General features: G+C 41.6%; 46 protein-coding genes. 42 read left to right on the forward strand and 4 right to left on the reverse strand.

Features of this window, described 5'->3' with window-relative positions; all coding sequences use genetic code 11:
- Window positions 1-66: 66 nt before the first annotated feature.
- Window positions 67-3,300: a ZmpA/ZmpB/ZmpC family metallo-endopeptidase gene (locus tag SST111_RS05255; protein ID WP_099810269.1), complete on the reverse strand. Its 3,234-nt coding sequence runs from the start codon at window positions 3,298-3,300 to the stop codon at window positions 67-69.
- A gap of 353 nt (window positions 3,301-3,653) precedes the next feature.
- Here SST111_RS05255 and secA point away from each other — a divergent pair, with 353 nt between their 5' ends.
- From secA to greA, 23 genes are all read left to right on the forward strand, one after another.
- Window positions 3,654-6,179, forward strand: coding sequence for a preprotein translocase subunit SecA (secA, locus tag SST111_RS05260; RefSeq protein ID WP_002942480.1), 2,526 nt, complete (start codon window positions 3,654-3,656; stop codon window positions 6,177-6,179).
- Between the two features lie 114 nt (window positions 6,180-6,293).
- Window positions 6,294-6,653: a holo-ACP synthase gene (acpS, locus tag SST111_RS05265; RefSeq protein WP_012027718.1), complete on the forward strand. Its 360-nt coding sequence runs from the start codon at window positions 6,294-6,296 to the stop codon at window positions 6,651-6,653.
- A complete protein-coding gene (gene alr / locus SST111_RS05270; RefSeq protein ID WP_044752287.1) occupies window positions 6,646-7,749 on the forward strand; it encodes an alanine racemase in 1,104 nt (367 codons plus the stop codon). Before acpS ends, alr begins: the two co-directional genes overlap by 8 nt.
- 352 nt (window positions 7,750-8,101) lie before the next feature.
- Window positions 8,102-9,445 carry a DEAD/DEAH box helicase gene (locus SST111_RS05280; RefSeq protein WP_099810271.1) on the forward strand — a complete coding sequence of 448 codons (1,344 nt, stop codon included), beginning with the start codon at window positions 8,102-8,104 and terminating at the stop codon, window positions 9,443-9,445.
- Window positions 9,446-9,462: 17 nt separating this feature from the next.
- The gene (locus tag SST111_RS05285) at window positions 9,463-9,687 is read left to right on the forward strand and encodes a DUF4059 family protein (protein WP_002936682.1); all 225 of its coding nucleotides are present in this window, start codon (window positions 9,463-9,465) and stop codon (window positions 9,685-9,687) included.
- A gap of 13 nt (window positions 9,688-9,700) precedes the next feature.
- Window positions 9,701-10,618, forward strand: coding sequence for a thioredoxin-disulfide reductase (gene trxB / locus SST111_RS05290; protein WP_099810272.1), 918 nt, complete (start codon window positions 9,701-9,703; stop codon window positions 10,616-10,618).
- 9 nt (window positions 10,619-10,627) lie between these two features.
- The gene (locus SST111_RS05295; protein WP_024417740.1) at window positions 10,628-11,167 is read left to right on the forward strand and encodes a YceD family protein; all 540 of its coding nucleotides are present in this window, start codon (window positions 10,628-10,630) and stop codon (window positions 11,165-11,167) included.
- Window positions 11,168-11,254: 87 nt separating this feature from the next.
- Window positions 11,255-12,682 carry an NADP-dependent phosphogluconate dehydrogenase gene (gene gndA, locus SST111_RS05300; RefSeq protein WP_099810273.1) on the forward strand — a complete coding sequence of 476 codons (1,428 nt, stop codon included), beginning with the start codon at window positions 11,255-11,257 and terminating at the stop codon, window positions 12,680-12,682.
- Window positions 12,683-12,763: 81 nt separating this feature from the next.
- Window positions 12,764-13,453: a response regulator transcription factor gene (locus SST111_RS05305; protein ID WP_012027645.1), complete on the forward strand. Its 690-nt coding sequence runs from the start codon at window positions 12,764-12,766 to the stop codon at window positions 13,451-13,453.
- Window positions 13,454-13,542: 89 nt separating this feature from the next.
- Entirely contained in the window at window positions 13,543-14,673 is a 1,131-nt protein-coding gene (locus SST111_RS05310) for an AI-2E family transporter (protein ID WP_044764820.1), read from the forward strand.
- 71 nt (window positions 14,674-14,744) lie between these two features.
- On the forward strand, window positions 14,745-15,236 hold the full coding sequence (nrdR, locus tag SST111_RS05315; RefSeq protein ID WP_002938341.1) for a transcriptional regulator NrdR: 492 nt from the start codon (window positions 14,745-14,747) through the stop codon (window positions 15,234-15,236).
- Window positions 15,223-16,374 (forward strand): DnaD domain protein, encoded by a 1,152-nt coding sequence (locus tag SST111_RS05320; protein WP_099810274.1) that lies wholly within the window; start codon window positions 15,223-15,225, stop codon window positions 16,372-16,374. Before nrdR ends, SST111_RS05320 begins: the two co-directional genes overlap by 14 nt.
- A complete protein-coding gene (dnaI, locus tag SST111_RS05325; protein ID WP_014636109.1) occupies window positions 16,374-17,273 on the forward strand; it encodes a primosomal protein DnaI in 900 nt (299 codons plus the stop codon). Before SST111_RS05320 ends, dnaI begins: the two co-directional genes overlap by 1 nt.
- Window positions 17,270-17,983 (forward strand): NADPH-dependent oxidoreductase, encoded by a 714-nt coding sequence (locus SST111_RS05330; protein WP_099810275.1) that lies wholly within the window; start codon window positions 17,270-17,272, stop codon window positions 17,981-17,983. Before dnaI ends, SST111_RS05330 begins: the two co-directional genes overlap by 4 nt.
- A gap of 18 nt (window positions 17,984-18,001) precedes the next feature.
- Window positions 18,002-19,312, forward strand: coding sequence for a ribosome biogenesis GTPase Der (gene der / locus SST111_RS05335; protein ID WP_099810276.1), 1,311 nt, complete (start codon window positions 18,002-18,004; stop codon window positions 19,310-19,312).
- 69 nt (window positions 19,313-19,381) lie between these two features.
- A complete protein-coding gene (locus SST111_RS05340) occupies window positions 19,382-19,720 on the forward strand; it encodes an MFS transporter (RefSeq protein ID WP_099810277.1) in 339 nt (112 codons plus the stop codon).
- Window positions 19,721-20,029, forward strand: a complete 309-nt coding sequence (locus SST111_RS05345) for a hypothetical protein (protein WP_099810278.1) — start codon at window positions 19,721-19,723, stop codon at window positions 20,027-20,029.
- A 139-nt stretch (window positions 20,030-20,168) separates the two neighbouring features.
- Complete coding sequence (locus SST111_RS05350) at window positions 20,169-23,261, forward strand: DEAD/DEAH box helicase (RefSeq protein ID WP_099810279.1); 3,093 nt, start codon at window positions 20,169-20,171, stop codon at window positions 23,259-23,261.
- 78 nt (window positions 23,262-23,339) lie between these two features.
- Window positions 23,340-24,002, forward strand: a complete 663-nt coding sequence (locus SST111_RS05355; RefSeq protein WP_099810280.1) for a hypothetical protein — start codon at window positions 23,340-23,342, stop codon at window positions 24,000-24,002.
- A 1-nt stretch (window position 24,003) separates the two neighbouring features.
- Window positions 24,004-25,335, forward strand: a complete 1,332-nt coding sequence (gene murC, locus SST111_RS05360) for a UDP-N-acetylmuramate--L-alanine ligase (RefSeq protein WP_024399631.1) — start codon at window positions 24,004-24,006, stop codon at window positions 25,333-25,335.
- Between the two features lie 55 nt (window positions 25,336-25,390).
- Entirely contained in the window at window positions 25,391-25,876 is a 486-nt protein-coding gene (locus SST111_RS05365; protein WP_044672777.1) for a GNAT family N-acetyltransferase, read from the forward strand.
- Between the two features lie 71 nt (window positions 25,877-25,947).
- A complete protein-coding gene (gene mltG, locus SST111_RS05370; protein WP_099810281.1) occupies window positions 25,948-27,765 on the forward strand; it encodes an endolytic transglycosylase MltG in 1,818 nt (605 codons plus the stop codon).
- 73 nt (window positions 27,766-27,838) lie between these two features.
- Window positions 27,839-28,321: a transcription elongation factor GreA gene (gene greA / locus SST111_RS05375; protein ID WP_002938298.1), complete on the forward strand. Its 483-nt coding sequence runs from the start codon at window positions 27,839-27,841 to the stop codon at window positions 28,319-28,321.
- Between the two features lie 83 nt (window positions 28,322-28,404).
- Here greA and yidC read toward each other — a convergent pair whose 3' ends face one another.
- Both yidC and SST111_RS05385 read right to left on the reverse strand, forming a co-directional pair.
- Window positions 28,405-29,319, reverse strand: coding sequence for a membrane protein insertase YidC (yidC, locus tag SST111_RS05380; RefSeq protein WP_002938297.1), 915 nt, complete (start codon window positions 29,317-29,319; stop codon window positions 28,405-28,407).
- A gap of 69 nt (window positions 29,320-29,388) precedes the next feature.
- Window positions 29,389-29,670: an acylphosphatase gene (locus SST111_RS05385; RefSeq protein WP_002942735.1), complete on the reverse strand. Its 282-nt coding sequence runs from the start codon at window positions 29,668-29,670 to the stop codon at window positions 29,389-29,391.
- Between the two features lie 130 nt (window positions 29,671-29,800).
- Between SST111_RS05385 and SST111_RS05390 the strand changes: the two genes are divergently transcribed.
- From SST111_RS05390 to SST111_RS05400, 3 genes are read left to right on the forward strand one after another with little or no spacing between them, the layout of a single operon-like run.
- Entirely contained in the window at window positions 29,801-30,541 is a 741-nt protein-coding gene (locus SST111_RS05390) for a TrmH family RNA methyltransferase (protein WP_099810282.1), read from the forward strand.
- Window positions 30,542-30,587: 46 nt separating this feature from the next.
- The gene (locus tag SST111_RS05395) at window positions 30,588-31,070 is read left to right on the forward strand and encodes an HD domain-containing protein (RefSeq protein ID WP_099810283.1); all 483 of its coding nucleotides are present in this window, start codon (window positions 30,588-30,590) and stop codon (window positions 31,068-31,070) included.
- Window positions 31,071-31,091: 21 nt separating this feature from the next.
- Entirely contained in the window at window positions 31,092-31,793 is a 702-nt protein-coding gene (locus SST111_RS05400; protein ID WP_099810284.1) for a Bax inhibitor-1/YccA family protein, read from the forward strand.
- A 48-nt stretch (window positions 31,794-31,841) separates the two neighbouring features.
- Here SST111_RS05400 and pepC read toward each other — a convergent pair whose 3' ends face one another.
- Window positions 31,842-33,173, reverse strand: a complete 1,332-nt coding sequence (gene pepC / locus SST111_RS05405) for an aminopeptidase C (protein WP_099810285.1) — start codon at window positions 33,171-33,173, stop codon at window positions 31,842-31,844.
- 133 nt (window positions 33,174-33,306) lie between these two features.
- Here pepC and SST111_RS05410 point away from each other — a divergent pair, with 133 nt between their 5' ends.
- The 16 genes from SST111_RS05410 to SST111_RS05490 all read left to right on the forward strand — a co-directional run.
- Window positions 33,307-34,554: a diaminopimelate decarboxylase gene (locus SST111_RS05410; protein WP_099810286.1), complete on the forward strand. Its 1,248-nt coding sequence runs from the start codon at window positions 33,307-33,309 to the stop codon at window positions 34,552-34,554.
- Window positions 34,555-34,626: 72 nt separating this feature from the next.
- Window positions 34,627-34,869 (forward strand): YneF family protein, encoded by a 243-nt coding sequence (locus tag SST111_RS05415; protein WP_024375830.1) that lies wholly within the window; start codon window positions 34,627-34,629, stop codon window positions 34,867-34,869.
- 89 nt (window positions 34,870-34,958) lie between these two features.
- Window positions 34,959-35,753 (forward strand): glutamate racemase, encoded by a 795-nt coding sequence (gene racE / locus SST111_RS05420; RefSeq protein ID WP_099810287.1) that lies wholly within the window; start codon window positions 34,959-34,961, stop codon window positions 35,751-35,753.
- Window positions 35,750-36,760 (forward strand): nucleoside-triphosphate diphosphatase, encoded by a 1,011-nt coding sequence (locus tag SST111_RS05425; RefSeq protein WP_099810288.1) that lies wholly within the window; start codon window positions 35,750-35,752, stop codon window positions 36,758-36,760. Before racE ends, SST111_RS05425 begins: the two co-directional genes overlap by 4 nt.
- Entirely contained in the window at window positions 36,733-37,260 is a 528-nt protein-coding gene (locus SST111_RS05430; RefSeq protein ID WP_024415847.1) for a metallophosphoesterase, read from the forward strand. The genes SST111_RS05425 and SST111_RS05430 overlap by 28 nt, the downstream gene beginning before the upstream one ends.
- On the forward strand, window positions 37,257-37,715 hold the full coding sequence (cbpB, locus tag SST111_RS05435; RefSeq protein ID WP_024418592.1) for a cyclic-di-AMP-binding protein CbpB: 459 nt from the start codon (window positions 37,257-37,259) through the stop codon (window positions 37,713-37,715). Before SST111_RS05430 ends, cbpB begins: the two co-directional genes overlap by 4 nt.
- Complete coding sequence (gene xerD, locus SST111_RS05440) at window positions 37,712-38,443, forward strand: site-specific tyrosine recombinase XerD (protein ID WP_099810289.1); 732 nt, start codon at window positions 37,712-37,714, stop codon at window positions 38,441-38,443. The genes cbpB and xerD overlap by 4 nt, the downstream gene beginning before the upstream one ends.
- Window positions 38,443-39,162: a segregation/condensation protein A gene (locus tag SST111_RS05445; protein WP_099810290.1), complete on the forward strand. Its 720-nt coding sequence runs from the start codon at window positions 38,443-38,445 to the stop codon at window positions 39,160-39,162. The genes xerD and SST111_RS05445 overlap by 1 nt, the downstream gene beginning before the upstream one ends.
- Complete coding sequence (scpB, locus tag SST111_RS05450) at window positions 39,146-39,715, forward strand: SMC-Scp complex subunit ScpB (protein WP_099810291.1); 570 nt, start codon at window positions 39,146-39,148, stop codon at window positions 39,713-39,715. The genes SST111_RS05445 and scpB overlap by 17 nt, the downstream gene beginning before the upstream one ends.
- Window positions 39,705-40,436, forward strand: coding sequence for a pseudouridine synthase (locus SST111_RS05455; protein ID WP_024375836.1), 732 nt, complete (start codon window positions 39,705-39,707; stop codon window positions 40,434-40,436). Before scpB ends, SST111_RS05455 begins: the two co-directional genes overlap by 11 nt.
- Window positions 40,436-40,675 (forward strand): membrane protein insertion efficiency factor YidD, encoded by a 240-nt coding sequence (yidD, locus tag SST111_RS05460; RefSeq protein WP_024375837.1) that lies wholly within the window; start codon window positions 40,436-40,438, stop codon window positions 40,673-40,675. The genes SST111_RS05455 and yidD overlap by 1 nt, the downstream gene beginning before the upstream one ends.
- A 496-nt stretch (window positions 40,676-41,171) precedes the next feature.
- Window positions 41,172-42,947, forward strand: a complete 1,776-nt coding sequence (locus SST111_RS05465; RefSeq protein WP_180274029.1) for an oligopeptide ABC transporter substrate-binding protein — start codon at window positions 41,172-41,174, stop codon at window positions 42,945-42,947.
- Window positions 42,948-43,323: 376 nt separating this feature from the next.
- The gene (locus tag SST111_RS05475) at window positions 43,324-43,869 is read left to right on the forward strand and encodes a tRNA (cytidine(34)-2'-O)-methyltransferase (protein ID WP_002942783.1); all 546 of its coding nucleotides are present in this window, start codon (window positions 43,324-43,326) and stop codon (window positions 43,867-43,869) included.
- Window positions 43,870-44,314: 445 nt separating this feature from the next.
- A complete protein-coding gene (locus SST111_RS05480) occupies window positions 44,315-44,872 on the forward strand; it encodes an ECF transporter S component (RefSeq protein WP_099810293.1) in 558 nt (185 codons plus the stop codon).
- A gap of 24 nt (window positions 44,873-44,896) precedes the next feature.
- Window positions 44,897-45,550, forward strand: a complete 654-nt coding sequence (locus tag SST111_RS05485; protein WP_029177621.1) for a phosphatase PAP2 family protein — start codon at window positions 44,897-44,899, stop codon at window positions 45,548-45,550.
- Window positions 45,551-45,722: 172 nt separating this feature from the next.
- On the forward strand, window positions 45,723-46,663 hold a 941-nt coding region (locus SST111_RS05490), incomplete at its 3' end, for an IS110 family transposase (protein WP_099810294.1).

Here is a 46,663-nt window from a genome sequence, read left to right on the forward strand (position 1 = left end):
TCTTTAGACGTCGCTGGAGAGAAACGGCTTATAGCCGGTGTACAAGCCACCCGTTTTCACGGGTGGTTATGACTCTGTAAAAATACTAGTTCTATAATCATCGGTAAGTTTTAGATAGGCATCGTGTAACAATCCTTTTAATTCAGAAACTTTCGTATTTTCTGTTGTAAAATTACCTGCAGCAACATCGGCTAGGACAGCTTGATCCATCAATTCTTGCAATTGCTCATAGTTGGCTACCGTGAGCTCCTGCCCATCATAGTTGATGGTAACAGGTTTTAGGAAAGCAAGTTTTTGGACGCGTTCTTGGTACATCGCTTTCTTGAAAGTCTTATAATCGCCATTGTATTCAGGGAGAATATTGGCAAAGATGAGTGAATCAGGAACGACATCGCTATCTGCTTGTTTGTATTGGTTAGACATGTAAGGTACCATGCCGTTTTCATATCCTTTTTCAGCTAGAAGTTCAAATGCTGTACGTCGAAAAGAAAGATCACCAGGAACACGCTCGGTTGTTGCGGTAGCCCAGATAGGAGTAAAGAGACTTAGTTTGTGATAGCCGTTGTTCATCACCTCTTCAGGATTATCAGGGTCTCGCTCAATGCGATTTGCAGATTCACGACGGACGGTCACATCATTATCAACAAGGTCATCAACAGTTTTTAGCTCGATGCTATTCCATTCTTCATCTGTGAAATCACGTTTAAGGTTTACTCCGTAAGGTCCATACTCTTCCGCACCTGGGATGAGTTTTTCTTTCGTTTCTAACTTGTGAAACCATTGGCGTTGAGTGTTTTTATCCTGTTTTAAAATAGCTGTACCTTCAGCATATTCTAATGTGTAGATGAGATCGAATAAGCCCTGCATATATTGTTGTAAATCTGCTGAATTTTGGAAGCGTTCAGGACTAACATTGTGGTAGCGAGTGCCAGTATGACCTGAATAATCAGATAGAGAATTAAAGCCGATGATTGGATAGTCGACGCGGTCTGGTGCTTGTAACATTCCTTCAGGAAATGCTTCAAGTTGCATACCAGCTCTTCGGTTATGACCGAGTAAGAATTTATCATAATCAAAGGCGTGAACCATCTCGTGCGTGAGTGTTACGGCGCCATCTGTTCCGAGTAATGGGGTGATGACAAAGTTGACTTCCTGTCTCCAAGCGTAAGCACCGGCCCAAGTGAGTTCAGGAAGGAAGTAGGTTCCAGAAGGACCGAAAACTTCTTGAATGGCAGCTGTTGTCTCAGCGGTAGCGTCGTTTTGCATTTTCTCAACAAATTCAGGAGTGAGCTTGCCTGTATCGGAATACCAAATACCTTTCCAAGCGTAAGAAGAGGCGTCGTAGGCGTAATTGCCGTGTCCTCCCCATACTGGCTGGAAGTAGAGTAGGGTATGCTTATGATAATCAGGCAGGATACGGTACCACATGTCGTAATGAGCACGATACAACTCGGCATCTGCCAGGATTTGTTCTTTTATTTTGGAGAGTTCGGTCTGATAGACTTCGGGATTGCTTAGTTTCAGAGATTGATCAATGTAACGATCGTAGGAACTAAAGATGAGATTTGATAGGTTTGAAATGATGTAAACATTGTCCTCGCTCGTTGTTAATAGCGGGAGCAACATATTTGGATAGGTATCGCGGATACGAGGCGTAATCACTTCTTCAGGGATTTGAGGATCTTTTAATCGCTCATAGACATTTAGTCTGCTGTTGTCTTCATCGCTAAGAACGGTAGATTTAGTCTCTACGATAAAGGCATCTGTCGTTTGTTTGAACCAATCGTTATCAGATATTTCAGGTAAAAAGATTTCTCGATAGGCTTCAAGGAAATCAGTCAGTGATGCCTTGTCTGTGCTAGATGCAAAGTTCTCTGCATAGGAAAAATAACTTCTTTGTGGGCTATAACTCTGGTAGTCATTTTGTCCAAAAGTTATGAGAGCATCTAGTGAATCCGCTTCTCCTCCGAAGAAATCAGTATGGAACATTGTTAATTCCTTGCTATTAATTTCTCCGTAATCAATATCGTACCATCTATCGAGGTAGGCTAAACTGAGTAAGATAATTTCTTTATTCTCTTCGATAGTACGAATGGTTTGTGTGACTGATTCTGGATCATCTAGTTTAACAGACTCGTCATTTATTAACGCTTTTTTTAGATAGTCGCGAATATTTGTCTTAACTTTGTTAAAGGGTTCTTCTAAATATAGACGGTCCATTTGCTGCTCTTGATTTTCTGTAATGGAGAGAGCAGTATACATATTTTCAGAACGAAATTCAACCGCTTGTAGACTTGGAACTACCTTGTCTAGAATGTCAGAGTAGTCTTGTAATGTTTGGAAAGGTGAATAAGTAACTCCCCAATCCGCTACTTGGTAGTAAGCACGTTTATCTTTGCTTTCTGTATATTGGAGCGGGAAAAATAAGGTGCTGCCATCTTCAAAGTGAGCTAGGAGTGTATTGATGTTTTCTTCTCGTCCCTGTATATCAGAAATAATGGTATTGTCGGTCATGGGGACAAGGCTGATCATTTTACTACTAGCCAATTTGTGGTCTGCGCCAATATTGTTGGCAGCCTTTTTTAGTTGCTGATTGTCGCTTGTTGGATCTAATTTTTTTAGATTGAAGAGCAAAGTTTCATTATTTATAGCACTATCGGTACTATCTTGCTGCTGAGATGATGCAGTTGTGGAAGAGCTCTCTTTATTTTCGGTAGATTGCGGACCTATATCCTTGTCAGTGACATAGCCTACATACTGATACTGCTTTATGTTACTTGGATTAGGAAGTTGGTCTCCGACTTTTAGCTGATGAACCTGATTGTAGTCTGCAAGTAAATTGCTTTCTAGAGCCTGGATGCTCTGGATAGGTAGAATAGAACCAGTGGCGGTCAGAAGAAGAATGGATGAAATAATCCTTTTCTTTTTGCCTTTTCCGACCAAACTTATTCCTAGAACTAGAAGAAGTCCCCCTCCAATCGTTAATAGATTGATCCCGGTCTCCCCTGTAGCTGGAAGAATCCCAAATATTTTTTTAGGTTCGGTCTTGTAGATGAGATAGATTGTTTGATTCTCCGTAGCTATTTCTTTGGAAGGTGAGACAGTTTTCAGCTTAGATAAGACAGAATCCTTCTCTGAACTTGTTAGTTCATCTTGTGCAATATATTGATATTGAACAGATACCGTCGGTGCCTCGTTTGCGTAAACTATAGGAGGCTGGCTTCCCCATAGGCCACTCACTATGGCTACTGTAGTACTAGATATGGCTAGTTGTTTAAGAGCGATTTTCTTGGTATACATTTTCCTCTCCTTTTTAAATATTTACTTGTACAATCAGATTATACTACTTGTACGAAGAAAAAAATGCCAAATCGTTCACATTTTTGGGGCAATAGTGCATATTTTTTTTAAATTTTAAATGGTATATTTTTACTAGAGATAGAGGATGGTGTCCTGGAATTTATGTTAGTAATTGGTGTCTTAATCATGTTCTTTTTAGCAATGTAATATTAATGTGTAGAAATTTTTCCAGATTTGTTTGTTTTATGGTATTTTTATCTAAGAATACTGTGTATCCTAGTGCCAAACCTTGAAAATTGCCTAATTTTCTGCTACAATATATTATTGACTAAAATTGAAATAGGATGAATGATATGGTAACAAATGTACTTCGTTCTCTCATTGAAAATGATAAGGGAGAGCTAAGAAAACTTGAGAAAATGGCAGACAAGGTCTTCTCGTATGCCGATGAAATGGAAGCGCTGACTGATGAACAGTTGCAAGCTAAGACAGCAGAATTTAAGGAGCGATACAATAACGGTGAATCCCTCGACGATCTTTTGTACGAAGCTTATGCGGTAGTCCGTGAAGGAGCTCGTCGCGTATTGGGCCTCTATCCCTACAAGGTTCAGGTTATGGGAGGAATCGTTCTTCACAACGGTGACGTTCCAGAAATGCGTACAGGTGAAGGTAAAACTCTGACTGCAACGATGCCTGTTTATTTGAATGCCTTGTCTGGTCAAGGTGTTCACGTAGTGACGGTTAACGAGTATCTTTCTACTCGTGATGCGACTGAAATGGGTGAATTGTACTCATGGCTTGGTCTATCAGTTGGTATCAACTTAGCTGCTAAATCACCCTTGGAAAAACGTGAGGCCTATAACTGCGATATTACTTATTCGACCAACTCAGAGATTGGTTTTGACTACCTCCGAGACAATATGGTTGTTCGCGCAGAAGACATGGTTCAACGTCCTCTCAATTATGCCTTGGTCGATGAAGTTGACTCAATCTTGATTGACGAAGCTCGTACGCCGTTGATTGTATCTGGTGCACAAGGTTCTGAAACAAACCAGTTGTATTTCTTGGCAGATAATCTTGTTAAATCTTTGACAACAGAAGATTACATCATTGACATTCCATCTAAGACGATTGGTCTGTCTGATTCAGGTATTGACAAAGCAGAGAAATTCTTCAAGTTAGATAACCTCTACGATATTGAAAATGTAGCCATTACCCATTTCTTGGATAATGCACTTCGTGCCAACTACATTATGACCTATGATATTGACTATCTGGTTAATGAAGACCAAGAGGTCATGATTATCGATCCATTTACAGGTCGTACGATGGAGGGTCGTCGTTATTCTGATGGACTTCACCAAGCCATCGAAGCTAAGGAAGGTGTACCGGTTCAAAACGAGTCTAAGACAAGTGCCTCTATTACCTACCAAAACCTTTTCCGTATGTATAAAAAATTATCAGGGATGACGGGTACTGGTAAAACAGAAGAGGAAGAATTCCGTGAAATCTACAACATCCGTGTCGTACCAATCCCAACCAACCGCCCAATCGCGCGTGTTGACCACGAAGATTTACTCTATCCAAGTCTAGAATACAAATTCAATGCCGTTATTGCTGATGTGAAGAGACGCTATGAGAAAGGGCAACCTGTCTTGGTCGGTACAGTTGCGGTTGAAACTTCTGATTTGATTTCTCAAAAATTGGTAGCTGCAGGTGTCCCTCACGAAGTATTGAATGCTAAAAACCACTATCGTGAAGCGCAGATTATTATGAATGCTGGTCAGCGTGGTGCGGTCACTATTGCGACCAACATGGCGGGACGCGGTACCGATATTAAGTTAGGTCCAGGTGTACGTGAACTTGGTGGGCTATGTGTTATTGGTACTGAGCGCCATGAAAGTCGTCGTATTGATAACCAGCTTCGTGGACGTTCAGGTCGTCAAGGTGACCCAGGTGAATCACAATTCTATCTATCTCTCGAAGATGACTTGATGAAACGCTTTGGTTCAGAACGCATCAAAGTATTTATGGAGCGTATGAATCTAACAGAAGAAGAGTCCGTTATCAAGTCTAAAATGTTGACACGTCAAGTTGAATCTGCTCAGAAGCGTGTGGAAGGGAACAACTACGATTCACGTAAACAAGTCCTTCAATATGACGATGTGATGCGTGAGCAACGTGAAATCATCTATCGTCAACGCCAGGATGTTATTACTGCTAACCGTGATTTGGCTCCTGAAATCAAAGCGATGATGAAACGGACGATTGAACGCCAAGTTGCTGGTCACTTCCTTGGTTCGAAAGATGAAGCTATTGATGGAATTATCAAATTTGCGCATGCAAATCTCGTTGACGATGATACCTTGAGTAAAGCTACTTTTGAAGCAATGAATCAGAAAGAGATTGTCGAAGAGCTCTATGAACGTGCTCTGAGAGTCTATGATTCGCAAGTGAAAAAATTACGCGATGAAGAACGTGTACGCGAATTCCAGAAAGTTCTTATCCTTCGTGTTGTGGATAATAAATGGACAGACCATATTGATGCCTTGGATCAATTGCGCAATGCAGTCAGTCTTCGTGGATACGCTCAAAACAATCCAATCGTTGAATATCAATCAGAAGCATTTACTATGTTCAACGATATGATTGGGGCTATCGAGTTTGAAGTAACCCGCTTGATGATGAAGGCGCAAATTCATGACAATATTGAGCGTGAGCGCACAAGTCAAGAAGCACATACGACAGCTGTTAAGAATATTATGCCGAACCAATCGCATGCAATTCAGGAGAATGTATCTTTTGAAGGTGTTGATCGTAATGATCCATGCCCATGCCAGTCTGGTAAGAAATTTAAAAATTGTCACGGCCGTAAATAGGAATGACGCGTGGACTGGACGGCTGTCCAGTCCTTTTGCAATTTTTAGACAAGTCACTAGAGTCAGTTCGTTTATGTTAATAAATGAAATGACTATGCAAAAGGAGACCGATTAATGATAGTAGGACATGGCATTGACCTTCAGGAGATGGAGGCGATTGAAAGTGCCAGAATCAAACACCAAGGGTTTCCCAAAAAGATTCTCACAGAGAAAGAATTTGAACGGTATCAAAGTCTGTCCGGTCGCCGTCAGCTAGAATATTTAGCTGGACGTTGGTCAGCCAAAGAAGCACTGACCAAGGCCTTGGGAACAGGCATTGGTAAGATAGGATTTCATGATATTGAAATTCTGAATACCAGCAAAGGAGTTCCCTATGTGACGAAGAGTCCCTTTGATGGGAATATTTGGCTCAGCATTAGCCATTCAGGAAATTTTGTACAAGCTAGTGTGATTTTGGAGGAGAAAGATGATTGAAAGTGAACATCGACCCACGCAAATTCGGGTTAACTTAGATGCGATTGCGGAAAATTTCGAGCAAGTAATGACCAACTTGCCCCATAAGACCGAAGCATTTGCTGTTGTTAAGGCGAATGCTTATGGTCATGGAGCTGTTGCGGTAGCGAAAAAGTTATCCAGTCAAGCAGCTGGTTTTTGTGTTTCGAATTTGGACGAAGCATTGGAGTTACGTAAAGCAGGTATCGAGCACCCTATCTTGATTTTAGGAGTGGTTCCTGTACGTTTTTTACCAGTAGCTCATCAACTCAATATCAGTGTGACAGTTGCTAGTCTGGACTGGTTGCAAGATGCAAAAGACTTAGAGGCTGATTTATCTGGTCTAACTGTTCATCTTAAGCTAGATACAGGTATGGGGCGGATTGGTTTTAGAAAAATAGCCGATTTGCTACAAGCGATTGCTATCCTTGAAGAATTAGAGTATGACATTGAAGGAGTCTATACTCATTTTGCTACTGCGGATGAGGTTGATCAGGCGCACTTCGAGAGTCAACTGTCTGTTTTTAAAGAATTTTTGGATGTTCTACCAATTACTCCGCGCTGGATTCATGCCAGCAATTCAGCAACAAGCATTTGGCATGCTGATACAGTATTTAACCTGGTTCGTTTGGGAAACATTCTTTATGGACTTAATCCAAGTGGACGAGTACTAGAACTCCCGTTTGATGTTCAACCAGCCTTATCTCTCGTATCTGAAATTGTTCATGTAAAGCAGGTTGAAGCTGGCACAACAATTGGCTACGGAGCTACTTATCACAGCACCGATTCAGAATGGATTGCGACCGTTCCGATAGGATATGCAGATGGTCTCGTCCGAAGCTTACAAGGCTTATCAGTCCTAGTTGATGGGCAGGCCTGTGAAATTGTAGGGCGTATTTCGATGGACCAGATCACCATTCGTTTACCTCATGCTTATCCGCTTGGTCAAAAAGTCACCCTAATCGGTCAAGATGGCGATAAAACGATCTCTGTTCAGGAGTGGGCTGATCGCATCGGAACCATAAATTACGAGGTGGTTTGTCTTTTGACAGATCGTCTACCTCGAATTTTTGAGTAAATGTGACGATAATCCGCCTCTTTCACTAGGAATAGAAGGCTAAAATATTAGAGAGGTATTACCTAGAGATTGTCTATAATACAAATATCGTCATTTAGTTGACTTTTATTACTTCGACGTAAGGAGGCTGGGCAAAAAGCCCAGGACCACTACTCAGAGTTCGTGTCAACATCTCAGCGCAGTGGTTGATTGGCAGATTTGTTCGTGTTTTGCACTCCAAATCTGGCCTAATCAACTGTGCGGGGGTGGGAAGACGAACTCTTTTTATCTTGGTCGAGTTCTTTCCCACTCCCTTTTGCTTGTCCACCTAAATCGTGCTATAATAGAAGGAAATACAACTAAAGAGGAAACTATGAAATTTACAGATATGAAACTCAAGCCTTATATTCAGGAGGCTTTGAAAGAAATTAACTTTGTCCAGCCGACAGAAGTTCAGGAGAAATTGATTCCTGTTGTTTTGTCAGGGCGAGACTTGATAGGGGAATCAAAAACAGGTTCGGGGAAGACCCATACCTTCTTGATCCCTATTTTCCAAAAATTAAATGAGGAATTGGGTCAAGTTCAGGCTGTTATTACAGCCCCATCTCGTGAACTGGCTACTCAGATTTATCAAGCGGCACGCCAGTTGGCTAGTCATTCGGACATCGAAGTTCGTGTGACCAATTATGTTGGCGGTACGGATAAGAACCGTCAAATTGACAAGCTTCAAGCTAGTCAGCCTCACATTGTTGTTGGGACACCAGGGCGTATCTATGATTTGGTCAAATCAGGTGACCTTGCTATCCATAAAGCCAAAACCTTTGTGGTTGATGAGGCAGATATGACCTTGGACATGGGCTTTTTGGAAACAGTTGATAAGATTGCTGGCAGCCTGCCAAAAGACTTGCAATTTATGGTCTTTTCAGCGACCATTCCGCAGAAACTCCAACCGTTTTTGAAAAAATACTTGTCCAATCCAGTCATGGAACAAATCAAGACCCATACGGTCATTTCAGATACCATTGAAAACTGGCTGATTTCAACCAAGGGGCGTGACCGTAATGCTCAAATCTTGGAAGTAACCAAGCTCATGCAACCTTACTTGGCCATGATTTTTGTCAATACAAAGACACGTGCAGATGAATTGCATAGCTATTTGACGGAAAATGGTCTACGAGTTGCAAAGATTCACGGGGACATTCCACCGCGTGAACGCAAGCGGATCATGAACCAGGTGAAGAACTTGGACTATCAGTACATTGTTGCAACGGATTTAGCAGCACGTGGGATTGATATTGAGGGCGTCAGTCATGTCATCAATGATGCCATTCCACAGGATCTTTCCTTCTTTGTTCACCGTGTGGGACGCACAGGGCGTAATGGTTTATCAGGCATTGCCATTACCCTTTATCAGCCAAGCGATGATGCAGATATTCGAGAACTAGAAAAACTCAATATCAAATTCTTGCCAAAAGAAATGAAAAATGGCGAATTTGTCGATACCTACGACCGTGACCGCCGTGCTAACCGTGAAAAATCTCGTGAAAAACTAGATTTGGAAATGATTGGCTTGGTCAAGAAGAAAAAGAAAAAAGTCAAACCAGGCTACAAGAAGAAAATTCAATGGGCTGTTGATGAAAAACGTCGCAAGACCAAGCGAGTTGAAGCGCGTGCAAAGGGTCGTGCAGAACGTAAAGCCAAGCGTCAAACCTTTTAAAGTAATCGAGGAAAAAGATGTTACAAAACATTCTAAGTTTTTATTTACAAGGATTGCTAATAGCTTCCTTGTTGATTATCACTTCTAGTCTGGTCTGGTTTATCTGGCGTGCGACAAAGGGTGTGGATAAAACTTTGCAAGAACGACAAGATTTCTTGTTTGATTTGTTGATGATTAATGTGATGACAATCCCCATTGCAGCCTTTGGAGTAGTGGGAATCTTATTAATGTTTAAAGCGTAGAAGGAAAAAGTATATGTACGATACAGTTGTAATTGGTGCGGGTCCTGCGGGGATGACTGCAGCTCTTTATGCAGGGCGTAGCAATTTAAAGGTAGCTCTTTTGGAACGTGGTATTTATGGTGGTCAGATGAATAATACCGCGGAAATTGAAAACTATCCAGGCTATGACCATATTTCAGGTCCAGCCTTGGCTGAAAAAATGTTTGAACCCTTGGAAAAATTCGGTGTGGACCATATTTTTGGCACCCTAGTCCGTATTGAGGAAGAAGGACAAATTAAGAAAGTGATTACTGAGGATGGTATTTTGGAGACAAAGACAGTCGTTCTAGCCATGGGGGCAAAACACCGTTTGTTAGGTATTCCAGGTGAGGATACTTACAATAGCCGTGGTGTCTCATATTGTGCAGTCTGTGATGGTGCCTTCTTCCGTGGACAAAAACTCTTGGTTGTCGGTGGTGGAGATTCTGCGGTCGAAGAAGCTCTCTTCTTGACGCAATTTGCGGAGTCTGTGACAATTGTTCACCGCCGTGATCAGCTTCGTGCTCAAAAAGTCATCCAAGATCGCGCCTTTGCCAATGAAAAAATCAACTTTATCTGGGATAGCGTAGTCGAAGAAATCAAGGGTGATGACTTACGTGTACAAAGCGTGGTTATCAAAAATGTGAAAACAGAGGAAGTCAGCGAACTGGACTTCGGTGGTGTCTTTATCTATGTCGGTCTGGATCCGATGACGGATTCAGTTGCGGACCTAGGAATTACAGACGAAGCTGGTTGGGTTATCACTAATGAAAAGATGGAAACGAGCAAGGCTGGTATTTATGCCATCGGTGATATTCGTCAAAATCAACTTCGTCAGATTGCAACGGCAGTAGGAAATGGTGCAGTTGCTGGACAAGAAGTCTATAACTACATCACAGAACTAGCTGAATAGGGGAATACAATGTTTCATATTTACGATATTCAGAAAAATCCAGATGGAATCTCCTTTGATAAAACCTTGGATTTACAGGAAGAATTGCAAGCTCGAAATGGTGAAGTTCTAGGCTTGTCGCCAGTCCAAGTCACTGGAAATATCCGTTTTGAATCAGGTTTCTTTTTCTTGGACTATCAGATGACTTATGATATTACCTTGGCATCCAGTCGTTCTCTGCAACCAGTTGTTTTGCATGAGGTCCAAAACGTCAATGAACTCTTTGTTGCCAATGAAGCAGTTCTTAAAGAACAAGATTTGATTGATGAGGATATGGTACTGGTAGTAGAAGATGACCACATTGTCCTTGATGAGAGTGTAGCAGATAATATTTTACTGGCTATACCAATCAAAGTCTTGACACCTGAAGAAGAAGCTGGACAGGAACTACCATCTGGTCAAGCTTGGGCTTTGATGACTGAAGAAGATTTTCAACAAAAAGCTCAAGAGAAAAAAGAGGCCAATAGTCCTTTTGCTCAATTGCAGGGCTTGTTTGATAGTGAAGAATAGTTTGGATAGTTAAATTATCTGAAAATTCTTGTCAACTTTCCCCTTTCGGTGTATAATGAAAGGGATACAAATTAGAGGAGTAAACAAATGACAAAAGCAAATTTTGGTGTTGTAGGGATGGCTGTTATGGGCCGCAACCTGGCACTTAACGTTGAATCACGTGGCTATTCTGTAGCTATTTACAACCGCTCTGCTGATAAAACAGAAGATGTTGTTGCAAGCAACCCAGGTAAAAACTTGGTACCAAGTTACGATGTGGAAAGCTTTGTGGCATCTATCGAAAAACCACGTCGCATCATGCTTATGGTTCAAGCTGGTCCTGGTACAGATGCAACCATTCAAGCGCTCTTGCCACACTTGGATGAAGGTGACATCTTGATCGATGGTGGTAATACTTTCTACGAAGACACTATCCGTCGTTCAAAAGAATTGGCAAACTCAGGTATTAACTTCATCGGTACAGGTGTATCTGGTGGTGAAAAAGGAGCCCTTGAAGGTCCATCTATCATGCCTGGTGGTCAAAAAGAAGCTTACGAATTGGTGGCAGATGTCTTGGAAGAAATTTCAGCAAAAGCACCAGAAGATGGAGCACCATGTGTGACTTATATCGGTCCAGACGGTGCAGGTCACTACGTGAAAATGGTCCACAACGGTATCGAGTATGGCGATATGCAGTTGATTGCGGAGTCTTATGACCTCATGCAACACTTGCTTGGCTTGTCAGTTGATGAGATGGCTGACATCTTCACTGAGTGGAACCAAGGCGAATTGGATAGCTACTTGATTGAAATCACAGCGGACATCTTGAAACGCAAGGATGACCAAGGTCAAGATGGACCAATTGTCGATTACATCATGGACGCTGCTGGTAACAAGGGTACTGGTAAATGGACAAGCCAATCATCACTTGACTTGGGTGTGCCATTGTCACTAATTACAGAATCTGTATTTGCTCGTTACATCTCTACTTACAAAGATGAGCGTGTGGCAGCAAGCAAGGTCCTTCCAAAACCAGCTCCGTTTGCCTACCAAGGCGACAAGGCTGAATTGGTTGAAAAAATTCGTCAGGCCCTTTACTTCTCAAAAATCATGTCTTATGCACAAGGTTTTGCACAATTGCGCGTAGCATCTAAAGAAAACAACTGGAACTTGCCATTTGGCGAAATCGCTAAAATCTGGCGTGCAGGTTGTATCATCCGTGCTCGTTTCTTGCAAAAGATTACAGATGCTTATGGACGTGATGAAGACTTGGCAAACTTGCTCTTGGATGAATATTTCCTTGATATCACAGCTAAATACCAACAAGCTGTTCGTGATGTCGTAAGCTTAGCTGTTCAGGCTGGTGTGCCTGTTCCAACCTTCTCTGCGGCTATTACCTACTTCGATAGCTACCGTGCAGAAAACTTGCCAGCTAACTTAATCCAAGCACAACGTGACTACTTCGGTGCTCACACTTATAACCGTAAAGACAAAGAAGGTGTCTTCCACTACGATTGGTATAGCGAATCAAAATAAAAAGGATGGGCGTGTGAGCGCCCTTCTTTCTAGTCATAATACGATTCCTACACCATTTGAAAGAATAGAAAAGGATGGACAATGGCTAAGAAAATTTTGATTGCTGGTAAAGAACGCAATCTCTCGCATTTTGTTTCCATGGAATTGCAGAAAAAAGACTATCTTGTTGATTATGCATCGACAGGGAAAGAGGCTATGTCCTTGGCACATGAAACGGATTTTGACTTGATTCTGATGAGTTTTCAGCTTTCAGACATGTCCAGCAAGGAATTGGCTACAGAACTATTAGCGATAAAACCAGCCACGGTCATGATTGTGGTAGTTGAGCCGACAGAAGTTAGTCAATATGGGGAAGAAGTCCTCTCTTATGCTGTTTCCTACGTAGTGAAGCCCTTTGTTATCAGTGATTTAGTGGAGCAAATCTCTGCGATTTTTCGTGGTCGTGACTTTATTGACAATAACTGTAAACAGGTTCACATGCATGCGGCCTATCGTGATTTGAAGGTTGATTTTCAAAATCGAACAGTGACTCGAGGTGATGAATTGATTAATTTGACCCGCCGAGAGTATGATCTGTTGGCGACCTTAATGAATAGCCCAGAGCCTGTTAGTCGAGAACAACTTCTTGAGCGTGTTTGGAAATATGAAGCGGCTTCTGAGACCAATGTCGTCGATGTATATATTCGCTATCTACGTGGTAAACTGGATTTGCCACATCAAGATTCATATATAAAAACAGTTCGTGGTGTCGGATATGCCATGCGCGATTGATTTAGAGTAGAGTGGAGGGAAGCTTTCCCTCTTTCTTTTTCTATAAGCGTGTGATAAAATAATAGCCAATAAGTAAGAATGGAAAAGTTATGAATACATCATTTAAAGAAAAAGTCATACTGATACTCTTATCTGGAGCGACATTGTTAGCTGTTCTCAACTGGTCTAGTATTTATGGGGCTATTCAACAATTATTAGGTAGTATGAATTCGCTTTTTATTGGAGCTATTTTTGCCTTCATCCTCAATGTTCCCATGAAAAAATTAGAAGATCAGTTTGAAAAAATTTCTTTTTTAAAGAAATCCAAGCGGTCTTTGGCAATCGTTGGAGTATTAATTGGATTTGCTTTAATTGTGACAGGACTGGTGGTGATTGTTCTTCCTACATTGGTGACGACTGTTTCAGAACTGGTTTCGGTTAGCAGCACAGCCATTCCAAAATCGGTAAATGCCCTAACTAATTTTCTTGAGTCAAATGGTCTTTTGTCGGGACAAATCGGAGACCAGATAGCCAGCTTTTTGGATCAGTTGAAGAATTTAACACTTATTTCAAGTTTGGTCACACCGATTTTATCTGGCTTGGTGTCCAATGTGACGGGGATTTTTTCGAACACTATGACGTTGATAATGGCTTTCTTCTTTACTCTAGCGATTTTAGGGAGCAAGGAACACTTGCAGGCGATGACGAGAAAGTTCTTGCAGGCTACCTTGCCGGAGAAGGCTGTCAGAGTAGTGAACTATATTGGAGAAGTTATTGTTGATACCTATGACCGATTCTTGATGAGTCAGATTGTTGAGGCGTGTATCATTGGGATACTTGTCTTTGTTAGTTATTCGCTCTCAGGAATTCCTTATGCCAGCATGGCTGGTATTTTAGCTGGGGTCCTATCGTTTGTACCTTATATCGGTCCCTTTTCAGCGTGTTTGATTAGTGCTCTCTTTGTGGCGGTACAAAATCCGCTTTTGGCACTCTGGTCTATCGTACTCTTCCAGATTCTCCAGTTGATTGAAGGGAATGTGATTTACCCGCGCGTGGTTGGTCAATCAGTTGGTCTTCCGACTCTATTTACCCTGGCTGCAGCCTTGATTGGTGGTAATTTGTTTGGTCTACTTGGTATGGTCTTCTTTACCCCAATTTTTGCGGTTGTCTACCGCCTGGTTCGTGAATGGGTTGCCAGTCGATTGAAGAAGCAAGATGAATTATTGGTAGAAAGTGAGTAATTCTCGCTTTCTTTTATTTTTGTCATTTTTATGCTATACTGAAGTGATAAAGTTTATGTAGGAGAAAGAGTATGCGTTGTCCAAAATGTCAGAGTTTGAAATCAAGTGTCATTGATAGTCGTCAGGCTGAAGATGGCAATACCATCCGTCGTCGTCGTTCCTGCGACCAATGTGGTCAACGTTTTACCACCTATGAACGGATTGAAGAGAAAACTCTAGTCGTTGTGAAAAAAGACGGAACTAGAGAGCAGTTTTCACGTGAAAAGATTTTCAATGGGATTATTCGTTCTGCTCAAAAGCGCCCTGTGTCAACCGATGATATTGATGAAGTGGTGAATCGGATTGAACAGAAAGTTCGAGCACAAGGTGATAGTGAAATAGAATCCGATGTCATTGGGAATTTGGTAATGGAAGAATTGGTCGAATTGGATGAAATCACCTATGTGCGTTTTGCATCGGTTTATCGTTCTTTCAAAGATGTTGGAGAGCTAGAAAATTTGCTTAAGCAGATGATTTCCAAAGGAAGTAAGGTAAAACCGGGAAAAAAAGATGAAACCAAATGATTTATTTGCCTATATAAAAATTAGCCCGTTTACACCTGATATTGTCAGTCTTAGCCAATGCTACCAGCCGATTATCGGTTTTGATGCATTAGCGCTTTATTATTACTTTTATAGTTTTGCCGATCAAGGGCAAGGACGTTACAAATGGACTGTCATTCTTAATCACATGGATTTTGGGATGAATCGTTTGGAGAAGGCTCTGGATGTTCTGACTGCCATGGGGCTCCTAGAACTCTATCGTGCAGATGAATTAACAGGTTTGGCGCTACAAGCCCCTCTGACCGTAAAAAGTTTTCTAGCGAAACCCTTGTATAAGAACTTGTTGGCAAGGAAGATTGGGGAGTCAAGTATGGAGAATCTGCTTGTTCATCAACCCAATCAAGAACAAAATATCTCAAAAACATTTTCTCAGGTCTTTACCGTGGATGGGCAGGCTCCAGTTATTTTTGAACCGAAACATGATTTTGATTGGTCTGCCTTTAAGGCATTAATGGCCAAAGACAAGCTACTTTTTCAGGATGAAGCTGAGGATATTATTGCGCTTAGTTACATAGCAGAGCAGGCAGGCTGGACCTGGTTGGAAACCTATCGGCAGGCTAAAGCAACTGCTATTGGACAGACCATCTCGACCAAACGCTTGCAGCAGTCACGCCAGACATTGCCAACAGAAAGCGCCAACCTCACCGCCCAAGAGCAAGCCATTGTTCGTGAAGCGAAAACAAAGTCTAGTTTAGTCTTCTTGTCCTTTATCAAGGAGCAACGGAAGGCAACTGTGACCGCAACAGAACGAAAATGTTTGACGGATTTGGCCAATTTGGGTCTTCTTGACGAGGTTATCAATGTCTTGGTCCTCTATACCTTTAACAAGGTGGACTCAGCCAATCTGAATGAAAAATACGCTATAAAGTTGGCCAATGATTTTTCCTACAAGGGAATTGGCAGTGCAGAGGCAGCTGTTCTTTACCTAAGAGAGTTGAAGACAGGTCAAGTTGTTACCAAGTCGAGCCAGCCACAGAAAAGCAATGTGCCTGAGTGGAGTAAGGAAGAGGTTCAGCAAGGACAAACGCAGGAAGGTCAAGCCAAGTTGGCGGCTCTTTATCGTGAATTAGAAGAAATGGAAAACAAAGGAGGTAGCTGATGAAATCAGTTCAAGACAGGTTGTCGCAAACAACCAATCCAAGTCCAAAATCTTATCAGCAACTCTATCAGGAGATAGTGAGTGATCCTGAAGTCGCTGCTTTTATCAAAAAAGAAGGTTTGACCCAGCAGGAAATCACCCTCTCCATTTCTAAGTTTTTGGAATATATCAGTCAGCGTGACCTCTTTGTCAAGCAGGATGAATCCTATATTGCCAAGGGGTATCAACCTGTTTTGGTCATGAATGAGGGCTATGCGGATGTGTCCTATCTTGAGACAGAGGAATTGGTCGAATACCGTCGTTTGGAAGCTATCAAGAACCGTATCCAGCTTATCAATATGCCGGCAAGTTTGAAAAATGTAACCGTGGCGGATATTGATAAGAGCGATGAAAATCGTGTGGAAGTCATGTTAGCCATTGCGGATTTTGTCAAACGTTTTGAAGAAAAGCCAAAAGGTCTTTACATCTATGGTAACTTCGGTATTGGTAAAAGTTATTTGATGGCTTATTTAGCCAATTTGTTGTCTAAGACCCATCTTCAATCAACCACCATGCTCCATTATCCGACCTTTGTTGTCGATATAAAAAATGCCATCAAAGATGGTTCTGTTAAGGAGCGGATTGATGAAATCAAGATGGCTCAGGTCTTGGTGCTAGATGACATCGGAGCAGAGCAACATAGTCCGTGGGTGCGTGACGATGTTTTACAGGTCATTCTGCAATACCGTATGCAGGAAAATCTGCCGACCTTCTTTACGTCCAATTTCTCCTTTGATGATTTGGAACGGCATTTTGCATCTGGCAAGTCTGGTGATGAAACCTGGCAGGCCAAACGGGTTATGGAGCGGATTCGCTATCTGGCTCGCGATTTGCATTTGAAAGGAAATAACCGCCGATGAATGAAACCATTGATTTGATGCTGAACCATACTTCCGTCCGTCGTTTTACGGAAGAGCCGATTGAGGCGGAACATCTGCAAGCTATTCTTTCAGCTGGGCGAGCTGCGTCTAGCTGGAAGAATTTCCAGTCTTATTCCATCATTGTGGTACAGTCGGAGGAGAAAAAACAGGCTCTCTATGATTTGGTGCCCCAGCCAGCTATTTTACAGGCTCAGGCCATTCTTGTTTTTGTGGGCGACCATAATCGTGCCAGCAAGGCGGCTCAACTCCATGGCTCAGACTTTGATGCCAAAGGAACAGAGAATCTCCTGCTTTCTTCTGTTGACGCGGCTCTGGCAGGGCAAAATGCCCTCTTAGCAGCTGAAAGCCTGGGTTATGGTGGTGTCTTCATCGGTATGATTCGCCATAAGGCCTTGGCAATAGCAGAGCTGTTCAACTTGCCAGATTATACCTATCCAATTTTCTGTATTGCCCTGGGTCGACCAGCCCAAAACCACCCTGTCAAACCACGTTTGGCAAGTGAAACCATTGTCTTTCAGGAAGAATATGTGGAGCAAGGCGTGGAAGTCATCCAAGCCTACGACCAAGTTCAGACAGACTATGCAGGTGCCCGTCAGACAGAAACTTGGTCGGAGCGTATGGTTGCCCAGTTCGGACAGGCAGAACAGCCAGAAACAAGGGCTCTATTAGAAAAAAATAAATTATTGTAAACTAGAAGAGGAGGAGCCATGGCTCAACCAACTATCGCCATCGTTGGACGTCCCAACGTTGGAAAATCAACACTTTTTAACCGTATCGCTGGTGAACGCATTTCTATCGTAGAAGACGTAGAAGGTGTGACCCGCGACCGTATTTATGCTACTGGTGAGTGGCTCAATCGCAAGTTTTCCCTGATTGATACAGGCGGTATTGATGATGTGGATGCACCTTTCATGGAGCAAATCAAGCATCAGGCTGAGATTGCCATGGATGAAGCAGACGTTATCGTCTTTGTCGTATCAGGCAAGGAAGGTGTGACAGATGCTGACGAGTATGTATCGCGTATCCTTTATAAGACAAACAAACCAGTTATTTTGGTTGTCAATAAAGTTGATAACCCTGAAATGCGGAATGACATCTATGATTTCTATTCACTCGGTCTTGGCGATCCTTATCCAGTATCTTCTGTACATGGTATCGGGACAGGGGATGTCTTGGATGCTATCATTGAAAATCTTCCAGTCCAAGAAGCAGAAGAAAATCCGGACATTATCAAGTTTAGCTTGATTGGTCGTCCAAACGTTGGTAAATCCAGCTTGATTAACGCTATTTTGGGTGAAGAGCGCGTGATTGCTTCGCCAGTTGCTGGAACGACTCGTGATGCCATTGATACGCACTTTACAGACCCAGAAGGTCAAGAATTTACCATGATTGATACCGCAGGGATGCGCAAGTCTGGTAAGGTCTATGAAAATACGGAGAAATACTCTGTCATGCGTGCCATGCGTGCCATTGAGCGTTCCGATGTCATATTGATGGTTATCAATGCCGAAGAAGGTATCCGTGAGTACGACAAACGCATCGCAGGCTTTGCCCATGAAGCTGGTAAGGGAATGATTATCGTGGTCAACAAGTGGGACACGCTTGAAAAAGACAACCATACCATGAAGCAGTGGGAAGACGATATTCGTGATCAATTCCAGTATTTGTCATACGCACCGATTATTTTTGTATCGGCTTTGACCAAGCAACGCTTGCACAAGTTGCCTGAGATGATCAAGGCTATTAGTGAGAGCCAGAATACTCGCATTCCGTCAGCTGTCCTCAATGATGTTATCATGGATGCCATTGCTATCAATCCAACACCGACTGATAAAGGGAAACGTCTCAAGATTTTCTACGCGACACAAGTTGCGACCAAGCCACCGACCTTTGTGGTCTTTGTCAACGAAGAAGAGCTCATGCACTTCTCCTATATGCGTTTCTTGGAAAATCAAATCCGCAAGGCCTTTGTCTTTGAAGGAACACCAATTCATCTGATTGCACGGAAACGGAAATAAAAGAGGGTAACCTCTTTTTTCTTTGCAATCATTCGCAAATATGCTAGAATGAGACTAGGAGGTGTTGGTATGGTAGCGTTTCCGATTTGGCGAATTTTCTTTATACTGCTTTCTGGTTCCACTTTTTATTTTATTTTCTATGAAGATAGTCAGTATAAACCTTTTGGCTTTAGGTATTGGCTAGGATTAGCGGCTTGTATCTGGCTCAATTTGGTGACTTTGGCATCCTATTTTATCGCCTTTACAGGTGGTTCGATTATGGTCTATAATCAGTATAAAATGCCATTGGTTGTGATATTCCTTTTTTGTCTATTCTTGGCTAGTATGCTTACCTTTCTTTCCTTTAAGGCTATCAAGATTGTGATTCGACGAACCAAATATTATCGACAGGTCAGAAAGGAAGGCTAGATGGAATTTTTGGGTGAGTTGTTGATTGAATTTTTAACTGGTCTAGCAGACTTTGATGAAAGAAACTATCCTCCTTTTGGCCTCCGCTATTGGTTGGGCTGGTTGGGAGTTCTGATTCATGTCTTACTCCTTGCCTTGCTTACTTGTGTGACTGTCTTCTTTTTCAAGTTTTTCTTGGATGGAAAAGGCTTGATTAACGTAGTAGTGGCAGTTGTTTTCCTGCTATTTGCTCTATTTTGGTTTTGGAAAAGCGGAAAAACAATCTTGAAAATGTGGCAAGCAACGATTTATTATTTAGCTATTCATTAGAGACACCAGTTTACCAGCTGGTGTTTTTTTGATACCTATTTAAACAATTCAAATTGAAAATATGCTATAATGAAAAGATAACATTTTAGATACATTTTACAGAAGAGCTGATGATTGGTTGAAGGATAAAGGAGTTAGAATGGGTCGCATGATGCCAGGGCGGATTCGCCAAGAAGGAATTGATTTGTACGAGGCTGGAAAACTGACTGTTCTTCATAGTGAGAATGGAAAGATGGTGCTGGATATTGCTGGTGAGCGCTTCACTTACGGCGATGCAGATAGCGATTTACAGTGTAGTTGCCAGTTATTTCAAAGTAAGGGCTACTGTCAACACCTAGCTGCCACGGAGTATTTTTTAAAAAATGATGCCTCAGGCAAGGATATGAAGCAGTCTTTGAAAGAAGATGGTGAACAACATAAGGAAACCGTCCGTCGGACTTATTTTGGCGGTCTCTTTTTAGATGAAATTTTGCGACCAGAACCAGAACTGGGGCTTAAGTATCAGTTCTCAGTTGAAGGGAACTTATTGCCCTATGATCGTCAGATAGATTGGACCTTGAAAATTACCCGCTTGCCAGATACACGTTCGTACATTGTGCGGGACATCGGAGCTTTTTTGCGCATTGTGAAAGCCAACGGTCACTATCAGATAGGTAAAAATTATTATGAGCAAGTTACTTATGAAAATTTTGATGAACCAAGTCAGGCTCTCCTGGATTTTCTCTGGGCCTTGGTACCAGAGAAAGTTGGTATAGATTCGGATATTCTTACTCATTTTGGACGACATTTTCGTCTGCCACAAGCCTATTTTGAGGAGGGGTTGGAGCTGTTAAATCAGCTAGAACATTTTAACTTTTCCTATCAACAGCAGTCCTATTCCTCCTTGATGGTTCTTCCGTTGACAGGGGAGGAAGGGCTCTATCATTTTGAGGTGACCGTTCACACGCAGATGATTGAAATGGTTATTCACGAAAAACCAGTCCGACCACTTTTTCATGGGCGCTATCTCTTAGTAAATGGCACGGTTTATAGTGTCAATCGCCATCAAGAACATCTGATTTACCAAATTTCCGAACTTGTTCCAACCGAATCAGGTTTGAGAAAGGTGCAGGTGGATTTCCCTGACCAAAATCGTCTGGCTCTAAGCTTGCTGGATTTGCAGACAATTGGGACTGTTAAGGCACCTAAGCGCTTCATCATTCATGATTTCAAGCCAGAATTTCATATTCAGATGGAGACAAATGAAAGTTTATCACTCCAATTGGTTTTGGATTTTGATGGACGTAAGGTAAGGAGTGAGGAGGATTTGGCTCTCCTGCCTTTTGCCAGCCATTTTCAACATTTGGAGAAGGTTTATCAGGCTATTCGTCTATCAGGCTTTAGGGGGACATATCATGCCCAGAGAGCGGCTCTTAGTCAGCAGGAGCTCTATCCATTTTTCCAACAACAATTGCCTATATTACAAAAAATGGGGCAGGTTTATCTAGAAGAAAGGCTCCAGGCTTTATATATTGAAGCCAAACCTCAATTAGAAATTGTACGTAACGGCTCACTTTTGGATATTTCGTTTGACTTATCAGGTATTGAACAATCTGAAATCGATCAGGCGATTACAGCCTTGCTGAATCAAGAGGATCACTATACTAGCCCGAGTGGTAAGGTATTTGTTTTTGATGAGGAAACCAAGAAAATCAGTCAAACCCTAATCTATCTGCGAGCCCGTCATGGTAAGGAGGGGCAGGTACAAGTCCATGCTCTTGCCGGTTACCAATTGGCTCAATCCTTGTCACAATTCAACCAAGTCAGTTTCTCCAAGGAATTTGAGGAAATGGCAAGCTATCTAGCTCAGCCAGATTTGTTCCCGCTTCCTGATGTGGAAGTAACAACGTCGCTTAGGGATTATCAGCAGACAGGGCTTAAGTGGTTGACTATGCTGGATACGTATGGTTTTGGTGGAATTTTAGCTGACGACATGGGGCTTGGAAAGACCTTGCAAACTATCGCCTTTCTGTCCAGTCGGATGACAAAAGATTCCAAAGTTTTAATATTGGCACCATCCAGCTTGATTTATAACTGGTTAGATGAGTGCAAGCGGTTTGCTCCAAGTTTAGATGTGGCAGTTGTCCATGGAAACAAGGAACAGCGTGAAGAGATCATTGCCAATGGTCACCAAGTCTTAGTTACCTCCTATCCATCCTTCAGACAGGATGTCGCGCTCTATAGACAGGAACGCTTTGACTACCTCATTTTAGATGAGGCGCAGGTCATGAAAAATGCCCAATCTAAGATTGCGCAGCTACTGCGTGAGTTTGAGGTTGGGAATTGCTTTGCCCTCTCAGGTACGCCGATTGAAAACCATTTGACGGAACTCTGGTCCATTTTCCAAATTGTCTTACCAGGTTTATTGCCAGGCAAACAAGACTTCGGTAAATTAGCAGCCAAGGACATTGCGCGGACCATTCAACCCTTCGTTCTCAGACGTCATAAGGAAGACGTTCTTCAGGAATTGCCTGATTTGATAGAAATCAATGTACTTAATGAACTGACAGATGAACAAAAAGCCATCTACCTAGCCCAGCTTCAACAAATGCGGACTCAAATAGCTGGCGCAGATGATGCTCAAATCAATCGTAGCAAGATAGAAATCCTATCAGGAATTACTCGCTTACGTCAAATCTGCGATACACCCAGCCTTTTCATGGAAGAGTTTAGTGGTGAGAGTGGCAAACTTAATAGTTTGAAAGAATTACTCTTGCAGCTAAAAGAAGGTGAACACAGGGTCTTGATATTCTCCCAATTCAGAAATATGCTGGAAAAAATAGAAGAACAGCTGAAAGAAATTGGGATGACATCCTATACTCTGACTGGTTCAACACCTGCTAACCAACGCCAAGAAATGACACAGGCCTTCAATGCAGGAAGTCGAGATGCCTTTCTCATTTCCTTGAAAGCAGGTGGCGTTGGCTTGAATTTGACAGGTGCAGACACAGTCATCCTAGTCGATCTTTGGTGGAATCCTGCCGTGGAAGCTCAGGCTATCAGTCGGGCTCATCGCATGGGGCAGACTGAAAAGGTTGAATGCTATCGCCTGATTACTAGAGGGACAATCGAAGAGAAGATTCAAGAATTGCAAGAAAATAAAAAGAACCTTGTCAAAACAGTCCTTGATGGCAATGAAAGCCGAGCGAATTTGACGGTTGAGGACATTCGCGAGATTTTAGGGATTGAGTGATATGGAAACAGTTGACTCAGCGTAGAATTAGGAAATAAGGCCTAAGTATGGTATAATAAGGGTTCGAAAGGATGACTTATGATTAGACATGAAAAAAGATTTCCACTAGTCGCAGATGATGAGGTACTAGTTGGAGAAAATCCAATTATGAGTTTATATGATGAGAGCGACCTGATTAGCAATATCAGGGGACCTTATCAAGAAAAGGAATTTAGCTGGTCTCCCGATTCACAGCGAGTTGCGTCGGCAAAACCAGTAGCACAAACGGAAGCTGAGCTCCTGCCTCCTTTGTTTGAAGCTAAGCCAAGCCATTATTCTCGCAAGGAACGCCTTCAGCAACTGACTAAAACGAAGCCTTCTCCAGTGAAAACACAGGGGCAGTTGGCTCGTGAACAGGCTAGAGAAGACTTGAAGAAAAAACGATCAGCAACCTACTTAAGAGATGAAAAACCAGCACCAGCTAAAGTTGTGGTGAAACCTCCTGTCGTTTCAACAACTGAATCTAAGGCAGGTCGGTTGACACGTTTGGCGGACAACTTACGTCAGACAGACTATATTCTCGCTGATATGCCAGCTGTCTATTCTTTGAAGAAAGAAGATAGAGAACAGGAGCAGGTTATAAAGAAAAATTCGTATGACTTTTTAAGAAAGAGTCAGGTTTACAATTATCCTGAGCGCAGACAACAACGAGATCGCCAAGTGGCACAAGAATTGAATTTGACACATATAGAAGAGGGATAACATGACAAAAACCTATCATTTTATCGGAATTAAGGGATCAGGTATGAGCGCACTTGCTCTTATGTTGCATCAAATGGGGCACAAGGTTCAAGGTAGTGATGTAGAGAAATACTACTTTACACAACGCGGGCTTGAACAAGCTGGGATTCAGATTTTACCGTTTGATGAGAAAAATATTACAGCAGATGTTGAATTGATTGCTGGTAATGCTTTTCGTCCAGATAACAATGTGGAAATCGCTTATGCTGATGCCCAGGGCTATACCTACAAACGTTACCATGAATTTCTAGGTGAATTTATGAAAGGTTTTACGAGCCTCGGTGTTGCTGGTGCCCATGGTAAGACCTCCACAACGGGATTATTGGCACATGTTATGCGCAATATCACAGATACTTCCTTCTTGATTGGTGATGGTACTGGTCGCGGTTCGGCAAATGCTCAGTATTTTGTGTTCGAATCCGATGAATACGAACGTCACTTTGCCCCATACCATCCTGAATACAGCATCATTACCAATATTGATTTTGACCATCCAGATTATTTCACTAGTCTAGAGGATGTTTTCAATGCTTTCAATGATTATGCGAAGCAAGTAAAAAAAGCTCTCTTCGTTTTTGGTGAAGATGAGCAACTTCGTCGTATCACGGCAAATGCTCCAATCTACTATTATGGCTTGGAAGACAATAATGATTTTGTTGCCTATGACTTGAAGCCTTCTACAAGTGGTTCACAATTCAAAGTTCGCCATGGTGAAGAAGAGTTGGGAGAATTCCAAATTCCAACCTTTGGCAAGCATAATGTGATGAATGCAACAGCTGTTATTGCCAATCTCTATATTGCTGGATTTGATTTGAAACTGGTTGCAGAACACTTGAAGACATTTGGAGGTGTCAAACGTCGCTTTACGGAGAAAATTGTCAATGATACTGTTATCATTGATGACTTTGCTCACCATCCAACGGAAATCATTGCAACCATTGATGCGGCACGTCAGAAGTATCCTAGCAAGGAGTTGGTAGCCATTTTCCAACCACATACATTCACTCGTACCATTGCGCTTCTCGATGAGTTCGCAGATGCTTTGAATGGAGCAGATGCAGTTTACCTTGCTCAAATTTATGGATCAGCGCGTGAAACAGACAACGGTCAGGTTAAGGTAGAAGATTTGGCGGCTAAAATCAACAAAAAAGGTGGACTTGTTACAGTTGAAAACACTTCACCACTTTTAGACCATGACAATGCAGTATATGTATTTATGGGAGCTGGTGATATTCAGTCCTATGAATATTCCTTCGAAAGACTCTTATCAAATCTTACAAATAACGTCCAATAAAAAGAAAGACGGAGGCCTATGGCCCCTGTTTTTCCGCTATATAAGGGAGAAAATTATGGAAATTCGTTTTGCTACTCCTTCGGATTTAGAACAAGTTGTTTTGATTGAAAATGCCAATTTTTCTAAAGAGGAACGGATAGCTGAGTCTGTTCTTGCCATTTATCTGAATGCTTTGAGTAAAACCTGTTTAATAATGGAACACGATGGGGAAATAGCAGGATATTTATTATCCTGTCCTTCTGTTTCGCAGACTGTTACAGACGATATTTTTTACTTGACAGAGAGTGACATGCCAACAGGCGGTCACCTAGCTATTGCCAGTCTATCCGTAGCGGATACCTATAAAGGACAGGGAGTGGGAACTCTTTTGTTGGCAGCCATAAAAGAAGTGGCTTTAGCGGGAGGATTTGAAGGCATTGCTCTAACCTGTAAGGAGTATTTGATTGGCTACTATGAAATGAACCAGTTTGAAGATTTTGGCCCCTCCTTGTCGCAATTTGGAGGACAAAGGTGGAGTGATATGTACTGGAAAGCCTTGTAGAAAGGGAAGTTCTTGCAATTCATAAGCCTTTAAGATATAATGTATAGTAACTGTGTGAAAGGAGTAACAGCGTGACAAAGGATACGAATGAAAAAAACACGCAGTCTTCAAGCTTCCGCGATCAAATTTTACGAGATTTGGAAGAATTGAAGGTGAAACGTTTGGCGGAACAATCAGCGGATGTTCTTGTTGATAAGCGTAACGAAATTATCAACGAGCTCCAGCCTAGTCTTGCCGAAGAAAAAGCCCTCCATAGAGAGCCTGAAATTGTAAAAGTAGAAGGTATTGCTTTCCCTGATTCATACTTGCCAGAAGAACAGCAAGAATCAGAAGTGATGACGGAAAGTATTGAAGAGCCAACATCAGAAACTTTGGCTACTCCAGAGACTTTTGTGATTGAAAAAGAAGTCATTTCAAGTCCGGTTCCTCAAGATACGGTGGAGAGGAACTTGGAAGAGCTACGAAACCTTGTAGCGGCTAATACTGTAGAATTTGACGAGGCTCCATCAAGCTCGTTGGTTTCCGAACCAGTTGAGCCTGTCCTTTCAGAGAAGTCTTCTTTGGAAGATACATTTTTGGAATTTCCAACGGAAGATGTATCAGCTGTAACTGGTGATACAGAGGTTATCTCACTGGAAGAAACGATTATAGCTCCAAAGACAACGGCTATTGTTCCAGAAGTAGACAAGCAGATGCAGGAAACACAACCCAGAAGAAGAACAACCCACAGAACAAGCAAGCAACGTCGTAAAAAACAAGATAACGCTGCGAAACGCATTGTCTCTGTTATCATGTCGATTGTTGTAGTGGCAGTTCTAGTGACAGGTGTTACTGGTTATATGTGGGTAAAATCTAGTCTGGAACCAGTTAATGCAAAAGCTACAGAAGCTATTCAGGTAGAGATTCCAGAAGGATCTTCAACTTTAGAAATTGGTAAAATTTTAGTTGACAACAAGTTGATTAAGAATGCTACTATTTTTAATTACTACTCTAAAATTAAGAGCTATAATAATTTCCAAAGTGGTTTTTATAATTTAAAACAAAATATGTCTGTGGATGACATCGCCAAAGCACTTCAAGAAAGTGGCACTCCGACAGCTCAAAAAGAAGCCGCAGGTAAGATTTTGATTGTTGAAGGGTATACACTGACACAAATTGCTCAGGCTATTACAGATAATACCAAGACAGAAGATAAAAATGATAAAACACCATTTACCACAGAACAATTTATGGCTACTGTGACCAACCAAGATTTTATTAATCGAATGGTTGCTACTTATCCAAAATTGTTTGCCAGCTTACCTGCTGCTGATAGTGGAGTTATTTATCAGTTGGAAGGTTACCTCTTCCCAGCGGTTTATGAATACAGCGACGAAACAACTATCGAAGAGCTCGTTGAGCAAATGATTGCCGCGATGGATAATCGTTTACAACCATATTATGAAACGATTGCTGCTAAGAATTTGACTGTAAATGAAGTTCTTACCTTGGCATCTTTGGTTGAAAAAGAAAGTTCTACTGATGAAGATCGTCGAAACATTGCAAGTGTCTTCTTTAACCGCTTGAATGCAGCAATACCTCTACAATCCAATATTGCAATCTTGTATGCTCAGGGTAAACTTGGTCAAGAAACAACTCTGGCAGAAGATGCAGCGATTGATACATCAATTGAGTCACCATACAACATTTATTGGACACCAGGATTGATGCCTGGACCAGTGGATAGTCCAAGCCTTTCGGCTATCGAGGCAGTGATTAATGCCAACACGACAGACTATCTTTACTTTGTAGCAGATGTTACAACTGGAAGTGTTTACTTTACAAATAATATTGATGAACATAACCAAAACGTTGCTAAGTATGTAAATGCACATCTTGATAATGAGTAAATTCTTATAACAAAATTATGTGGTTTTCCACATAATTTTGTTTTCATGAAAAATAAAAGAAAAGGAAAGACAAATGGCAGAAAAAACATATCCAATGACCTTGGAAGAAAAGGAAAAATTAGAAAAAGAACTAGAGGAACTAAAGTTAGTTCGTCGACCAGAAATTGTTGAACGTATTAAGATTGCTCGTTCTTACGGAGACCTTTCAGAAAACTCTGAGTACGAAGCAGCTAAAGATGAACAGGCTTTTGTTGAAGGTCAAATTTCAACAATCGAAACAAAGATTCGCTATGCTGAAATCGTAAACAGTGATGCAGTTGCTGCGGATGAAGTAGCGATTGGTAAGACTGTGACTGTTCAAGAAGTTGGTGAGACCGAGGAAGAAGTCTATCATATCGTTGGTGCTGCAGGTGCAGATGCCTTTGCAAATAAGATTTCAAATGAAAGCCCAATTGGCCATGCTTTGATTGGTAAAAAAACAGGAGATGTTGCAACAATTGAAACACCTGCTGGTAGCTATGATGTAAAAATCTTGAAGGTTGAAAAAACGAAATAAGATGTGGAGAGGGTCGAAAGATTCTCTCTTTTTATTCACGAAGGTACTAAAAAAGATTGGAAATTCCAATCTTTTAGTGTTTATTATCTAGAACGTTGTTTTCCTGCATTACGGTTTCTCTTCTTGTTAGATGTCTTTTCTTCAATAACTGCTGAAGCAGTTGGAGTAACGTCCTTCGTTTTACGAGGAGTTGCTGACACTGTGATATTTTTGAATTCCTCTTCCACTTGTTTACGAATACGAGGTTTCAAAATGAAGTTTGTAATAGCTTGTTGAAGAATGCCGAAGAGACCACCGACAACCCAGTAGAGAGTCACTCCAGCAGGAGACCCAAATGAGAACATCATGATCATAATTGGATTCATCAGAGCCATGGTTTTCATTTGTTTTTTCTGTTCTTCATCCATGCCGACTTGCATTAAGAGCGATTGGGCATAGTATAAAATACCAGCAACAACTGTCAAAATCAGGCTAGTTGAACCTAAATTAATACCAAGGAAAGTAGCTTCTGAAATTCCTGGTGTATGGCGAGCCGCAAAGTAGATTGCAGAGAAGAATGGCATTTGAATCAGCATCGGCAAACAACCAATTCCGCCGAGCATGCTCACACCGTATTGTTTTTGAGTTGCAAAATACTCTTGTTGCGCAGCAAGTTGCTCTTCTTGAGAGCTTGCATTTTTCATGCGCTCCTGGATTGGGCCTAAAATCGGTTTGAGATAATTCATCTTCTCAGATTGGATAGCAGCTTTCCAAGATTGGTAAATTCCCAATGGGAGGATGATGAAGCGAACCAATAAGGTGACGATGATAATAGCAAGACCAAATCCTAGAGCTTGATCTTCTGCAAAGAAGCGAATCAAGTTGGACATTGGTTGTCCCAACCAATCCCAAATGAGACCTGTAGGATTTCCGCTTTTATCAGTTTGAACACAACCAGATAAGAAAAGAAGTGTTGATAAGGCCATGCCTGACAACATGAATAAACGTTTATTTTTCAATTTTTTTCGTTCCTTTGTTTTTTTCAGTATACTCTCTATTTTACTTTTTTTGTTCAAAATATACAAGTTTTATCTATACGCCACCTGAAAATCCTTATAGTCTTCGAAGTTGGCTAGGGTGACATCTAGATAGGTGACTTTGGCCATACGAGAAGGCCCTTTCCGAATTTCATGGATAAAATGGCTGAGCTTCTCAGCATTATCTGACTGAGCTAAAATGGTGACAGTTCCATCATCATTATTCCAAACTCTGCCGTAGATGTCGCCTATTTCCACAGCTAAAAATTGAACAGACCAACGAAAGCCGACTCCTTGCACACGACCAGATGCAATCATTTTTACCTTTCGCATAAGTTTCTCCTTTTGACAAGACATTTACTTTATTATATCATGGTTGGGTAAGACTGTTCAAAAATCAAGATAATTGATTTAGCCGTTGGAAAATTGAGGTTGCTGAGCAGTAAAAGAAAAAGGGGCATTCATGGAGATCATTCGCTCAAAGGCCAATCATTTGGTCAAGCAGGTTAAGAAATTACAACAGAAAAAATACCGTACTTCTTCTTATTTGATTGAAGGTTGGCATTTGTTGGAGGAGGCTTTGGCAGCCAAAGTACCTATTGAACATATTTTGGTATCAGAAGAACATGTTCATCGGGTTACTGGCTTATCCAATGTAACAGTTGTCAGTTCAGATATTATGCAGGATTTGGCAGACTCACGGACACCACAAGGGGTAGTAGCTCAACTGTCCTTATCAAATCAGACCTTACCCGATGTCTTAACAGGAAAATTTTTGGTTCTGGAGGATGTGCAGGACCCTGGAAATGTTGGTACTATGATTCGTACAGCTGATGCAGCTGGTTTTGATGGAGTATTTCTATCGGATAAGTCGGCAGATATTTACAATATGAAAGTTCTGCGTTCCATGCAAGGGAGTCATTTCCACTTGCCAGTTTATCGAATGCCGATGACTGCTATTTTTTCTGCTTTAAAAAGCAATCAGATAGAAATCTTGGCAACAACCCTCTCTAGTCAGTCGGTTGACTATAAGGAAGTTACGCCAAATCCGAGTTTTGCCTTGGTCATGGGAAATGAAGGCCAAGGAATTTCAACTTTTGTAGCCGATGAGGCGGATCAACTTGTTCACATCACCATGCCAGGGCAGGCGGAAAGCCTCAATGTGGCGATTGCAACAGGAATTTTATTGTTTAGCTTTATTTAAGCCAAGTGTACTATAGTGTGGTATAATATTCCAACGAGGTTAACGAATGGTTGCATATAAACAAGATAAAGAATACATGCATTACGTGGGGCACTTGATTGCCACACCCAAGGTGCAAAAATTGGGGAAAATCCCTCATCATTATTACTCCACGCGCTTGGAACATTCCATCAATGTCTCTTATACAAGCTATAAGATTGCGAAAAAATTTGGTTGGGATGCCAAGTCAACAGCTCGTGGTGGTCTATTGCATGATTTATTCTTCTATGATTGGAGAGATACCAAATTCAACAAGAGCCATGCTTGGGTTCATCCACGAATTGCTAAACGCAATGCTCAGAAACTCATTCAACTCAATAAACTAGAAGAAGACATCATTGTGAAGCATATGTTTGGTGCGACAATCGCTCCTCCTCGCTACAAGGAATCCTGGATTGTGACATTTGTGGATAAGTATTGGGCTGTGAGAGAGTGGAGTCTGCCCTTACAACACAAGTGGAAAAATCGTAAGGTCTTTCGTTTTCAATAAAATGATTTAAAGGAGAATAGTATGAATAACGATTCATTTATTATTAATCAGGTGGATAATACCGCCCTCAACCGTTTCTTCGGTAAAATTTATGGTGTGGTTGCCATGGGAATTGGTCTATCAGCTTTAGTTTCTTTCTTGGCTGTGACCGTCTTTCAATCTTTATTGCTTAGTCTGCTGAGTGCAGGCTCCATCATCATGATGCTGATTATGATTGGTCAGATTGCCTTGGTTGTTTCTGCTTCAGCAATGGCAGCTAAAAATAGCCCAATGGCTCTACCAATGTTTCTTGCCTACTCAGTAACAAATGGGCTTACCATCAGCATGATCTTGATGTTCTATACCAGCGAAACAGTTGTACTCGCCTTTGTGTCAGCGGCTCTTATGTTTGCTATCATGGCTGTAATTGGGATGACAACGAAGAAGGATCTTTCTGGTATGGCTCAGGCATTGCGTGCAGCTCTATGGGGAATTATTATTGCAAGTGTTATTAATATCTTCCTTCGTAGCTCTGGTCTAAGCTTTATGATGTCTATCATTTCTGTTTTGGTATTCTCAGGTTTGATTGCTTATGACAACCAACGTATCCGCAATGTTTTCGAACAAACTGGTGGTAATGTTGGCCAAGGGTGGGTCGTATCCATGGCGCTTCAGCTCTATCTTGACTTCATCAACCTCTTCCTCCACCTACTCCGTATCTTTGGTGGTTTGAGTAGAGACTAATTATGACATATAAAAAAGAGGGTTGCCCTCTTTTTTATATGTCGTTTGTTATGCTAGAGCTCCCATTGGATCCCATGGGGCAAGGACTTGTGGTTGAGTTTGATAAGCTGCTAGTTCTTCTTGTGTGAGGAATTCTTTTCGGACAACAATCTGATAAGTGTACTCGTCCATCCAGCTATCTGATGCGACGAAATATCCCTTGTCACCAACCTTGTCACCCCAAGAGTTTTCTACTTTCCATTTGAGAGGTTGCTCATTGTCATCTAAATCAACACCAGTTAAGACCATAGCGTGGGTCATCAAGCTCTCGGAGTAGTCTAATCTTCCAGCCTTGTCTTGATGGAAATGGATACCCAGACCTGAAGAGAAGTCGTAGGTGTTGGTTGCCATAATACCAGTTTGACGGTTGCTGCTTTGACCGACATCGGAACCAAACCAAACGGACTCACCAGATTTGAGTTGGGCAATAGCTAGTTCTTTAAAACGGTTCATTTCTACATTGAGGTAGCGGACAGCAGGGGCGCCAACGACGTTCCCCAATAATTCGACTGTATAAGATTTATTGTAAGGTTTGTCAGTTGTAGGAGCATTGATAATGGAGACATAGTCAGATAGTTTCAAACCAACATATTTCTCGTAGAATGCCTGAGGTGTCACATTTGTATCGCGGTGATAGACGTTGTCTTTATCTCTATATGCAAAATCAAAGCTACGTGGAGGGAGTCCAAGGTTGACGGCTAGGAAGTTAAAGATTTCTTGAAGTAAGTTTTCTTTTTGTATTTGAACTTCTTCCGAGGAAGCTCCTTTGGCAAGGAGGTCTCGCAAGATTTGTGCATCTTGACGGAGCAATTTGTTAAGGTACTGATTGAGCTCACGGCTGGCACTGGATGGGATAGATTCTGGATAGACGGATTTCGGTACCACACCATATTTTTCAAATAGGGCAACAACCATATCCCATTGACCGCCATCTTGTTGCGGGGTATCCAATAAGAATTTTACCTTACGGCTACCAATTTCTTGGTCAGCTGTGGCAATGATTTGTTCGAGGAACCAGTTGGATTTTTCATATTTATCCCAAAAGAAGGTATGGGCCTGTGATAGCTCGAAATTTTCAAGTTTGAAGTCAGAGATGAGTTTGTGGCGGAAGGTGTTTAATGCAGCAAACATCCAGCAACGTCCAGAAGCCTTTTGGTTTGAAACAGCGTCCTTGGTCAAGTCGATTGAAAAGACATAGTCATTGTCGATGGCGCTTTGGCGTGTTTCTAAGGATTTCAAAAGTCCGTTGTGGCTAACGGCATTTTCGGTTGCCTGTAGGCTTGGATTAGCTAGATAGTTGGCATACAAGCGTTCTGTAAAATCAAAATCTAATGTTGACATATATTACTCCTTTTTTAATGATAATCACATTATAGCGCTCATAATTTATTTTGCAAGTATTTGGTGGAGTTGAAAGCTACAGTTCCTCACATATTTGTGATATAATAGGAAAAATATTTGATGAGGTAGAGATATGACCAAGACACCATTTGTTAGTAAAGAAGTTTTAGAAACCATTACGGAGCAATTTCCGACTCCTTTTCATTTGTATGATGAAAAAGGCATTCGTGAGAAGGCACGTGCTTTAAATGCAGCTTTTGCATGGAACAAAGGCTTTAAGGAATATTTTGCGGTCAAGGCAACACCAACTCCAGCCATTTTGAAAATCTTGCAAGAAGAGGGCTGTGGAGTGGACTGTGCAACGGATGTAGAGGTGCTCATGAGTGAAAAATTAGGCTTTAAAGACATCATGTTTACATCCAATGATACCCAAGCGCAAGAATTTGTCTATGCTCGAAAAGTTGGGGCAACTATCAACTTGGATGCCTATGAGCATATTGAGTTTTTGAAAAATGTTGCTGGTATCCCAGAAACAGTCTGCCTCCGTTACAATCCAGGTGGAGTTTTCTCGCTGGGAACGGATATTATGGACCACCCAGAAGAGTCTAAGTTTGGCATGACCAAGGAACAGTTGATGAAAGGCTATAAGGAGCTAAAAGAATTGGGTGTCAAGGAATTTGGAATCCATGCCTTTCTGGCTTCTAACACCGTTACCAATGACTACTATCCTGTCTTAGCTCGTCAACTCTTTGAATTAGCCTTGGAAATTCGTGAGGAAACAGGTGTGACCTTGGACTTCATCAACCTATCAGGTGGGATTGGGGTCAACTATCGTCCTGAGCAAGAACCAAACGACATTGCTATCATTGGTGAGGGAGTTCGCAAGGTTTATGAGGAAATTCTCACGCCAGCTGGTATGGGGCATGTCAAAATCTTTACAGAATTGGGTCGCTTTATGTTGGCGCCACATGGTCACTTGATTACCAAAGTGCTTCATCGTAAGGAAACCTATCGGACTTATATTGGTGTCGATGCTTCGGCTGCCAACCTTATGCGTCCTGCTTTCTATGGCGCCTACCACCATATCACAAATATCACGCGCCCAGATGGGCCAATCGAAGTGGTGGATGTGGCAGGATCCCTCTGTGAAAACAACGACAAGTTTGCGGTTAATCGTGAATTACCACGGGCAGAAGTAGGAGACACCTTGGTCATTCATGACAGTGGTGCCCACGGCTTCTCCATGGGCTACAACTACAACGGTCGTCTGCGTTCTTCTGAAATTCTTTTGCAGGAAGATGGCACAGCGCGTATGATTCGTCGTGCTGAAACTCCTGAGGATTATTTCGCGACCATTTACGGTTTTGATTTTGACAGGTAAGTCTTGGAAAAGCCTTCTGAATTTGGTATAATAGAAGCAGTTATGTAGAAATAAAGATTTGAGGAGATTGATATGCAATTAGGTATCGGTTTAGTAATTGTTTTGGTGCTTGTGGCATTTGCAGGTGGTGTAGCCTTGGGTATTTACTTGTCTCGCAAACAAGTGGAAAACTATATTGCTGATAAGCCAGTTTTGGATGAAAATGCTTTGCGCTTGATGATGAGTCAAATGGGGCAAAAACCAAGCGAAGCAAAAGTACAACAAGTACTTCGCCAAATCAAGAGCCAACAAAAAGTGGCAAGCAAGAAAAAATAATCAAACTGGGACTGGGATATTCATTCCCAGATCCCATTTTTTGAGTAGAAAAGAAAGGCTAGTCAGATTTTCTGGCTATTCTCAGTATTATGGATAATCGACCAATAGGTTTTTTAGATTCAGGTGTGGGGGGATTAACGGTTGCGCGTGAGTTAATGCGTCAACTTCCCCATGAAGAAATTGTTTATATCGGAGATTCTGCACGAGCACCTTATGGACCCCGTCCAGCGGAACAAATCAGAGAATATACGTGGCAGTTGGTCAATTTCCTTTTGACAAAAAATGTAAAAATGATTGTCTTTGCCTGCAATACGGCAACAGCAGTAGCCTGGGAAGAAGTCAAGGAAAAATTGGATATTCCTGTTTTGGGTGTAATTTTACCAGGTGCTTCGGCAGCTATTAAGGCAACGCAAACTGGTAAGGTTGGTGTCTTAGGAACGGCTATGACCATTCAATCAGATATTTATCGACAAAAGATTCAGGCCCTTTCTCCAGAAACGCAGGTAGCCAGTCTGGCCTGTCCCAAATTTGCACCACTGGTTGAGTCTAATAGCCACCAATCCAGTCTTGCCAAAAAGGTTGTTTACGAGACACTTCGGCCACTCGTTGGGAAAGTGGACACCTTGGTCTTGGGCTGTACCCATTACCCTCTGCTCCGCCCTATCATCCAGAATGCCATGGGCAAGGATGTCAAGTTGATTGACAGTGGGGCAGAGTGTGCGCGGGATATTTCGGTTTTATTAAATTATTTTCAAATCAACCGCAGCCGTACCGAACAGGATACTCAGCACAGATTTTACACAACAGCTAGTCCGACAGCTTTTAAAGAAATAGCTGAAAGCTGGATGGGCATTGATATTCATGTGGAGCATGTAGAACTATGACAGACAAGATATACGAATACAGAGATGAGCACAATTGGTTTATCGGAAAAGCCAGCTTTGCCAATCTATTTGGTTCATTTGGTGAAAATGGAAGAGAGCAGGAAATTTACCAGATTGGTCAATTGTTTGACAAACTGATTGCTGGTAACTATGAAGATGAGAACTTCAATCAGTGTGTCAAAATTGAAGTGATCAAACTTCAGTCGGACTTTGCCCTCTTCCAATTTGCCTGTGATGTTTTGAATGAGTTAAACAATCGTCAATTCAAGGTTCTCCAACACCAAGGGGCTATTCTGGTAACAGAAAATGACAAGCTTCTCTTGGTTCATCTACCCCAAGCAGGAGTAAGCACGGCAGATTTCTTCGGTCAAGACAAGGGATTGGCAAGCGTAGGAGATACCATCTTGATTGCTACAAAAAATGAAGGTAAGACCAAGGAATTCCGTAAGTTTTTTGAACGATTTGGCTACCAAGTCGAGAACCTCAACAACTATCCTGACCTGCCAGATGTAGCAGAAACTGGGATGACTTTTGAGGAAAATGCGCGGCTCAAGGCTGAAACCATAGCAGAGCTGACAGGCAAGATGGTCTTGGCAGATGATTCAGGTTTGAAGGTTGATGCTTTAGGTGGCTTGCCAGGAGTTTGGTCTGCACGTTTTTCAGGTCCAGATGCCACAGACGAGCTCAATAATGCCAAGCTCTTGCACGAATTGGCCATGGTATTTGAACTGAAAGATCGTTCGGCACAATTCCATTGTACTCTGGTCATGGCTGCTCCAAATCGCGATAGTTTGGTTGTCGAAGCGGACTGGGAAGGCTTTATCGGTATGGACCTCCGTGGGGAAAATGGGTTTGGATATGATCCACTTTTCCTCGTAGGTGAAACAGGTAAGACCTCGGCAGAATTAACCCTAGAAGAAAAAAATAAGATTTCCCACCGTGCACAAGCACTAGAAAAATTAGTGGAGGCATTTCCAGTATGGCAGGAGCAAGCAAAACAATCCTAGTCATGAGTGATTCTCATGGGGATAGACAGATTGTAGAAGAGATTAAAAACCACTATCTTGGCAAGGTCGATGCTATCTTTCACAATGGTGATTCGGAGCTGGATAGTCAAGATAGTGTGTGGGACGGCATTCAAGTGGTCAATGGGAACTGCGACTATTTTGGTGGTTGCCCTGACCAGCTCATTACTCAATTGGACGGTGTGACTATCGCTCAGACTCATGGTCATCTTTATGGTATTAATTACGGCTGGCAGCGGTTGGATTATTGGGCACAGGAAGTTGATGCGGATATTTGTTTGTATGGGCATCTGCATGTGCCTGATGCCGAAGTGCGTGGCAAGACCCTCTTCCTCAATCCTGGCTCCGTTAGTCAACCTCGTGGTTTGGTCAGAGAATGTCTCTATGCTCTTGTGACCATCTATGATGATCACTTCCATGTGGATTACTACAATCGACAGCACCAACTTTACCCAGCATTGACAAAGGATATTTCAAGATGATTGCACGAGAATTTGAGGCCTTTTTGTTGGACCAAGAAGAAACTTTCTTGACACCAGCGGATAAATTGGCAGTAATTATTGATACGCATAATATTGACCATGCAAAACTGTTACTCAGTCACATGACCTATTCACGCGTACCTGTGGTAACAGAAGATGGTCTTTTCTTCGGCACCATTGGCTTGACAGAAATCATTAAATATCAAGCTGAAAATGAACTATCGGATGATGAGTTAAACAGAGATATTTCTGTGATTGTAAAGACAGATGAAGAGACTGTTGGTCTGGATTATGATTTGACAGAAGTGATGCGCAAGCTAGTAGATCAATCTTTCTTACCCGTCCTTGGGGAAAATAGAGAATTTCTAGGCATTATTACCCGCAAATCCATTCTGAAAGCCATCAATGCTCTCTTGCATAATTTTCCCCTAGCATCAAAAGAAGGCAAGAAATGAAGCAGGCGATTGAATCTTTTATCCAGAGCAAAAAGGTCAGTGTCAACAGCCAAAAGTCCTATACCTATGACCTGCAGCAGTTTGTGACAGTAACAAAGGGGGAGATTAGCCAACAGTCTCTTTTGGTCTATCAGCAGTCTCTTCTAGACTTGAAACCTGCTGCTCAGAAAAGAAAAATGTCAGCGGTCAATCAATTTCTCTACTTTCTTTATGAAAATAATCTCCTGGATCGTTTTTATAAATTACAAACGATGTCAGGTCCAGCCAGCGTCAAAAAGAAACTGGAGCGTGAGGATTTAAATCTCCTCTTTCAAGAAAGTCCTTGGCTTGATGGGCAACTGATTGCTCTTTTGATTGCCTTACTAGGGCTGACTCCTAGTGAAATAGCAGAGCTGACTAGTCAGCAGGTCAATCTGGATTTTCAAGTCCTGACAGTTGAGAAGGGAGCAACCAAGCGCGTGCTCACTCTACCCAAGGAATTGATACCCTATATGGAGTCTCATCTGTCTGGACGCTATGTCTTCGATAAGAAGGGACAGACCTATTCTCGTCAATGGTTTTTTAATCGTCTGACAGAATTTGTCCAGTCCATCGGCAAGCCTGATTGGACAGCCCAAAAATTACGGGAGCAGTATATTCTAAAACAGATAGACGAAGGAAAATCCTTGGACCAAATCGCCAAGCAGTTGGGACTAAAAACAAGCATGAGTTTGGAAAAATTTAGATAATGGATATAAAATTAAAAGATTTTGAAGGGCCACTTGATCTCCTGCTACACCTGGTGTCCAAGTATCAAGTAGACATTTACGAGGTTCCGATTACAGAGGTTATTGAGCAATATTTGGTCTACATTGCTACCTTACAAGCCATGCGTTTAGAGGTGGCGGGAGAATATATGCTCATGGCCAGTCAATTGATGGTCATCAAAAGTCGTCGGTTATTGCCGAAGGTTGTTGAGCAAATTGATCCCGAAGATGATCCTGAAATGGACCTCTTGGACCAGTTGGAAGAATACCGCAAGTTCAAGCTTCTCAGTGAGAAATTAGGGGAGCAACATGATGAACGGGCCAATTATTTTTCAAAACCCAAATTAGATTTGATTTATGAGGATGTTCAGTTAGCCAAGGATAAGACCGTCATTGACATTTTCCTAGCTTTTTCTAAAGTAATGGCTGAAAAACAGGCAAGCCTTCGTCAGTCTCATGCGACCATTGCCCGTGATGAATATAAAATCGAAGACATGATGGACTTTGTTCGCAGTCGTTTCGAGATTGGTCCACGCCTTGAACTCCGTCAGCTTTTTCAAGAAAGTCAAGATGTTAATGAAATGATTACGATCTTCCTTGCGACTTTGGAATTGGTCAAGGTTCATGAAATCGTCTTGGAGCAGACAGAGACTTTTGGAGATATTTATCTAGTAAGGAGTGAAGATGAATCGCTTAGCTGAAATCGAAGTCCTGCTCTTTGTGGCAGGTGAGGATGGCTTGAGTTTGCGCAATTTGGCTGAAATGTTGGAATTGCAGCCCACAGCTGTTAGTCAGCAATTAGAGAAACTCAGTGAAAAATACATGGCCGACCAGGCATCAGGATTGGCTCTCTTAGAATCCTCCAATCGCTACAAGTTGGTTACTAAAAAAGAATATGCAAACCTTTTGCGAATCTATGCCAAAACACCAATCAATCAGACTATGTCACGGGCTCTTTTGGAAACCTTATCAATCGTAGCCTACAAGCAACCCATTACTCGGATTGAAGTTGATGATATTCGCGGAGTCAATTCCAGTGGTGCCATCAGTAAATTACAGGCCTTTGACCTCATTCGTGAGAATGGGAAGAAAGAGGTGCTTGGCAGGCCCAATCTCTATGTGACAACGGATTATTTTCTGGATTACATGGGAATTAATAGTCTAGAAGAATTGCCTGATGTGTCTGATATAGATTTGATTCAAGAAGAAACAGAGCTATTCGTAGAAAGAAATGAGTTAGAAAATGAGAATTAATAAATACATTGCCCATGCTGGAGTTGCCAGTCGTCGTAAGGCAGAAGAATTGATAAAACAAGGCCTAGTAACTGTCAATGGTCAAGTTGTCCGTGAGTTGGCAACTACTATTAAGTCTGGAGATATTGTGGAAGTCGAAGGACAACCAATCTACAACGAAGAGAAGGTCTATTATCTCCTCAATAAGCCACGTGGTGTCATTTCTAGTGTGTCAGACGACAAGGGACGAAAGACTGTCGTGGACTTGTTGCCAACAGTTAAGGAGCGGATTTATCCTGTAGGACGTCTGGACTGGGATACATCTGGAGTCTTGATTTTGACCAATGACGGTGATTTTACAGACGAGATGATTCACCCACGAAATGAGATTGACAAGGTTTATTTGGCGCGTGTCAAAGGGGTTGCCAACAAGGAAGTTTTGCGTCCCTTGACCCGTGGTGTTGTCATTGATGGCAAAAAGACTAAGCCTGCAGTGTACGAGATTATCAAGGTGGATCCTGTTAAGAACCGCTCAGTTGTAGAATTAACAATCCATGAAGGTCGAAACCACCAGGTTAAGAAGATGTTTGAGGCTGTCGGCTTGCAGGTAGATAAACTGTCTCGTACCCGCTTTGGGAATTTGGACCTGACTGGTTTGCGTCCAGGAGAATACCGAAAACTCAACAAAAAAGACATCAGCAAACTGCATACCCTGGCTGTTACTAAGCCAGTTAAAAAATAATGACTAGACTCTTGATCGGCTTGGTCCGATTCTATCAGAAATTTATTTCCCCCCTCTTTCCACCTTCCTGTCGCTACCGTCCAACTTGTTCCACTTATATGATCGAGGCCTTGCAAAAACATGGACTCAAGGGCTTTTTGATGGGGTTGGCTCGAATTGGTCGCTGTCATCCCTTTGTGGAAGGTGGGGAAGATCCTGTGCCGGACAGGTTTAGTTTGAAAAGAAATAAGCAGAAGTAGGGCAACCTACTTTTTGTTTTGTATAAATATAGGTTTTTAGGTTGCCTTTAGTACTCTCTCAAAAGGTTTGGGGAACCTTTTAAGGCCTGGAGATAGGGCGAAGCAAGTTCGCCTCAATATTAACAGTCCACTGGACTGTTATAGCCAATCAATCACTGCGCTCAGATGTTGACACGAACGCTGAGAAGCGAGGTTGGTCTTTTTGCCCAGCCTCCGCTCGTCGAAGGAATCAAAGATCAACCAAATGACTCTCCTTTTTGTTACAGACAAGACTATACTTTTCCGAGTTCATTGAGTATTGGGCTTAGTGGACTATCATAAAAAACGAAGAAGCAGTAGTGGCTGAAGAGGTACTCTTTTTTACCTCTATTCGCTGCTATTTTTAGTTAAAATGGAAAAAGTGAGAATACTCAAAGGCGAACATTGTTGGTAAGGTAGTTGCATATTTATGCTAAATCGTGCTATACTATTCAAAATATATAAATGGGGTAGAGATATGAAAAGAATGAAAAACATCGCTTTAACTGGTATCGGTCTGCTTTCTATTGCAGCGTTAACAGCTTGTCAAACTAAAGAAAAGACGAGCGATGTTGCTCTGACATTTAACTCAGAAGTGACAAACGAAGGACAAACTATTGAAGGCGGGAGTCTCAAATATGCCTTGGTAGCTTCGGCGCCTTCGACCGGTATCTTAATTGATGAATTATCACAAACGGCGGTAGATTCAACCTTTGCAGACATGGTTGATATTTCTATGTTTGGATATGATTCAGCTCGTAAGTTAGACGATTCAGGCCTTGCTAAGGCAGAGTTTGATGTAGACGCAAAGACAGTTACCGTTAGTTTGACAGGCAAGGACTATAAGTGGTCCGATGGAGAAGCCTTCACCATCGATGATTATATTTTCACAATCGAACAACTAGCTAGTCCAGACTATACAGGGGTTCGTGCAGACACTACCTATACAAATATCATTGGCTTTGAAGAATTTCAGGCTGGAACAGCAAGTGAAATTTCAGGTGTTAAGAAGGTTGATGACTATACGGTAATTCTCTCAGTGAAAGAAATGTCTCCATCCATGATGTATGCTGGTGGGGGAGTACCTCATTTAGTCATGCCGAAACACATTTTTAAAGACATTGCAGTCAAAGATTGGGAATCAAGTGAGTATTCTCGTACGGCAAAAGTTGTCGGTATGGGCCCTTATAAGGTCAAGGAAATTGTCAATGGCGAGTCGGTGACCTATGTACCAAATGAGTACTACTTTAAAGGGAAAGTTAAGCTAGACAGTTACAGGATTGATATTGTTTCACCAGATACGATTGTTGCAGAAATGAGAGCAGGCAATTATGATATTGCTGATATGCCAACAGACCAGTACGAATCTTACAAGGACTTATCAAATATTACTTTGCTAGGTAGTCTGGATGGTATTTACAATTATATTGGCTTCAATCTTGGTAAGTACGATGAGACCAGCGGTAAAAATGTGACCAATCCTAATGCTAAGATGAATAATGTTAAATTGCGTCAAGCAATGGGATATGCGTTGGACAATGCGGTGATTGGAGAGAAATTATATAACGGCTTGTATCACCCGACAAACTCACTAATTATCTCTTTCTTTGGAGATGTTCACGATTCAGAACTAGCTGGCTATAGTTATGATCCTGAAAAGGCTAAGAAACTTCTCGATGAGGCAGGATATAAAGACGTTGATGGAGACGGTATGCGTGAAGATGCTGCTGGAAAACCACTTACCATCAGTGTTGCAGCACAGAAATCAACCGAAACGCAAGAAACCATGGTACAGCAATACCTTACATGGTGGAAAGAAATTGGTTTGAATGTGGAACTCTATACAGGAAGAACCATTGAGTACAATACTTTCTATGAATCAATTGCTGCCAATGATGAGGGGATTGATGTCTATCTTGCTGCTTGGATTGCCGGTCTAGATCCAGACCCGACATCATTGTGGGGACCTGAAGCGATGTACAACTATACTCGCTTCGTTTCAGATGAAAACACAGCACTTTTAAATAAAATTACCTCTGCTGAGTCATTTGACGAACAGAAAAATATTGAAAACTACAAAGCTTGGCAAGAATATGCATTCGAACAAGCCTTTGCAATTCCAACCTTTGAACGTGAAAGTATTACTGCCGTTAACAAACGCGTTAAATATTACGACGTTTATATCGGTTCGGACAGCAAATCAGGCCATGAAAATCTTGAGTTGACTGCGGAAAAAGGGATTGCAGCAGAATAAATGTAATAAAGGGGAGTTTATTTGCTCTCCTTTTTCATTTTCTATGAAAATTTGAAAAAAATGGGGCAAAACTCTTGATTTTCAGCCTTCTTTAAGCTACAATAGTATCACGATTTCATTGATTTAACTCAAACCTGTTGTGAGTTAAGTGAATGAATCATCATTCACCATGCTGTTTGCTGAGCTTGACTCCGGGCAGTGTGGCTATTTTTTTGTCTTTCTTGCCATAGGAGACAGTCGAGTCTTTTTACTCAATGAAAATCAAAAAAAGAAACTAGAAAACAAGCACGGTATACGGCAAAATGAAGCTGACATGGTTTGGATTTGATTTTCGAAGGGTATTCGTATTTAGTGAAATGTCACCAGAGAGGTCCTTATGAATATTGAAACATTAGAGTATATAGAAGAAACAGCCAAAAACCACATTGTCTTATTTGAACCACAGATTCCACAGAATACAGGCAATATTGCTCGAACTTGTGCTGCAACCAATAGTCCTCTCCATATCATTAAGCCTATGGGATTTCCAATTGATGACCGTAAGATGAAACGTGCAGGACTAGATTATTGGGATAAGTTAGATGTTCGCTTCTATGACAATTTAGCAGAATTTATGGATTATGCCAGCAAACAAGGACGTGTTCACTTAGTGTCTAAATTTGCTGAGAAAACCTATTCGGATGAAGACTATAATGATGGGAACATTCATTATTTCTTATTTGGTCGTGAAGATAAGGGCTTACCAGAAGATTTTATGCGTGAACATCCAGAGAAGGCTATCCGTATTCCAATGAATGATGAACATGTGCGTAGTCTTAATGTCTCTAATACAGCGTGTATGATTGTATATGAGGCTCTTCGGCAGCAACAGTTCGTTGGTCTAGATTTGGTTCACACCTATGATGGGGACAAGTTAAAATAGTGAAAACTTACCAAGCTCTTGCAAATGCAAGGCTTTTTTGGTATGATGAAATAGTCTTCAGGGCAGGGTGAGATTCCCGACCGGCAGTGATTTTTTTGATTCTTGCTTTTCTTTTTCTCTCATTCGTCGTTGACCAGGCTTGCCTAACTCCAGTTATGCCTTCGCCTTGTCGCCTAGACTGATAGAAAAATCTTAAGCAACACTCAAAAAAAGTGTTGTTGTTTCATTTTAGGACTAGGCAAGGAGGTGCAGACTATACTAAGGGTATGTCAAGCCGACTTAACGAAGCCATAAAATAGAAAGAAAGACACGTACAGTCTGCGAGCGAAAGCTGATGTGGTGCAATTCCACAACCGACAGTAAAGTCTGGATGGGAGAAGACGAAGTGGAGGCTTTTTGCCTGCTCTTCCACGCTTCTTCAATTTTCAAAAATTGGAGGAACCTTATGACAAACACACGCAAAATGACGATTATCGCCATTCTCTCAGCAGTATCCTTTCTGCTCATGTATTTGAAATTTCCGCTGATTCCAACAGCCAGTTTCCTGGAAGTGGATTTTTCTCTCGTACCGATTTTATTTGGTCTGCTTGTTCTAGATATGAAGTCTAGTTTTGCTATCCTTTTGGTACGAACTTTTCTCAAACTGATTTTAAATAATCAGGGACCATCGACAATTATTGGCTTACCGATGAATATTGCAGCTATGTCAGTTTTCATTTTAGCAGTAGCTTATTTCTGGAAAAATGAACAAACGATAAAAAATTATTTAAAAGCAGCCGCTGTTGCGACAATTGGTTCGACAGCAGTGATGCTGGTATTAAATTACGTTTATGCGGTGCCTGTTTATGCAGCCTTTGCAAATTTTGATATTAAAGAAATCTTGGGTCTGACTAACTATCTTTTGATGATGGTACTTCCTTTTAATCTTTTACAAGGGATTGTGCTTTCAGCAATATTTTATATCTGTTACAAAGCAGCCCAACCTATTTTAAAGAAAGTTTAACCTTTATAAGGTAAACTATACTGTATGAAGAATAAACAAATCCATTTACGAAACGCATCTTTTTTTGCTCTGGCCTTTGTGATATTGGGCTATGTAGTAAAATTTTATCCTAGTACCCTAGCAGGTTTTGACTCAACTGTCCAGTCTGCCATTCGTGGAAATTTACCAAGTGGAGCCAGTCAATTTTGGACCTCTATTACTGTTTTAGGAAATACGGTTATTATTTTAGCTATTACCATGATTCTAGCTGCTATCTTTTACTACTATAAAAAATGGAAGATAGAAGCTTATTTCCTACTTGCTAGTTTTGCGGCGATGGGTGTGGCATCCACAGCCCTGAAATATGTCTACCAACGTCCGCGTCCAAGTATTGAATGGTTGATTGATACCATCGGTTATTCATTTCCTAGCTGGCATACTGCATCAACTATGATGATTGCAGGAGCAGTTGTTATTATTGTTCACCAGAGGATGAAGAAAGGCATAGCTAGACTTGTGCTACAAGCCGTGTTGATTCTACTTGCTGTCCTAGTAGCTGTATCCCGTATCTATATTGGGGTTCACTACCCGACAGATATTATCGGTGGTTGGCTACTTGCCGTCACTCTTTTACAAATGATGTATCCATTTTACGATCAGAAACGCTTTGAATGGCGTTTCCAAAGTAAGCAAAAATAGTCAATTTGATACCAACTCCTACTGTAAAAGGTAGGAGTTTTAACTTGTCATCTTTCTATTATAGACAATATGTAAAGACCCCCAGTTGAGAATTCGTGGATTTACCTGTACACTAGAATAAAAAAACAATCAACTTCTAACAGGAATTACCACACTCAATTGGAGGTCTTATATGTTTCATTTTACCACACTTTTCATCGGAATGGATGTTCACAAAGAAAGTTTTTCACTCTGCTATTATGATATGATGACCAATCAATTCAAACATAGCACTAAAGTTGGTCCAAATGTTAGCTATATTGTGAACTATGTGAATGAGCTTCGTCGTTTATATGGTCAAGATGCAGAAGTGTTATGTGGCTACGAAGCCGGATGTCTTGGATTTACCCTATATCACCAGCTACAAGCTCACGGGATTCCTTGTATCGTGATGGCGCCTACAACGGTGATGAAGGAAGGATCTAAGCGTGTTAAGACTGATAAGAAAGATGCGGCTCAGCTCGCAAAAGCTCTGGCCTTTCGTAGCTATCGACCTGTTCATATTCCTACTGCTGAGGATGAACAAGTCAAAGAATATATCCGTATGAGAACAGATCACAAAGTGGCTCTGAAGAAAATTAAACAACAAATTCTTGCCTTCTGTCTCCGACATGATTTTCGCTATACCGAGGGAAGCAATAATTGGACACAGAAACATGTCCGCTGGCTCCATTCCCTAAATCCTGAGGGGCTCTACGCAGAGATTTTGACAGAATACCTATTGACCTATGAGAAATTAGTAGATCAAATTGAACGGTATGATGCACGAATTGAGCAACTGGCTCAAAGCGACAGTTATCAAGAGAAAGTCTCACGGCTTTCTTGCTTTATTGGCATTAAAACATTAACTGCTCTTTCCATTGTGACAGAAATAGGTGATTTTAATCGCTTTGTGACAGCTCAACAGTTTGCTTCTTATCTTGGGCTGACTCCTAACGAAAATTCTAGCGGTGACAAGGAGAGAAGAGGTGCTATCACCAAAGCTGGGAATAGCCATGTAAGACGACTTCTGATAGAAGCTGCACAATCATTGGCTAAGGGGACTATTGGGTATAAATCCAAAGAATTGAAAAG

The sequence above is a fragment of the Streptococcus suis YS161 genome, from assembly GCF_002760245.1.
Lineage (GTDB): Bacteria > Bacillota > Bacilli > Lactobacillales > Streptococcaceae > Streptococcus > Streptococcus suis_I.

Bases quoted from the DNA above. Each gene is read 5' to 3' on its own strand.
- SST111_RS05255 (WP_099810269.1), bottom strand. From the start codon at position 3,300: ATGTATACCAAGAAAATCGCTCTTAAACAACTAGCCATATCTAGTACT.
- secA (WP_002942480.1), top strand. From the start codon at position 3,654: ATGGTAACAAATGTACTTCGTTCTCTCATTGAAAATGATAAGGGAGAG.
- acpS (WP_012027718.1), top strand. From the start codon at position 6,294: ATGATAGTAGGACATGGCATTGACCTTCAGGAGATGGAGGCGATTGAA.
- alr (WP_044752287.1), top strand. From the start codon at position 6,646: ATGATTGAAAGTGAACATCGACCCACGCAAATTCGGGTTAACTTAGAT.
- SST111_RS05280 (WP_099810271.1), top strand. From the start codon at position 8,102: ATGAAATTTACAGATATGAAACTCAAGCCTTATATTCAGGAGGCTTTG.
- SST111_RS05285 (WP_002936682.1), top strand. From the start codon at position 9,463: ATGTTACAAAACATTCTAAGTTTTTATTTACAAGGATTGCTAATAGCT.
- trxB (WP_099810272.1), top strand. From the start codon at position 9,701: ATGTACGATACAGTTGTAATTGGTGCGGGTCCTGCGGGGATGACTGCA.
- SST111_RS05295 (WP_024417740.1), top strand. From the start codon at position 10,628: ATGTTTCATATTTACGATATTCAGAAAAATCCAGATGGAATCTCCTTT.
- gndA (WP_099810273.1), top strand. From the start codon at position 11,255: ATGACAAAAGCAAATTTTGGTGTTGTAGGGATGGCTGTTATGGGCCGC.
- SST111_RS05305 (WP_012027645.1), top strand. From the start codon at position 12,764: ATGGCTAAGAAAATTTTGATTGCTGGTAAAGAACGCAATCTCTCGCAT.
- SST111_RS05310 (WP_044764820.1), top strand. From the start codon at position 13,543: ATGAATACATCATTTAAAGAAAAAGTCATACTGATACTCTTATCTGGA.
- nrdR (WP_002938341.1), top strand. From the start codon at position 14,745: ATGCGTTGTCCAAAATGTCAGAGTTTGAAATCAAGTGTCATTGATAGT.
- SST111_RS05320 (WP_099810274.1), top strand. From the start codon at position 15,223: ATGAAACCAAATGATTTATTTGCCTATATAAAAATTAGCCCGTTTACA.
- dnaI (WP_014636109.1), top strand. From the start codon at position 16,374: ATGAAATCAGTTCAAGACAGGTTGTCGCAAACAACCAATCCAAGTCCA.
- SST111_RS05330 (WP_099810275.1), top strand. From the start codon at position 17,270: ATGAATGAAACCATTGATTTGATGCTGAACCATACTTCCGTCCGTCGT.
- der (WP_099810276.1), top strand. From the start codon at position 18,002: ATGGCTCAACCAACTATCGCCATCGTTGGACGTCCCAACGTTGGAAAA.
- SST111_RS05340 (WP_099810277.1), top strand. From the start codon at position 19,382: ATGGTAGCGTTTCCGATTTGGCGAATTTTCTTTATACTGCTTTCTGGT.
- SST111_RS05345 (WP_099810278.1), top strand. From the start codon at position 19,721: ATGGAATTTTTGGGTGAGTTGTTGATTGAATTTTTAACTGGTCTAGCA.
- SST111_RS05350 (WP_099810279.1), top strand. From the start codon at position 20,169: ATGGGTCGCATGATGCCAGGGCGGATTCGCCAAGAAGGAATTGATTTG.
- SST111_RS05355 (WP_099810280.1), top strand. From the start codon at position 23,340: ATGATTAGACATGAAAAAAGATTTCCACTAGTCGCAGATGATGAGGTA.
- murC (WP_024399631.1), top strand. From the start codon at position 24,004: ATGACAAAAACCTATCATTTTATCGGAATTAAGGGATCAGGTATGAGC.
- SST111_RS05365 (WP_044672777.1), top strand. From the start codon at position 25,391: ATGGAAATTCGTTTTGCTACTCCTTCGGATTTAGAACAAGTTGTTTTG.
- greA (WP_002938298.1), top strand. From the start codon at position 27,839: ATGGCAGAAAAAACATATCCAATGACCTTGGAAGAAAAGGAAAAATTA.
- SST111_RS05385 (WP_002942735.1), bottom strand. From the start codon at position 29,670: ATGCGAAAGGTAAAAATGATTGCATCTGGTCGTGTGCAAGGAGTCGGC.
- SST111_RS05390 (WP_099810282.1), top strand. From the start codon at position 29,801: ATGGAGATCATTCGCTCAAAGGCCAATCATTTGGTCAAGCAGGTTAAG.
- SST111_RS05395 (WP_099810283.1), top strand. From the start codon at position 30,588: ATGGTTGCATATAAACAAGATAAAGAATACATGCATTACGTGGGGCAC.
- SST111_RS05400 (WP_099810284.1), top strand. From the start codon at position 31,092: ATGAATAACGATTCATTTATTATTAATCAGGTGGATAATACCGCCCTC.
- pepC (WP_099810285.1), bottom strand. From the start codon at position 33,173: ATGTCAACATTAGATTTTGATTTTACAGAACGCTTGTATGCCAACTAT.
- SST111_RS05410 (WP_099810286.1), top strand. From the start codon at position 33,307: ATGACCAAGACACCATTTGTTAGTAAAGAAGTTTTAGAAACCATTACG.
- SST111_RS05415 (WP_024375830.1), top strand. From the start codon at position 34,627: ATGCAATTAGGTATCGGTTTAGTAATTGTTTTGGTGCTTGTGGCATTT.
- racE (WP_099810287.1), top strand. From the start codon at position 34,959: ATGGATAATCGACCAATAGGTTTTTTAGATTCAGGTGTGGGGGGATTA.
- SST111_RS05425 (WP_099810288.1), top strand. From the start codon at position 35,750: ATGACAGACAAGATATACGAATACAGAGATGAGCACAATTGGTTTATC.
- SST111_RS05430 (WP_024415847.1), top strand. From the start codon at position 36,733: ATGGCAGGAGCAAGCAAAACAATCCTAGTCATGAGTGATTCTCATGGG.
- cbpB (WP_024418592.1), top strand. From the start codon at position 37,257: ATGATTGCACGAGAATTTGAGGCCTTTTTGTTGGACCAAGAAGAAACT.
- xerD (WP_099810289.1), top strand. From the start codon at position 37,712: ATGAAGCAGGCGATTGAATCTTTTATCCAGAGCAAAAAGGTCAGTGTC.
- SST111_RS05445 (WP_099810290.1), top strand. From the start codon at position 38,443: ATGGATATAAAATTAAAAGATTTTGAAGGGCCACTTGATCTCCTGCTA.
- scpB (WP_099810291.1), top strand. From the start codon at position 39,146: ATGAATCGCTTAGCTGAAATCGAAGTCCTGCTCTTTGTGGCAGGTGAG.
- SST111_RS05455 (WP_024375836.1), top strand. From the start codon at position 39,705: ATGAGAATTAATAAATACATTGCCCATGCTGGAGTTGCCAGTCGTCGT.
- yidD (WP_024375837.1), top strand. From the start codon at position 40,436: ATGACTAGACTCTTGATCGGCTTGGTCCGATTCTATCAGAAATTTATT.
- SST111_RS05465 (WP_180274029.1), top strand. From the start codon at position 41,172: ATGAAAAGAATGAAAAACATCGCTTTAACTGGTATCGGTCTGCTTTCT.
- SST111_RS05475 (WP_002942783.1), top strand. From the start codon at position 43,324: ATGAATATTGAAACATTAGAGTATATAGAAGAAACAGCCAAAAACCAC.
- SST111_RS05480 (WP_099810293.1), top strand. From the start codon at position 44,315: ATGACAAACACACGCAAAATGACGATTATCGCCATTCTCTCAGCAGTA.
- SST111_RS05485 (WP_029177621.1), top strand. From the start codon at position 44,897: ATGAAGAATAAACAAATCCATTTACGAAACGCATCTTTTTTTGCTCTG.